Source organism: Streptomyces sp. NPDC059166, from assembly GCF_042755185.1.
Lineage (GTDB): Bacteria > Actinomycetota > Actinomycetes > Streptomycetales > Streptomycetaceae > Streptomyces.
Map to the genome: position 1 here is coordinate 1 of NZ_JBHZCI010000038.1, position 57,671 is coordinate 57,671.

Below are 57,671 nucleotides of genomic sequence, written 5' to 3' on the forward strand. Positions count from 1 at the left end.
CCCCAGTAACGATCAATCACAGGGCAACCAGGAGTCCTCAGAAGCCATCAGACCCCCCATAGCGTGCAATGCTGAGCGATCCACCCATAGTTGGGCGGACAGAGTCCTCCCCGGACTCCTTGTCCTATTTTGGCATGAGGAGTAGGGAACGGCGCAAGGGCCCCGTTAGTGCTATCCATCACGCTTGAGGCAAAGGCCCGGTTCGGGACGTAGGTCCCAGGGCCTCGAGACTGCCGTCCGGCCTCAGTTGTCGCACGCGTCACATCCGACGCAGGTTCACAGGCTGTCAGTTCCCCTCAGGACATCTCCGTTCACCTCCGCCGGTCTCCACCGGCACCCGCGGATGTCGGGCACCTCACGGGATGTCTCTTCCCTGCCGTTGGCGCCTCTATGCGGCGGTGCGTTCCACTTCACACCGATTCGGGCTAGTTGGAGGATTGTAGGTCCCGCACCGCCCGCCAGCGGTCCGCGAGCCTTCCGTACGCGGCGCCCGCCGCGTCACCGTCACCCGAGCGCAGAGCCGCGATGCCCTCGGCCACGTCGGCGGCCGACCGGTCCCCGGCCAGCTGCTCCTCCTTCAGCGCGTGGACCAGGCCCCCGTAGTCGAGCTCCACCATGGCGCGCGGGTGGAACTCCTCCAGCCAGCGGCCCACCCCTACGAGGCCCTCGGTCAGGGGCCCTTCGCTCACCGTCTCGCGGAGCGTCCGCAGCGCACGTGCCAGGCGTCGCCGCGCCTGGACCATCGGGGTCCGGTAGCGCAGCAGAGGGCGGCACCCGCCGTCGGTGCCGGCGACGTACTCACGCTCCTCGTCGTCGAAGAGCACGAACCAGCGCACCGGCACATGCCACACGGCCGTCCGGATCCAGGGACGGGCGTCCGGGTTCCGCTCCGCCCAGCGCTCGTGGTCCGCCGCCGCCTGACTCCGCACGACCGGAGGCAGCACCGCGTCCAGCACGGTGGCCGGAAACAGTCCCTCGAGTTCGCCCATGGCCAGCCATCCCCTCATCCGGGTGCGCCAGGGACAGACGCAGATCCCGCCGTCGACGACCGCGATGAACGCGTCCCCGCTCTCTCTCACCGGCACCGGCACCGGCGGCGTGGGGACCAGGTCCGCCAGCGAACGACGCAGTTCGTCCTGGGCCGTGGGGAGATCCGTCCGACTCGCGTAACGGGTCCAGTGGCTCCGCTCCGGTTCGGCGAAGGCGGCGAGCGGCTCGTACACCCGCAGGTAGGACGCGTAAGGGACGAGCACCGAGGACACCACCGACATGCCGTAGATCGTGTCACGCCCATACTCCACAGGGGGGTGATCCCGGGCACGGGGGCCGTCAGGTGCCCCACGAGGACTTACGCTCATGCCCAGCCGGACCGACCGCTGCCGGTCGGACCGGGGCCCTCCCCACCTTCAGGAGGGTCTTGTGCCGCTTCGTACTTGGGAGTCACCACAGTGACCGATGTGACCGGCGTGCCCGCCACGGCAGATGTCCTGCGCACCCTGTTCCACTCCGACCAGGGGGGCCACGAGCAAGTGGTCATCTGCCAGGACCGTGCCAGCGGCCTCAAGGCCGTCATCGCCCTGCACTCCACCGCCCTGGGCCCGGCCCTCGGCGGGACCCGCTTCTACCCGTACGCCTCCGAGGAGGAGGCGGTCGCGGACGCGCTGAACCTGTCGCGCGGGATGTCGTACAAGAACGCCATGGCCGGACTCGACCACGGCGGCGGCAAGGCCGTCGTCATCGGCGACCCCGACCGGATCAAGTCCGAGGAACTCCTCCTGGCCTACGGCCGGTTCGTGGCCTCGCTCGGCGGACGCTACGTGACGGCCTGTGATGTCGGCACGTACGTCGCCGACATGGACGTCGTCGCCCGCGAGTGCCGCTGGACGACGGGCCGCTCGCCGGAGAACGGCGGCGCCGGCGACTCCTCGGTCCTCACCGCCTTCGGCGTCTTCCAGGGCATGCGGGCCTCCGCCCAGCACCTGTGGGGGGACCCCACCCTGCGCGGGCGCAAGGTCGGCGTCGCGGGTGTCGGGAAGGTGGGGCGCCACCTGGTCGAACACCTGCTGAGCGACGGCGCCGAGGTGGTCGTGACCGACGTGCGGGAGGCGTCCGTACGCGCGATCACGGATCTGCACCCCCAGGTCGCCGTGGCGGCGGACACCGACGCGCTGATCCGCACCGAGGGCCTCGACATCTACGCCCCGTGCGCACTCGGCGGGGCACTGAACGACGAGAGCGTCGCCGTGCTCACCGCACGGGTGGTGTGCGGAGCGGCCAACAACCAGCTCGCGCACCCGGGCATCGAGAAGGACCTCGCCGACCGGTCGGTCCTGTACGCACCTGACTACGTGGTGAACGCCGGAGGCGTGATCCAGGTCGCCGGCGAGCTCCACGGCTTCGACTTCGACCGGTGCAAGGCCAAGGCGACGAAGATCTTCGACACCACGCTGTCCATCTTCGCACGTGCGAAGGCGGATGGGATTCCGCCGGCCGCGGCCGCGGACAGGATCGCCGAGCAGCGGATGGCGGACGCGCGCCGTCGCTGACCGTTGACCCGAGCGTCACCACGAGCCCCCGTCGCCGGGCCGAGAGGCCGTCCGGTGACGGGGGTCCGGCGCGGACCGGGGCCGAGGACGGGCCGCGGGGAGACAAGACTCACTCCGGTCGGCGGGTCGGACCTCCGCAAGAGGTTAAAATCGGGGTTGACCAGCGAGGACGGGCTCCTCGACGGTCCTGTGGGAAGGCACGTGATGCGGGCGGCGTACCGTATGGCCGAGGAAGCAGGTACCGTTAAAGCCACGGGCGCGGTCTCTCAGCCGAGAGTCCGTCCTGAAACATGAACGCGTGTCAAGACTCTGGGGCCGTCGAGCCCCGTCACCGAGGGGGTCGAGCCATGGGGCGCGGCCGGGCAAAGGCCAAGCAGACCAAGGTCGCCCGCCAGCTGAAGTACAGCAGCGGCGGGACGGACCTGTCGCGTCTGGCCAATGAGCTGGGCGCATCGCCTTCGAGTCAGCCACCGAACGCGGAGCCGTTCGAGGACGACGACGAGGAAGATGACCCGTACGCACAGTACGCGGATCTGTACAACGACGACGAGGACGCGGACGAGGACGAACAGTCCGGTCCGTCGTCACAGCGCCGCGGCGCTTGACCTCGCACTGACACATCAACCCGGTCCGGGCCTGCCCGGACCGGGTTCTGTGCTGTCCGGGTGCCGGGTGGCATGTGCGGCGGGTGGCGTGCCGCGCCCTGTCCGGCCGTCGGCGTACGCCCTGGTCCGGATGGGCACCGGACCAGGGGTCACCAGGTCCTACCGCGCGTAGTCGCCCGTCAGTTCCGCGCCCGTGGCGTGGTCCCCGCGGTCGGTGATCTCGCCTGCGACCCACGAGTCGACGCCCCGGTCGGCCAGGGTCGTCAGAGCCACGTCCACCGAGTCGGCGGGGACGATCGCGATCATGCCGACGCCCATGTTCAGCGTCTTCTCCAGCTCCAGCCGCTCGACCTTGCCGGCCTTGCCGACCAGGTCGAACACCGCGCCGGGGGTCCAGGTGGAACGGTCGACCGTGGCGTGCAGCCCGTCCGGGATCACCCGGGCCAGGTTGTTGGCCAGACCGCCGCCGGTGACGTGGCTGAAGCCGTGGACCTCGGTCGTGCGGGTCAGCGCGAGACAGTCCAGGGAGTAGATCCTGGTGGGCTCGAGCAGCTCCTCGCCGAGCGTCCGGCCGAACTCCTCGACCTGCCGGTCCAGGCTCCATCCGGCCCGGTCGAAGACCACGTGGCGTACGAGCGAGTACCCGTTGGAGTGAAGACCGGAGGACGCCATCGCGATCACGGCGTCACCCTTGCGGATGCGGTCCGGGCCCAGCAGGCGGTCGGCCTCGACCACGCCCGTGCCGGCTCCCGCGACGTCGAAGTCGTCGGGGCCGAGCAGCCCGGGGTGCTCCGCCGTCTCGCCGCCCACCAGCGCGCAGCCGGCCAGCACACAGCCCTCGGCGATGCCCTTCACGATGGACGCGACCCGCTCGGGGTGGACCTTGCCGACGCAGATGTAGTCGGTCATGAAGAGCGGCTCCGCGCCGCACACCACGAGGTCGTCGACGACCATCCCGACCAGGTCGTGGCCGATGGTGTCGTACACGCCCATCTGGCGGGCCAGATCGACCTTCGTGCCGACACCGTCGGTGGCCGAGGCGAGCAGCGGACGCTCGTAGCGCTTGAGCGCCGAGGCGTCGAAGAGCCCGGCGAACCCGCCGAGACCGCCGAGACCGGCGACCTCGGGGCGCTGGGTCTTCCTCACCCACTCCTTCATCAGCTCGACGGCGCGGTCACCGGCTTCGATGTCGACGCCCGCCGCAGCGTAGGAAGCACCTGTTGTCTCAGACATGGCCCGGGATCTTTCGTGTGGGAATACGGGGCTGGAGGGGAAGCGGCCGGCCGGTCCGGGTCACGGACGGCGCAGCGCGTCGGCCGCCGCGGTCGCGGCGGGTCCGGCCGCCAGCTCGGTCTCCAGCAGCTGCTTGCCGAGCAGCTCGGGGTCCGGGAGCTCCATCGGGTATTCGCCGTCGAAGCAGGCGCGGCACAGGTTCGGCTTGTCGATCGTCGTCGCCTCGATCATCGAGTCGATCGAGATGTAGGCGAGCGAGTCGGCGCCCATGGAGGTGCCGATCTCGTCCACGGACATGCCGTTGGCGATCAGCTCGGCCCGTGTCGCGAAGTCGATCCCGAAGAAGCAGGGCCACTTCACCGGAGGGGAGGAGATCCGGATGTGGATCTCGGCGGCACCCGCCTCGCGGAGCATCCGGACCAGGGCCCGCTGGGTGTTGCCGCGGACGATCGAGTCGTCGACGACCACCAGGCGCTTGCCCTTGATGACTTCCTTGAGGGGATTCAGTTTGAGCCTGATGCCCAACTGGCGGATGGTCTGTGAGGGCTGGATGAAGGTCCGGCCGACGTAGGCGTTCTTGACCAGTCCGGACCCGAACGGAATTCCGCTCGCCTCGGCGTAGCCGATGGCCGCGGGGGTGCCCGATTCCGGCGTCGCTATGACGAGGTCGGCCTCGACGGGGGCCTCGGCCGCCAGCTTCCGGCCCATCTCCACACGGGACAGGTAGACGTTCCGCCCGGCGATGTCGGTGTCGGGGCGGGCCAGGTACACGTACTCGAAGACACAGCCCTTGGGCTTCGCTTCCGCGAAGCGCGAGGTGCGCAGACCGTTCTCGTCGATGGCGACGAGCTCGCCCGGCTCGATCTCGCGGACGTAGCTCGCGCCGCAGATGTCGAGGGCGGCGGACTCGGAGGCCACCACCCAGCCGCGCTCCAGCCGGCCGAGGACGAGCGGGCGGATGCCCTGCGGGTCACGGGCGGCGTAGAGGGTGTGCTCGTCCATGAAGACGAGGGAGAAGGCGCCCTTGACCTCGGGGAGCACCTTTGCGGCGGCCTCCTCGATGGTGAGCGGCTTGTCGTCCTCGTCTCTCTGCCCGGCGAGCAGCGCGGTCACGAGATCGGTGTCGTTGGTCGCCGCGACCTGGGTGGCGCGGCCGTCCTTCCGGGGAAGGTCGGCGACCATCTCGGCGAGCTGGGCGGTGTTCACCAGGTTGCCGTTGTGACCCAGGGCGATCGAGCCGTGCGCGGTGGCACGGAACGTCGGCTGCGCGTTCTCCCACACCGAGGCACCGGTGGTGGAGTAGCGGGCATGACCGACCGCGATATGGCCCTGGAGCGATCCCAGAGACGTTTCGTCGAAGACCTGCGAGACCAGTCCCATGTCCTTGAAGACCAGGATCTGCGACCCGTTGCTCACTGCGATGCCCGCGGACTCCTGTCCACGGTGCTGCAGGGCATACAGTCCGAAATAGGTGAGCTTGGCGACCTCTTCGCCCGGAGCCCAGACACCGAAGACGCCGCAAGCGTCCTGGGGGCCCTTCTCTCCGGGGAGCAGGTCGTGGTTGAGTCGTCCATCACCACGAGGCACGGCACCGAGTGTAGGCGAGATCGACCACCGGTCCGAATTGGGTGAGCGCCCCCGACCGGCCTCGACCACGGTGACGGAACCTGCTCCGCCCCCGCTCCGGCCGGCGTCATGTGATCACTGCGGGTGATCATGCCTCGGGCGGGCCGCCTCCCCGGACGGGGCGCATGGCCGCCGTGGCCCGGGATGGGCGCCGGTTACCGGCGGGTCGGATGCGACGGGACATCCGGCCCGCGGACATCGCTCCGCACGCTCAGGCCGCGGCTCCGGGGGTCGCGCCGGGGCGGGGCGAGGGACCCCTTTTCGTGGCGAGCCTCACACTGCGAGCGGCCTGCCGCGCATCCCGGCGCTTTCGGATCGCGCCGCGGGGTCCGTCGAACGAAGCGGTCGGCGTGGGATGTTCCACGCGAATCGGCACTCGGGGCGGCACCTGGCCGGCGAGGCCCCGCCGGACGCCCACAGCCCCTCCGGCCGGCACCTCCCCCGCCGTGTGCGGATGTCCGCTGGGCGAGACCGCCATTGACATGCCCTCACCCCCTTGGCAGTCTCCATGCCCATGCAGCCCCTCGGTGACCGGTCGGTCACGCTCGTGGAGCGCCGCCACGTCGATCTGGCACGTGTCGCGAGCGCCATCTGTCGCTGCGTCTGATCCGCCCGCACTCCGCTGAGCCCTCCGCCGTTCCTCCGGTGACTCCTGCTCGGCTGCGGCCACTTCCGCTCTTTCCCTCTTTTCTCCTTTTCCCGTCGTAACGGACACGCCCGCCCGCGCGGCCTTTCGGCGGTTCCGCCACTTACGCGCCCTCGCGCCTCTGCCGAGGCCTGCCCTGGAGACCTCATGACCACTCGCGAATCGAACAATTCTTCGATTACACCGCCCCGTGCCTCCCTGAGCCGACGTGCTTTCGCGGCGACGGTGGGCGCGACCGCCGCGACCGCCGCCGTGGGCATCCGTGACGCGAGCCCCGCCTCCGCCGCCGTACCCGGCGAGCGCCCCTTCCGTGCCGCACGCGGCAGACACGCACGCCGGCCCAACATCCTCTTCATCCTCGGCGACGACCTCGGCTGGGCCGATCTCTCCTCGTACGGGGCTCCGCACATCCGCACCCCGCACCTGGACGAACTGGCGCGCCAGGGCGTGCGGTTCACCGACGCGTACTCCGGTTCCGCCACCTGCTCCCCCACCCGCTTCAGCCTCTACACCGGTCGCTACCCGGGGCGGACCAAGGGCGGACTGGCGGAGCCCATCGCGGACAGGTCGGCGGGGCTCGAACCCACCCACCCCACGCTCGCGTCCCTGCTGCGCGGCGCCGGCTACGCGACCGCGCTCATCGGCAAGTGGCACTGCGGCTACCTGCCGGACCACAGCCCCACCAAGTCGGGCTGGGACGAGTTCTTCGGCAACTTCGGCGGGGCGCTGGAGTACTACTCCAAGCTCGGCCTGGGCGGCGAGTACGACCTGTACGAGGGCGACGCCGAGTACAAGGACCTGCGCTACTACACACGGATCCTGACGGAGCGTGCGAGCGAGTACGTGCAGCGCGATCACGACAAGCCCTGGCTGCTCAACCTGAACTTCACCACCCCGCACTGGCCGTGGATCGCCGACGGGGACACCGAGGCGAGCGCCGAGATCGTCCGCCGGATCAAGGCCGGGGACCCGTCCGCGCTGTGGCACGCCGACGGAGGGTCGGTCGAGAAGTACAAGGAGATGGTCGAGGACCTGGACCGCTCGGTGGGGCAGGTGCTGAAGGCGCTGAAGCGCTCGGGGCAGGAGGAGGACACCCTGGTCTTCTTCGCCAGCGACAACGGGGGCGAGCGGTTCTCCTACAACTGGCCGCTCTCCGGGAACAAGAGCTCGCTCCAGGAGGGCGGGATCCGTGTCCCCTCGGTGCTGCGGTGGCCGGCCCGCGTCGACGGCCACCAGGTCAGCGACCTCCCCGTCTACTCGCCCGACTGGACGGCGACCCTGCTGGAGCTCGGCGGCGCCCGGCCCGATCCCGCGTACCCGCTCGACGGCGTCAGCCTCGCCGGGTACCTGCTGCGGGGCGAGGCGCCGAAGGAGCGCGACCTGTTCTGGCGGGTGCGCGAGGAGCGGGCGCTGCGGCGCGGGGACTGGAAGTACTACCGGGGCAAGGGCGGGAAGGACCAGCTCTTCAACCTGGCCGACGACCGGCGCGAGCAGGCGGACCGGGCGGCAGCCGAGCCCGGGAGGCTGGCCGCGCTGCGGGCCTCGTGGGAGCGGACGGACTCCGGTCTGCTCCCCTATCCGACGGCATCCTGAGCACGTCCGTCCCACGGGGCCGCCCGGCCGCGTGGGACGGGCTCAGCTTCCGGCCGGGGCGGAGGCGCGCAGCCCCTTGCCGTCCTTCGCCTCGATGGACAGGGAGCTCTGCTCGACCGCGTAGCGCGTCGTGCCCTTGAGCACTCCGAGCAGCGCCCGCTCCACCTCCGTCTCGGGTCCCGGGCACATCTTCCTGGTGGAGACGAGCGGACCGAAGGTGATGGCGGAGCCGGAGACCTCGGCGGTGCCGTGGAAGGAGTTGCAGCCGAGGCTGCCCTCCACCGAGCCGTCCTCACCGAAGGTGAGACGCGCCTTCCGCTCCGCGCCCGCGGGTGCGGGCGTCCGTTTCCCGTCGACGGTCAGGGCCGACACCGTCCACCTGACATCGGTCAGGGCCGGCTCGGTCCGTACGGTGCCGCTGCCGCCCTCGGCGTCGTCCCCGGATCCCGGTCCGGAACCCGTCTCCGTACCGCAGGCGGCAAGGGTGAGGAGGGTCAGGGCGCTGACTGCCACACGTCGTGTACGCATGCGGATGGGACGGACCGGGTGGCCGATCCGGTTCCCCTCAGCCCATGAGCGGGAGCGACGCGGCGAGATCGGCCCGCCGGCCACTCGCGCTGACCTGTGCCGACCCGAGCGCCTCGGCCCACAGGGTCCGCCCCGTCGCCAGCCGGATCCAGGTGAGCGGATCGGTCTCCACGACATTGGGCGGGGTGCCCCGGGTGTGCTTGGGGCCGCCGATGCACTGGACCACGGCGAAGGGCGGGATCCGCACCTCGACGGATCCGCCGGGCGCCCTGTCCGCGAGCGCGTCGGCGAGCAGCCGGGTGCAGGCTGCCAGCGCCTGGCGGTCGCACGGGATGCCGAGGCCCGTGGCCCGGTTCAGGTCGTCGGTGTGGACGACGAGTTCGACGGTTCGGGTCACCAGGAAGTCGCCCAGCCGCATCGTGCCCCCACGGGTCGCCACCAGCCGGTCGGTGGCACCGCCGTCGGCGGGCACCAGCTCCGTGAACCGGGCGGCCGTCTCCTCGTAGAGCGCCACGAGGTCCGGGTGGGCCGCGGCCAGCTCCCGGGTGTGGCCGGCGATCCCCTCGGCGTTCCCCGCGGTGGAGAACGGCCACTCCAGCAGGGCGATCTCCGGTTTGGGCCCACCGGCCGGTTCCGGCAGCTCCATGGCTCGGCTGACCCGCTCCAGCGCCATCGTCAGATGCGCCACGAGCTCCCGCACGCTCCACTCCCCCAGCCCGGGCAGTGCGAGCTGCTCGGGCGTCAGCGTGCGGACCGCGTCCCGCACGTGGGCGAACTGGGCCAGGACCGCGGTCCTGGTCCGGGTGACGTCGTAAGCGCGGGGACGCTTCTTGGCCGGTGGCATGGGACCGAGACTAACCGGCCCGTCCGACAGCCCCCTCCGCCGTGAACGCCTCGCCGCCGGCCGTCAGGGGACGCCGGGCACGGTGCGACGCCGAGGCCCTCGTCCGGTCGTCCGGACGAGGGCCTCGGTACAGGCGGGAAAGCCTGGCGGAACTCAGGCGAAGAGGCCCTTGAGGGTCCCCTCGTGCGCCGTGCGCAGCTCGCTCAGCGGGATGCTGAACTCACCCTGGATCTCGATCTCGTCGCCGTCCACGACCCCGATCCGGGCGACGGGCAGACCCCGCGCACCGCACATGTCGTTGAAGCGGAGCTCCTCGCTGCGCGGGATCGACACGACCGCGCGGCCCGCCGACTCCGAGAACAGGAAGGTGAAGGCGTCCAGCCCGTCCGGGACGACCAGCCGGGCGCCGTTCCCGCCGCGCAGGCAGGACTCGGTGACCGCCTGGATCAGGCCGCCGTCGGAGAGGTCGTGCGCCGCGTCGATCATGCCGTCGCGGGAGGCCGAGATGAGGATCTCGGCGAGCAGCTTCTCGCGGCCCAGGTCCACCTTGGGCGGCATGCCGCCGAGGTGGTCGTGGACGACCTGGGACCAGGCCGATCCGCCGAACTCCTCGCGGGTGTCGCCCAGGAGGTACAGCAGCTGCCCCTCCTCGGCGAACGCGACCGGCGTACGCCGGGTCACGTCGTCGATCACACCGAGGACGGCCACGACGGGCGTCGGGTGGATCGCCGTCTCACCGGTCTGGTTGTACAGCGAGACGTTGCCGCCGGTGACCGGGGTGCCCAGCTCCAGGCAGCCGTCCGCGAGACCACGGGTGGCCTCGGCGAACTGCCACATGACGTCCGGGTCCTCGGGCGAACCGAAGTTGAGGCAGTCCGAGATGGCGAGCGGCTTGGCGCCGGACGCCGCGACGTTGCGGTAGGACTCGGCCAGCGCGAGCTGGGCGCCCGTGTACGGGTCGAGCTTGGCGTAGCGGCCGTTGCCGTCGGTCGCCATGGCCACGCCCAGGTTCGACTGCTCGTCGATCCGGACCATGCCTGCGTCCTCGGGCATCGCCAGCACGGTGTTGCCCTGGACGAAGCGGTCGTACTGGTCGGTGATCCAGGACTTCGACGCCTGGTTCGGGGAGCCGACCAGCTTGAGGACCTGCTCGCGCAGCTCCGCGCCGTTCGCCGGACGGGCCAGCTTGCCGGCGTCGTCGGCCTGCAGCGCGTCCTGCCAGGACGGGCGGGCGAACGGCCGGTGGTAGGTGGGGCCTTCGTGGGCCACGGACCGCGGCGGCACGTCCACGATCTGCTCGCCGTGCCAGAAGATCTCCAGCTGCGATCCCCCGGTCACCTCACCGATCACGGTGGCGATGACGTCCCACTTCTCGCAGATCTCCAGGAAGCGGTCCACGTGCTGCGGCTCGACGATCGCGCACATGCGCTCCTGCGACTCGCTCATGAGGATCTCCTCGGGCGAGAGGGAGGAGTCGCGCAGCGGCACGGTGTCCAGCTCGACGCGCATGCCGCCGGAGCCCGCGGAGGCCAGCTCGCTCGTGGCGCAGGAGAGCCCGGCGCCGCCGAGGTCCTGGATGCCCGCGACGAGCTTCTCCTTGAAGATCTCCAGGGTGCACTCGATGAGCAGCTTCTCCTGGAACGGGTCGCCGACCTGGACGGCCGGGCGCTTGGCGGGCCCGGTCGACTCGAAGGTCTCCGAGGCGAGCACCGAGACGCCGCCGATGCCGTCGCCGCCGGTGCGGGCGCCGTAGAGGATCACCTTGTTGCCGGGGCCGGAGGCCTTGGCGAGGTGGATGTCCTCGTGCTTCATCACGCCGATGCAGCCGGCGTTGACGAGGGGGTTGCCCTGGTAGCAGGGGTCGAAGACGACCTCGCCGCCGATGTTGGGCAGGCCGAGGCAGTTGCCGTACCCGCCGATGCCCGCGACGACGCCGGGCAGGACGCGCCGGGTGTCGGGGTGGTCGGCCGCACCGAAGCGCAGCGGGTCGACGACCGCGACCGGCCGGGCGCCCATCGCGAGGATGTCGCGGACGATGCCGCCGACACCGGTCGCGGCGCCCTGGTAGGGCTCGATGTACGAGGGGTGGTTGTGCGACTCGACCTTGAAGGTGACCGCGTAGCCCTGGCCGACGTCGACCACACCGGCGTTCTCGCCGATGCCGACGAGCATCGCGTCGTTGGCGGGGACCTTCTCGCCGAACTGCTTGAGGTGGACCTTGCTGCTCTTGTAGGAGCAGTGCTCGGACCACATCACGGAGTACATGGCGAGCTCGGCGCCGGTGGGACGGCGGCCCAGGATCTCGCGGATCCGGGCGTACTCGTCCTCCTTGAGGCCGAGTTCCTTCCAGGGCTGTCCGGCGTCCGGGGTTTCGGCCGCGTGCTTGACCGTGTCCAGGCTCATGCGTTGACCAGCTTCTTGATGATCGAGGTGAAGAAACCGAGGCCGTCGGTGCGACCGGTGCCGATCAGCGGCTCGACGGCGTGCTCCGGGTGCGGCATCAGGCCGACGACGTTGCCCGCCGCGTTGGTGATGCCCGCGATGTCACGGAGCGAGCCGTTGGGGTTGCCGTCCAGGTAGCGGAAGGCGACGCGCCCCTCGGCCTCCAGCTCGTCGAGCGTGCGCTCGTCGGCGGTGTAGCGGCCGTCCATGTTCTTCAGCGGTACGGAGATCTCCTGGCCGGCGGTGTAGTCCGAGGTCCAGGCGGTCTCCGCGTTCTCCACCCGCAGCTTCTGGTCGCGGCAGATGAAGTGGAGGTGGTTGTTGCGCAGCATCGCGCCGGGCAGCAGGTGCGCCTCGGTCAGGACCTGGAAGCCGTTGCAGATGCCGAGGACCGGCATACCGGCCTTCGCCTGCTCGATGACGGTCTCCATGACCGGCGAGAAACGCGAGATGGCACCGGCACGCAGATAGTCGCCGTAGCTGAATCCGCCCGCCAGGATGACCGCGTCGACCTGGTGGAGGTCCTTGTCGCGGTGCCAGAGCGACACGGGCTCGGCGCCCGCGATCCGCACGGCCCGCAGGCCGTCCTGGTCGTCGAGGGTGCCGGGAAAAGTGACGACTCCGATACGGGTGGTCACTTCTCCTCCTCCACCTTGACGGTGAAGTCCTCGATGACGGTGTTGGCCAGGAAGGTCTCGGCCATCTCGTTGATGCGGGCGAGGGCGGCGTCGTCGACCGGCCCCTCGACCTCGAGCTCGAAACGCTTTCCCTGGCGGACGTCCGCGATCCCGTCGAAGCCGAGACGAGGCAGCGCGCGCTGCACAGCCTGTCCCTGCGGGTCGAGGATCTCCGGCTTGAGCATGACGTCGACTACGACGCGTGCCACTGGCACTCCCGGTGGTGTGGTGCGGCTGTGTCTCCGATGGGGTTCCCCAGACCCCCATGGGTCCACTCAGCGTACCTGGCCGGAAATTCTACGCGGGTAGATATCCACTTACGCAGATCACGGACAGATATCGGCCGATGACAACCCCCGCCGGAAAGTGCGGGAAAGAATCTTCGGCCGGATTGAGCGAGCGGGACGGCGAGGCAACACGCGGATGCAATTGGACGGACTTCACAATGCGGCGCCTTCCGCTGTACAAATGAATACCGGGGAAAGCACGATTGCCCCGGAACGGTCGACACCGGTCGATCCCCGTCCGCCCCGCCTCCGCAAGGCCGGCATCAGCGCACGTCAGGTGCGAAGACGCCGTAGGAAAGGACCGATATCCGTGGCTCAGCGCATCGTGGTCACGCTCTCCGACGACATCGACGGAGGAGAAGCGGCGGAAACGGTTTCCTTCGCCCTGGACGGGAAGTCGTACGAGATCGACCTCAATCCCGCCAATGCGGAGAAACTGCGTAAGGCACTGGCCCCCTACGTCAGCGCCGGCCGAAAGCAGGTGAATACCGGCAAGCGCGGCAAGGCCCCTGCGTCGTATCACCACACCTCGCTCGCCCCCGACCCCGCGGCCGTGCGCGCGTGGGCGCGGTCGCACCGGATGGAGGTGCCGGCCCGCGGCCGCATCCCCAAGAAGGTCTACGAGGCGTTCGCGGCGTCCAGTTGAGACCACTGTCCGGAATGTTCCATTCCGATCCCGCCCCCGGCGACACCCCGAGGAGCCGACTTGCACAACACCCCTGCAGGTCGGCTAGAGTCTGGAGCACGCCGAAGGGCAAGGCCGAAAAGCCGAACCCCAAGCAGCGTGCGGGTGTAGTTCAGTAGTAGAACATCCCCCTTCCAGGGGGAAGGCGCAGTGTGCAATTCCTGTCACCCGCTCTGCATCGCCTTACCGGCCCCCTTCGGGGATCAGGTAGAGTGGTGAGCGCTCCACCGGTGAAAGCCGAGTGGCAGCAATGCGGACGTAGCTCAGTTGGTAGAGCGCAACCTTGCCAAGGTTGAGGTCGCCAGTTCGAACCTGGTCGTCCGCTCGTGATTCGAAGGCCCCGGTCGATTCCGACCGGGGCCTTCGATCGTTCTCCGGCCACTTCCGCGCGGTTCCTCATGACGTTTGTCATGAGGAGTGGTGACAGCGCGCACTGCTCTTCGGCCTCTCCCGCCGGAAAGCTGGAAGCATGACCAGCGACGACATTCCCAGCGGCCTCACGAACGGCCCCGTGATCGAGGCGGACGGGGTCCACCGGCATTACGCCGACGGATTCGAGGCCGTGGCCGGGATCTCCTTCACCGTGGCACGCGGCGAACTCTTCGCCCTGCTCGGGACGAACGGCGCGGGCAAGACCTCCACCGTCGAACTCCTGGAGGGCCTGGCGCTCCCCACGTCGGGGACGGTCCGGATCCTCGGCCACGACCCGTACCGAGAGCGCTCCGCCGTACGGCCCCGTACCGGCGTGATGCTCCAGGAAGGCGGCTTCCCCTCCGACCTCACCGTCCTGGAGACCGCACGGATGTGGTCCGCGTGCACCACCGGCGCGCGGCCCGCCCCCGAGGCCCTGGAGATGGTCGGCCTGACGAGCCGCACCGGGGTGCGGGTCAAGCAGTTGTCCGGCGGGGAGAAGCGGCGCCTTGACCTGGCGCTCGCCCTGACCTCACGGCCCGAGGTCCTCTTCCTCGACGAGCCGACGACGGGGCTGGACGCGGAAGGGCGGAGGGACACCTGGGAGCTGATCCGGGCGCTCCGCGACGGCGGCACGACCGTACTGCTGACCACGCACTACCTCGAGGAGGCCGAAGCGCTCGCCGACCGGCTGGCGATCATGCACCAGGGGCGGATCGTGACCGCCGGGACGACCGCCGAGGTCACCGCCTCGCAGCCCGCGAGGATCCGGTTCACGCTGCCCGACGACGTACCGGCCGGCCGCCTTCCGCTCTCCTTGCGGGCCGCCGCGGAGGGGCAGCGGATCGAGATCCGCACCACGGGGCTCCAGGAGGCGCTGCACGAACTGCTCGGCTGGGCCCGGGAGTCGGGCGTACAGCTGATCGGACTCGACGCCCGCTCCGCCTCGCTGGAGGAGGCATTCCTCCAGATCGCGAACACGCAGCTCCGCTCCCGCGCCGACGACCCGCGACAGGCGGAGAGCCGGCGCGCCGGGTCCGGGAGGACCGCGGACGGCGGCCGGAACAAGTCGAAGAAGGTGACGGCATGACCACGCCCACCGCCCTCACGGGCGACCGCACGGCCCCCGGCCGCTCCCCGGCGCCGCCCTCGAAGGCATCCGCCTCCGCGCGACGGCTGGCCGCCCTGGCCCGCGCCGAACTGATGCTGCTGGTCCGCAACCGGTCGGCGATCTTCATGGCCCTGGTGCTGCCGGTGGCCATGGTCTTCTCGATCCGGGCCTCCCTGCGGCAGGTCGACCTCTCAGGCACCGGACTCTCGGTCGCGGGCGCCGCCCTCACCGGCGGTATCGGCATCGTGCTCGTCCAGGTCGTCTACATGAACCTCGTCACCGGGTACGTCACCCGGCGCGAGGAACTCGTCCTCAAGCGGCTGCGCACCGGCGAGATCACCGACCGCGAGATCCTGACCGCGACCGCGGTGCCCTCGCTCGCGCTGGCGCTCCTGCAGTGCGTGCTGCTGGTCGCGGCCGGCGCGATCGCGTTCGACCTGACGGCCCCGAAGCACCCCGCGCTGTTCCTGGTGGGTCTGGTGGTGGGCCTGGTGATGATGTCCGCCCTGGCGGCCGCGACCTCGGCGATGACCCGGACGGTCCAGACCTCGCAGCTCACCACGTTGCCGCTGTTCTTCGTCTCGCTCTTCGGCTCGGGGATCTTCGTCCCGCTGGACGTCTTCCCGGACAAGCTGGCCTCGGTGCTCGAACTCCTGCCTCTGACGGGTGTGATGACCCTCGTGCGGCAGGGCTGGCTCGGCGGGGTGGAGGGCGGCGACCTGCTGACGGCCGCCGCGGCGGCGCTGGCCTGGACCGCTTTCGCGGTGTTTGCTGTGCAGCGGTGGTTCCGCTGGGACCCGCGCGGCTGACGTGAGAGGGCTGAGGGGTGTGATCGGTCGGGTACGGGCCTGGAGACGCGACTGGCACAAGCGCAGCAAGCTCCAGCGCATCGATCTCTACAGCCGGGTGACTCTCTGCTCGGTGACCTGGTTCCTCGCGCTTTCATGGGGCTTCCTGCCTCTCCTGAAGACCCTGGACCGCGGCCCCGTGGCGACGGCCCTCGCGGGGGCCTTCCTCGCCGTCAACATCACCCAGTCCGTCGTGAGCAACCTCAACGTGACCGCCGCCTACGCGCACTACCGGGGCGTCGAACCGTTCCCGCCACGGCGGCTGCGGCTGTCCGCCGCGCTGCTGGCGGTGGCGACCGGCCTGGTCGTGGCGCTCGCGGCGACGGAGGCTGCCAGGGGGGAGGAACTGGCCCTGCTGGTCCTGGACCTCCCCGTGGCCTTCGCCATCCCGTACGTCCTGCTCGTGCCGGTCCGGGCGTTCCTCCTGCGGGCGGCGGCCTTCGGGCTGGTCGCCGTGGGACTGCTGGCCGTCGTGGGGGTGCCCGGCGGCCAGGTCTTCGGGGCCTCCGTCTCCCTGCTCGTCGTCGCCCTGCTGGTGCTCGTGTCGGCGAGGCCGAGCATCTGGAGCCTGACCGTGATGTGGCAGGCGGAGGAGGCGCGGCACATGCAGGCCAGGCTGGCGGTGGCGGAGGAACGGCTGCGGTTCGGCCGGGACATGCACGACGTGCTGGGCCGGAACCTGTCGGTGATCGCGCTCAAGAGCGAGCTGGCCGTGGAGCTGGCGCAGCGCGGCAACCCTGCCGCCAAGGACCAGATGATCGAGGTGCAGCGGATCGCCAGGGCCTCCCAGCAGGAGGTCCGCGACGTCGTACGCGGCTACCGCGAGGCCGACCTGCCCACCGAACTCATGGGAGCGCGGGGCGTGTTGCAGGCCGCCGGCATCGCCGTCACGGTCGAGGGCGCCGACGGCCCCGCGGGCATCGGGGCCCCTGCGGCCGTGCAGGCGGCGCTCGGCTGGGTGGTCCGGGAGACGGCGACGAACGTGCTGCGCCACGGCGATCCCCGCCACTGCTGGATCAGGCTCTCCCGGACCCGGGACGCGGTCGTGCTGGAGGTCGAGAACGACGGGGCCGGCGCTGCGGGCGGTCCCGGCCCTGACGGCGGCAGCGGCTCCGGCCTCGCCGGACTCAGCGAACGGCTCGGCGGGATCGGCGGCTCCGTCAGAGCCGGCCCCGCCGGAGACGACCGCTTCAGGGTGACGGCCACGGTCCCGCTCGGCGCACGCGTTCCCGACGCCCCTTCGGGGCTCACCGACCACACGGAGGAACGATGACCGGCGCTCAGCCGCTGAGAGTCCTGCTCGCCGACGACGAGCACCTGATCCGCGGGGCGCTCGCCGCGCTGCTCGCCCTGGAGGAGGACCTCGTCGTGGTCGCCGAGGCCGCGAGCGGCCCCGAGGCCCTGGCCATGGCGCTGGCGCACCGGCCGGACGTCGCCGTGCTGGATCTCCAGATGCCGGGCGCGGACGGTGTGAAGGTCGCCACATCACTGCGGGAGGAACTGCCCGGGTGCCGCACCATGATCGTGACCGGTCACGGCCGCCCCGGGCACCTGAAGCGGGCACTGGCGGCCGGCGTGCGGGGGTTCGTGCCCAAGACGGTCAGCGCACGCAAGCTGGCAGAGATCATCCGCACGGTGCACGCCGGAAACCGTTACGTGGACCCGGAGTTGGCAGCCGACGCGATCTCCGCCGGGGACTCCCCGCTGACCGCGCGTGAGGCCGAACTCCTCGAACTCGCGGCTGACGGCGCGTCGATCGCGGAGATCGCGGAGCGGGCCTCGCTGTCCCAGGGGACGGTGCGCAACTATCTGTCGGCCGCCGTCTCGAAGGTCGGTGCCGAGAACCGTCATGCGGCGGTGTGGCTCGCACGGGAGCGAGGTTGGGTATAGTAGGCATCGCGTTACGGCGCACGCGGACGTAGCTCAGTTGGTAGAGCGCAACCTTGCCAAGGTTGAGGTCGCCAGTTCGAACCTGGTCGTCCGCTCAAGTGAGAAGGCCCCGGTCCTCAGGACCGGGGCCTTCTTCCGTCACATCCCCTGCGGCGGCCAGCTCAGGCCGGTGAGGAGTTCGTACGCCTCCAGGTACTTGGCCCGGGTGGCGTCGACGATCTCCTGCGGGAGCGCCGGGGGCGGCTGCTCGCTCGCGCGGTCCCAGCCGGAGGCCGGTGAGGTCAGCCAGTCCCGCACGAACTGCTTGTCGTAGGAGGGCTGGGCCCTGCCCGGCTCCCAGCCCTCGGCCGGCCAGAAGCGGGAGGAGTCGGGGGTCAGCACCTCGTCCGCGAGGATCAGTTCCTCGCCACCGTCGGCGGTGGGCGCGAAGCCGAACTCGAACTTCGTGTCGGCGAGGATGATCCCGCGCTCACGGGCGACGTCCCGGGCCCGGCCGTAGACGTCGAGCGTCGCGCGGCGCAGCAGCGCGGCGGTCTCGGGGCCGACCTCGCGGGCCACCTCCTCGTAGCTGACGTTCTCATCGTGATCGCCGACCGCGGCCTTGGTGGCCGGGGTGAAGATCGGTGCCGGGAGCTCGGACCCGTCCACGAGGCCCTCGGGCAGTCCGATCCCGCAGACCGTACGGGACGCGTCGTACTCGACGAGGCCGGAGCCCGTCAGATAGCCGCGCGCCACACACTCCACCTGGACCATCCGCAGCGAACGGCAGACCAGGGTGCGGCCCGCCCAGTCGGCGGGGGCCCCCGCGGGGAGCTCCGTCGACAGCACGTGGTTGGGGGCGAGGTCGGCGAGCTGGTCGAACCACCACAGCGAGAGCTGGGTGAGCACGCGTCCCTTGTCGGGGATCTCGGTGGGCAGGACCCAGTCGTACGCGGAGATGCGGTCGCTGGCGACCATCACGAGGTCACCCGCCTCGTTCCGGTACAGGTCGCGCACCTTGCCGGTGTGCAGATGGGTGAGCCCCGGCACCTGCACAGGCTCGGGCTTTTCTACGAAACCGGACACGCTGCCTCCGCGTAGGTTGATCCAGGAGTCGTTCCGATTGTCGCGCATGCGGCCCGGTCACTCGGACAGGGGTGCCCCGGGGGACACCGACGGTGGCGGGCTCGCGCGGTCAGTCGCGCTTGCAGATCCGGTCGAGCAGGTTGGCTGTGGCCCGCTGGACGCGTGGGTCCACATGGCCGGGGCGGTCCAGCGCCGGGGACCAGGCGAAGGTGCCCGCGGCGAAGACGAGCGCTCCCGAGCGCGCGCGGTACAGCGAGGTCTCCTGGTGCCGGGTGACTCCGTCGACCGCCGTGTACGGGGAGTGCGCGAGCAGCATCCGGCTGTCGTGCTCGGGCAGGGCGGTGCGCGGGAAGTACCGGTCGGCCTCGCCGGCCACCAGGCCGTCGATCTCGTCGCCCTCGGCCGCGCCGGTCGCCTCCCACAGCCAGTGCCCGGCGTTCCGCACGACCAGCGGGTGCGGCTCCGGGACCCGGCCCGCGTACTGGATTCCGAGCAGCTGCTGTTCGGGGCGGTCGATCTCCCGCCAGAGCGCGGGCTTCCCCGGACCCCGGCGTTTGCGGCAGGTGAGCAGCCGGTCGGGCGCGCCGGAGGCGGACGGGCCGAGACCGACCTGCCAGTACATGGTGTTGGCCGAGAGGAAGACGAGCGAGGTGCCGGCGTCCCGTGCCTTCTCGGCGGCGCGGCGCATCGGTACCGACCAGTACTCGTCGTGCCCCGGGAAGACCAGGCCCCGGTAGCGGCTGGGGTCGACGCGGCCGGCGTGCAGGTCGCGGGCGTCGGCGTACGCGAGGTCGTAGCCGTAGCGCTCGGCCCAGCGGATGAAGTCGTAGGCGTGGCCGACGTGCAGGGGCAGGCCGGCGCCGGCGTAGGGCCGGTCGAAGGAGAGCGTGACCGCGGCGTCCTCCTCGCCCAGCAGCCGGCCCTCCTCGTCCCATGCGTGGTACAGACTCGCGCCGGTGCGGCCGTCCTCCGGGTAGAGGTTGTACGCCTGCCAGGTGACGTCGGGAAGCAGGAGCAGCAGGTCCGCCGGGTGATCGTCGCGAACCGTGAAGGGCACGTGCGAGCGGTGTCCGTCGGCGGTGGTGAGCACGGCCACGTAGGCACCGACCGACCAGTAGCTGGGAATCTGCAGGCGCCAGGAGAGCCACCAGTGGTGGCAGGAGACCGTCCGCTCCGCGGTCAGGGGCGCCGGCTGGACGATGCCGGAGAGCCGTGGGCTGGTGGTGATCTTGGCGGCCCCGTCGCCCCCGTAGTGCCCGATGCGGTAGACGTCGACGGAGAACTGCTGCGGAGGGTCCACGGTGATGTGGAAGTCGACCGCCTCACCGGGCGCGGCGGCGCCGGGGGAGACGAAGCCCTTGATCTGCTGGCGCACGTCGTCGGCGGTACGGGTGCCGCCGCCCGCACCGCCACGGCCGAGGTCCGGGTCCGCGTACCAGGGGACGACGTGGCCGGTGTCGTCGAAGTAGTTCTCGCTGCCTCGCAGCCAGGGGAGCGGGCCCTGCCCGAAGGGATCGCTCACGGCGTGCGCGAGGGCCCCCGACTCCCATCGCCGGATCTGCTCCGCCCCCATCCCGCACCCCTCCCTCGTCCCCCGGAAACCGCTGAAGGCGCCGGACACCGGCGCCACCCCCAGCACATCACATGACGCATGCGCTCCGTCACCATTCGTCGTGAATTGATGGGAACGGAGCTCACCGTTCCCTGCATTGACGGGGCATAGGTGACATTTCGTCATTCGGGTGGACGAACGACCGTGCAGTCCTGGGCGTCCCGGCGCGGACCGTACAAGCCTGAGCGTCCGGCGCGGACCGTACCGTCCCGGGCGTCCGGCGCCGACCGTGCGCCCCTCGGGTGTGCTGCTCCGTCGACAGGCCGTCCGTCGCCCGGCGCTCGCGGCCGCCGGCACTCGCCCGCTGGGCCCGGCGCGTTGTCCGGCCGTGGCGCCCGCCGTCCCGCGCATCCCGAGTCCCGCATCCCGAGTCCCGCGTGCCGCGTCGCGGAAGGGGCGCGGGACGGGCGCATGCCGTGCCCACCTGCTCCGTCAGCCCAGACGCACGGGCTTGTCGGTGCGCACCCCGACCGACATGAGCCAGGCGCGCAGCGGCTCGGCGTCGCCGTCCTCGACGAGGCTGAGCACCGGGGCGCCGAGGTCGGACCTTCGCCCGCCGTCGACCAGCAGCGCCGGGCCGTCGAGCCAGTCGAGCCCGGGCGCTGCTCCCGCGGTGTCCACCGCGGCGCAGCAGACCATGGCCACGACGTGGTCTGCCAGCAGTTCGGTGCCCGTGCGCGGCGGCTGGAGCGGAAGCAGCGGCAGCGCCGAGGGGTCCCACAGGTCCAGGGGGTCGCCGACGGGGGCACCGGCCGCGGCGCGGGGTCCGGGCGCCGCCGCCTCCTCCTCGCGGGCCACCGCGGCTCCGATCCCCGCCGCCAGCACCTCGCTGTCGGCGCCCGGGGCGGCGAGGTGGTCGATCACCCGCGCGAGGGTGGGGACCGCCGGGCTTCCGCTGTCCGTCACGTCCCGTACGCCGACCGGGACGTTCCTGGCCACCCCCATGCCGTCGAGAACGCGGTGCAGCCGCGCGGCCTCCGCGCGCCACTTCCGGTCCACGACCTCCTCCGGGTACTGCTGCCAGTCCACGGGCGCCCAGCCGGGCCCGGGCTCCGCCGGACCGCCGTGGAAGAGGCGGGCGGCGAGCAGCGATGCGGCCTCGTCGGCCGCGCCCGGTTCCTCGATCAGATCGCAGGCGGGGCGCTCGCCCAGCCGGGAGGTGAAGCCTTCGGCGAGCCGGTCACGCCGGGAGAGTTCCGTCAGCGCTGACACCACGCCCGCGTCCAGCCCGGACGGCCAGCGCCCCATGCGCCAGGCGGGCAGCGCGACCCGTGTGAGCAGCCGGTCCCAGCCCGCGTACGCCAGGCCCACCTGCTCCTGGGCGGCGATCCGCAGACCGTAGTCCACGTCCTGGGCGCGTCCCGAGGCAGCGGTGGCCACGGCGCGCTCCATCTCCGCGGCATGGCCGTGACAGCCCCGCAGCAGCAGCCGGGCGATCCATCCGGTGAAGGCCGAGGAGATCCGGCGGACGGCTCCCCGGCCGGGCAGAGCGGCGTCGGCGACCGCGGCGTCCAGGCCGCGTACGAACCGGCGGGCGGCGGCTATGTCGGGATGCGCGGACGGGCCGGTGCCCGCGACGACCGGGGCGAGCACCGCCCGCAGCTCGGCGACCCGCATCCACCAGAGGAAGGGGGATCCGATGACGAGCACGGGCGCCTCGGGGGCCCTGCGCCCCCGTCCGGGCGCCGCGAGACCCCTGAGCGCCTTCCCCGCAGGCCGGGCGGCGGGATGGGTGCGGTCCTCCAGCCAGCTGTCGCAGTCGGGGGTGAGCGCTATCGCCGAAGGTGCCGGGACGTCGAGCCGGTCCGCGAGGTCCCGGACCAGGCGGTAGAGATCGGGCGCCGCCGCCTCGGTCAGCGGGACGGTCGGGCTGACCGCGGGCCTCGCGCGCGCCACCGCGACGGCGACCGCCGCGGCGGTCAGCAGCACCACGACCGCGACCCCGGTCACCGCCCAGCTGACCGCGGACCACGCACCGGGGCCGATGTGCCCCTGGGCCCGCGCGACGAGCAGCACGACGGACGCGGCCGCCGGCAGGATCGCCAGCGCGGTGGCCCTGCTGCGGACGCGCAGCAGCGCCAGGGCTCTGGCCCGCGCTGCGTGCGCACCCAGCTCCTCAACCGAACCGGTACCGGACACGGCTGGACGTCACCCCCTCTGCCCCCGCGACGGTGTTGGTCACTCCCCCACTGTGGCACCCGTCACCGACATCGCAATGCCGGTGGGCCAAGTGCCCGAATACTTGCGCCGCACCCTAGTTGGGGCCTCGGCAGGCGTCATCCGGATGGCTGAGCCGTCACCCGATGGAATGGCTTTGGTCAAAGCTGCTGACGTGCGCGCCTCGGAGCGTTCGGCGATACGGCCAAGCATCCGCGCTCCACGGCGCAGGGGTCCGGAGCACCTGGGGGCGGCTGCTCCCGCCGGGGCGCGGCAGCCGCGCGTCCGCTGCGGTTCCGGCCCCCGGAGCGCCCTCTGACACGCCTGTGCCCGGCGCCTCCACCGGAGGGCCGGGCACGGGTACGGGCGGGCGTCAGGCCTCGTCGGCGGCCTTCCGGGCGATGTCCGTACGGTGCTGGGAACCGTCGAGCCGGATCCGGCCGACCGCGGCGTAGGCACGCTCGCGGGCCTGGGTCAGGTCCTTGCCCGTCGCGGTGACGGAGAGGACGCGGCCTCCGGCGCTCACCACCGTGCCGCCCTCCTGCCGCGTACCGGCGTGCAGGACGAACGCGTGGGGCGCATCCTGTGCCTCGACATCGGCGAGGCCCTCGATCGGGTCCCCGGTACGGGGGGTGCCCGGGTAGTTGTGCGAGGCGATGACCACGGTGACGGCGGCATCGTCGCGCCAGTTCAGCTCCGGCACGGTGTCCAGGGTGCCGTTGGCCGCGCCCAGGAGGACCCCGGCGAGCGGCGTCTGCAGACGTGCGAGGACCACCTGGGTCTCGGGGTCTCCGAAGCGGGCGTTGAACTCGATCACCCGTACACCGCGCGAGGTGATCGCGAGCCCCGCGTAGAGCAGGCCGGAGAAGGGGGTGCCGCGGCGGCGGAGCTCGTCGACGGTCGGCTGCAGAACGGTCTGCATCACCTCGTCGACCAGCTTCGGCTCGGCCCACGGAAGCGGGGAGTACGCGCCCATACCGCCGGTGTTCGGGCCCTCGTCGCCGTCGAGCGCGCGCTTGAAGTCCTGGGCGGGCTGCAGGGGAAGGACGGTGGTGCCGTCCGTGATCGCGAAGAGGCTGACCTCGGGGCCGTCGAGGAACTCCTCGATGACCACCCGGTCGCAGGCCAGGGCGTGCGCCCGGGCGGCCTCTACGTCCTCGGTGACGACGACCCCCTTGCCCGCCGCGAGCCCGTCGTCCTTCACGACGTACGGGGCGCCGAAGGCGTCCAGCGCCTCGTCGATCTCGGCGGGGGTCGTGCAGACGTAGCTGCGCGCGGTGGGGACGTTGGCGCCGGCCATGACGTCCTTGGCGAAGGCCTTGGAGCCTTCCAGCCGGGCCGCCTCGCGCGAGGGGCCGAAGCACGGGATGCCGGCTTCGCGCACGGCGTCGGCGACACCGGCGACCAGCGGCGCCTCCGGGCCGACGACCACCAGTTCGGCGCCCAGATCGGTGGCGAGGCGCGCGACGGCTTCACCGTCGAGTGCGTCGACCGGGTGCAGTTCGGCCACCTCTGCGATCCCGGCGTTGCCGGGGGCGCAGTACAGAGCGGTGACGTCGGGGTCGAGGGACAGAGAGCGGCACAGGGCGTGTTCGCGGGCGCCGCCGCCGATGACGAGGACCTTCACGGGGTGCAGCCTAGCCGCCGGGAAGCGGGCGCCTCGACGGGCGCCGGTCCGTGGACAGCCGGGGCGGGGAGCGGGCGCCTCGACAGGCCCCGGGCCATGGACTCCCGGGCGCCGACGCGGATCGCGTAGGAACCGGGGCGCGCCCGACGGGCGCTGCGGAGGGAGACCGGGAGTGTGGGAGACCGGGGGTGTTGTGGGAAGACGCGGGCTCGCGGCGCGGCCCTGCGGGGAGGCGCCGGCGGCGCGGCGGGGCCGGAGCAGCCGGTTGTTCGCCCCGCGCGAGGCGGGGCGGTGGGGTGCCCGAGCGGCCGTGGAGGAGACATCGGCGTCGGCCACGGGGGCCGTGCCGCCCACTACTCGTTGGTGAACTCCTCGACGACCGTGGCCCCCAGCTCGCGGACGATCAGGTCGTGGCCGGAGAGCGCCGAATCGACGAGGTCGGGGTCGTCCGCCTCCGCGGTGTCGTCCTCGGGAGCGACCGATCTCGGCGGCTCCGGGGCCGGACGGTCGTAGGCGGAAGGCGACTCCGGACGGCCGGGCCCCGACTGCTGCGCGGGTTGCTGCTGAGAGGACGGAGGCATGGCCGGAGCAGGGTCGGCCGGCCTCGGCTCGTACGGCTGGGCCGGGGCCGCGGGCGGGGGCTGGTACGGCGCGGCCGGAGGCCTGCCGCCCCCACCTCCTCCGCCGCCGGACTGCGGGGGCTGACCGCCACCGGAAGGATCGACGACCGCGTCGACCCGCCACTGGGCGTTGAACCGCTCGGCGAGGGCCTGCCTCAGCACCTCCTCGCTGCCGCTGCTCGAAAAGGTGTCACGGGCACCGGCGTTGAGGAAGCCGAGCTGCAGGGTGCTGCCGTCGAAGCCGGTGACCTGGGCGTTCTGGCTGAGCAGGATCCAGGTGAACCGACGACGGTTCTTCACGGCCTCGAGGATGTCGGGCCACATGTTCCGCACCTGGGCGGCACCCTGCGCCATGTCCTGGCCGCCGGGAGCGGGGGGCTGTGCGGCAGGAGCCTGAACCTGGGCGGCGGGAGCCGGGGCGGAGGCCGGGGCCGGCGTCTGCGGCACACCGCTGCCGGGCGTGGACGCGGTCGGCCAGCCGCCGGGCCGCCGGGCCGCACCTGCGCCGCCGCCCGAGCCGCTGCCGGGGCCTGCGGCCGCGGGCCAGGCTCCGGGCCGCTGGCCGGCGGGCGCGGAAGCCTGCTGAGCCGGTGCCGCTTCCTGTGGGCCGGGCTGGGGCTGCTGGGGCTGGGGCTGCGCGTACTGCTGCTCCGGCTGCTGGGCGGCGGGCGGTGCGGGGACGGCCGCGGGGGCGTCACCCGACGCCTCGCCCCGGACAGCCGCCCTGGCCGCGGCGGGACCCCCACCGGTGGGCATCCCCACACCGGGACCGTGCGCCTCGGGGCCGGGCACGTATCCCAGGGCGGGCCCGGCGCCGGGGGCCGCGAAGGAGGCTCCTCGCTCCAGCCGGTCGAGCCGGGCCTGGAGAGAGCGTTCGTCGTCGAAGGCGGCCGGCAGCAGCACCCGGGCGCAGATCAGCTCCACCTGGAGGCGCGGCGAGGTGGCGCCGCGCATCTCGGTGAGGCCGTCGTTGACCAGATCGGCGGCGCGGCTCAGCTCGGCCGCGCCGAAGACCGAAGCCTGTGCCTGCATGCGCTCCACCACATCGGCGGGCGCATCGATCAGCCCCTTGTCCCCGGCGTCCGGCACCGCGGCGAGGATCACCAGGTCACGCAGCCGCTCCAGCAGGTCGGCCACGAAGCGCCGCGGGTCGTTGCCGCCCTCGATCACCCGGTCCACGACCTCGAAGGCGGCCGCCCCGTCACCGGCGGCGAAGGCGTCCACGATCGAGTCCAGCAGGGACCCGTCCGTATAACCGAGGAGAGCGGTGGCCATGGCGTATGTCACACCGTCGTCGCCCGCGCCGGCCAGCAACTGGTCCATGACGGACATCGAGTCACGCACGGACCCTGCGCCCGCCCGCACGACGAGGGGCAGTACGCCGTCCTCGACATGGCTGTCCTCCTTGGCACACACCTCGCCGAGGTAGGTGCGCAGCGTCCCGGGCGGGACCAGCCGGAAGGGGTAGTGGTGCGTACGCGACCTGATCGTGCCGATGACCTTCTCGGGCTCGGTGGTCGCGAAGATGAACTTGAGGTGCTCCGGCGGCTCCTCGACCACCTTCAGCAGGGCGTTGAACCCGGCCGGGGTGACCATGTGCGCCTCGTCGATGATGTAGATCTTGTACCTGCTCGACGCGGGCCCGAAGAAGGCCTTCTCCCGCAGGTCACGGGCGTCGTCCACGCCTCCGTGCGACGCGGCGTCGATCTCGATCACATCGATGGACCCCGGCCCGTTCCGCGCGAGGTCCCGGCACGACTGGCACTCCCCGCAGGGGGTCGGCGTGGGCCCCTGCTCGCAGTTCAGGCAGCGGGCGAGGATGCGGGCGCTGGTCGTCTTGCCGCAGCCGCGCGGCCCGCTGAACAGATACGCGTGGTTGACCCGGTTGTTCCTCAGGGCCTGCTGCAACGGGTCAGTGACATGCTCCTGACCGATGACCTCGGCGAAGGACTCGGGGCGATAGCGGCGGTACAGCGCAAGGGACGACACACATACGAGGTTATCGGGGCGGACCGACAACCGGCCCCGCCCCGGACGGGGCGGCGGCCGCGTGACGCGGCGGGCAGCCCCCTGGGATCAGCTCCGGGGGCAGACACACCCCGGACACGCAAGGGCCCCCCACGCACCCGCCAGAGCCGACCTACCCTTGCTGCCTTCCGGCCCTGGGGGAGTTCAGTCAGATAGCGCCACGTGAGGGGCTGACGCCCACCTTAGCCGATCCCGACCCCCCGCCGTCCACCCGCACCCGGCCCCACCGCTCCCGGAGGAAGGTTCGGAACGATCTCCGGGGTACGTGTTCGCGAGCACCCTCCAACGTCTTGTATTGTTTGCGGCGGAGGATTCGCCTAGTGGCCTAGGGCGCACGCTTGGAAAGCGTGTTGGGGGCAACCCCTCACGAGTTCGAATCTCGTATCCTCCGCCATTGCTCTCACCGGGCAATACGTCGAAGGGCCCCACCGCTTGCGGTGGGGCCCTTCGGCGTTGGTGGTTGCAGTTCCGGTCTCATTCGTTTCCGACATAAGAGACATTCCATTCCGCCGACTTGCCGTCGCCGGGTCGAGTCACAGGACATCGCCTTCACTCGGAAGCGGGTTTCTGCCGACTCAGGACGCAGGCGTCCCCCGCGATCCGCCATTCTGGGTCTGTGCAGGACCGATTTCGGTCGGAGACCACCGGCACTCGTCTTTGTGAGGTGTCCCCATAGGCAAACCCAGCGGATCAACTCTGGCCACGTGGCTGAGTGATCTGGAAGTCGACCGGCTCGAGCGGGTCCTGGCAGCTCGCCCGGATGCCGTGTCCCTGCCTGAACCACGATCGTTCGGCGAACTCGCGGACCGCCTGCAGCGTCCGGCGTCGGTGGCCCCGGTGCTGCCCGGACTCGCGCTGCCACACCTGCAGGTGGCCGAGGCACTGGCAGCATTGGGGCCCGTTCCATGTGCCGCCCTGGCCGATCTGCTGGATGCGACCGGAACGGAGAGCACTCGCGGGCTGGACGCGGCCTTGGATGCGCTGGCCGACCGCGCACTCGTCTGGCCGGACGGCGAAGGGCTCCTGCGCATGGCGACGCCGTTGCGGCAGGCATGGGACTCGCCGCTGGGGCTGGACGCTCCGCTCACCCGGCTACTGGCGGACACGACCTCCGAGGAACTGCGCCGCATGCTGGTGGCCCTGGGCATCCCGCCGCCCGGCACCACCAAGAAGCATCGGCTGACCGCCCTGCTGGAACACCACAGCAATCCGGAGCGGGTGGCCGCGGTGATCGCTTCGGCGCCTGTGTCCACCCGGAAGCTGCTTGAGCGGCGAGCGTCTCACCAGGGTGAACCGGCTCAATCACCGGCGCGTCTGATCACGTTCAGGGCCCCGTCGGCCGACTCCGAGCCGGCTGCGCGCTGGGCACTGGAGCGGGGACTACTGATCCAGGACCGGTACTCCGGGTACGGATCCACCCGCATGCCCGCCGAGGTGGCGCTCGCACTGCGCGGAGCCGGCTGGCACGCCCCCTTCGATCCCGTCCCGCCCGTCGTGAGGACGGCGTCCGTCACCTCGGCGGAAGTGGACCGGGAGGCGGCAGCAGCCGCCACGGCGTTCGCCGCACATGCCGCGTCGGTTCTGGCGACGTGCTCCGCTGCTCCGCCGGTCCTGCTGAAGTCCGGCGGGATCGGAGCACGTGAGCTGTCCCGGATCAGCAAGGCGGCGCAGTGCGATGACATCGTCGTACGCCTTGTTCTGGAGACGGCGTACGACGCCGGGCTGCTGGCCCAGGACGGCGACCGGGTCGCGGCAACGGACGGCTACGACAACTGGGCGGAACGAGAACCGGCAGCACAGCTCACCGCGCTTCTCCACACCTGGCGGACGCTTCCGCTGACTCCGACCCAGGCCCGCGACGAGGACGGCAAGGTACTGCCCGCGCTCGCCGGAACACCGCCCTGCGGCGGCTGTCGACAGGCCCGGGAGGGGCTCCTCGCCGCCGCGGCGCAGCTCCCGGCGGACCGGGGAGTGCACAGCCCCGCGGAACTGGGGCCGCTGGTCGCCTGGCATCGCTCGCTCGCCGAGCAGCTCCCCCAGGACACCACGCCTTTCGCCACCGCGATCCGGGAAGCGGAACTGCTCGGGGTCGTCGCCCGCGGCGCCCTGTCCCCCATCGGTGCCGCTCTGCGGACCGACGACGCCGAAGCGCTGTCCGCCGCCTGTGAGCGGCTGCTGCCGACGGCCACCAGGGCAGCCCGTTTCGGGGCGGACCTCACCGCCGTCGTCACCGGCACACCGTCCGCCCGCCTCGCCGCTCTACTGGACTCCGTCGCTGACAAGGAAGTCGGTGGCACGGCATCGGTGTGGCGGTTCAGCCCCACAACCGTTCGCCGTGCCCTGGACACGGGCCGCACGGCGGATGCCATCGCGGCAGACCTGAGCGCCGTCGCGGTCGGCGCCCTCCCCCAGTCTCTGTCGTACCTGATCAACGACTCCGCACGCACTCACGGCCGTGTGCGCATCACCCCCGCTGCCTGTGTGATCCACAGCGAAGAACCGGCTCTCCTCGCCGAGCTCGTCACGCACAGAAAGCTCGCCGCCCTCGGCCTGCGCTTGCTGGCACCGACCGTGCTGGTCAGCCGGACCCCACTCGACAAGACCCTCGCCACGCTCCGGGCCGCCGGCTACGCCCCCGTTGCCGAGAGGGCCGACGGAACCGTACGCGTCGAAAAGACCCGGCGCCGACGTACCGCCGCACCGGCCCCGCCTCCTCCCCCACTCCCAGGCCAGCGGCGGCGTTCCGTGCCGACGGTGACTCCGGTGACAGTCGACCTGAGCACGCTGGCCGCCAGGCTGAGGGCCGCCCCGCCGATACTTCCGGCTCCCGACCCGTTCGGCACCGGGGTCCCCTACGGCACGGACACCGAGGAGATCGTCGCCGGATGCGCGAAGAACCTGGCGTACAGCGATGTCCGCCAGCTCGCCCATGCCATCGACTCCGGCACAGCCATCACGGTCGAGTACGTCGCCGCCTCGGGCAACCGGACCGTACGTACCCTCAGCGAGCTCGTGCTCGACCCGCCCTACTTGTATGCGTGGTGCCACCTGCGCGACGACGAACGGGTCTTCGCCCTCTCCCGCATCCACGACGTCATGCCCGGGTAGCCGGGATTCGCGTCGTGGTTCGGTGTCGGCCGGCCACTGCGGCGATGCCCCACGACCAAGCGCTGCGACGAGCCGCCACTACGATCGCCGACCATGGACTGGGTCGAGCGCACCGCACAGTTGAGACAGTGGACGAGGAGCGGGACGCGGGCTCCGCACAAGCCGTTGCTGTTCCTGTACGCGCTCAGCCGGTTCCAGCAGGATGCTGATGACGAGCTGTGGTACAGCGCCGTGGAGGAGGACCTGCGGGGACTGCTCGCCGAATACGGTCCTGGTAACCGGACGACGCCGGCCTATCCCTTCCATCACTTGGTGAGTGACGGCGTGTGGGAGGTGCGCACCGAGCGCGGACCGGGCAGCCCCGGGACCGGGGTCAGGGAACTGCGCGCAACCGGCGCCGCTGGGCGGCTGACGCCGGAGCTGAGGGCGGCGCTGCGGCGGGAGCCGTCTCTTCTCGGCCGGATGACACGGGTGCTGCTCGATCTGAACTTCCCGCCCTCCCTCCACGGCGAGCTGTGCGAAGCCGTCGGCCTGGAGCTGGAGGAGGCCGAGACCGCACTGCTCTCGGCCGAGCGCAGGCAGCGGGACCGGCGGATGCGGGAGATGGTCCTGACGGCGTACGAGTACCAGTGCGCCTTCTGCGGGTACGACGGCAGGATCGGCGCAGTGCCGGTCGGGCTTGAGGCCGCCCATGTGCGCTGGTGGGCGTTCGACGGACCGGACGACGTCGAGAACGGGCTGTGCCTGTGCTCGCTGCACCACAAGCTGTTCGACAAAGGCGTACTCGGTCTCGGCGAAGGCCACGGCAAGGGCCACCGCATCCTGGTCTCGCAGAGCTTCGTCGGCCACAGCACCGCCGCCCGCGAGCACGTCATCACGCTCGCCGGCCGTCCGCTCATCGGCCCCCAGCCGGGCGTCCGCCCCATCGCCGCCGCCCACCGTTCCTGGCACACCAGCCAGGTCTTCTACGGCAGCCCACGTCCCGCCACGACCGCCTGACCGCCGACCCGGCGGTCACGGGAATTGCACTGGTAAGGAGCGCGATACCAAGAGTATGGTCGCTTGTATGGCGACGAAGAAGGTAACGGTGACGATTCCCGAGGATCTCCTGGACGAGATCCGTGCGGAGGCGGCAGAACGGGGGATGTCGGCGTACGTCGCCGAGGCGCTGCGCTTCAAGCGCGACCGGGACCGGCTGCGGGAGCTGTCGGACTGGCTGCAGGAGGAACACGGTCCTCTCACCGAGGAAGAGCGCACCACAGCGTTCGAGGAGTTGGAGGGCCTCGACGCCGAGCATGAGCGCCGGAGCGCCACCGGAAAGCACGGCGCCGGAGAAGCCGCGTGAGGAAGCGGTCCGGCGAACCCGGGCAGCGGCAGCTACGCGTCTTCGTACTCGACTGCGAAGCCCTGTCCCTGGCCGTACGCGGCGACCGGAAGATGATCGCGTGGCTCGATCTCGCAGCCCGGGGTGAAGCCGAGGTCGTCACGTCTCCGATGACGCTGGTCGAGGCGTACGACGGCAGAACCACGGAGCAGCGCTGGGACTGGGTACTCTCCCGGCTCGAAGTCGCTGAGATCGGGAAGGACGAGGCCCGCCAGGCCCGCCGCCTGCTGGCGGATGCCAATCTGCACGGCCACAAGTACGCGATCGACGCGATACTCGCCGTCATCGCGCGCCAGCAGAAGGGGCAGGTCACCGTCTTCACCTCGGATGTGGACGACCTGGAGAGGCTGGTTCCGGAGTCGATCGTCGTCAAGAAGGTATGACCCGGCACTCCGGTCTCACTTCTGGTCTCATTCACGCCTGTCCAGTGCCGTTCGGCATCCGTCCGATGCCCGGCTCCGTCCCAGGTCAGAACAGCCCCGCCCCACTCCGAACCGTCGGACGAACATGTGGAAAGCGTGTTGGGGGCTACCCCGTGTTGGCGGTTCACCCCCCGGGTGACGGCTGCCGTGGAGTTCGCCGGATGCTCGCTCGAGACATCTGGATATCCAGCGAGATATACTCGCTGCGCGAGTTGATATCACCGGAGGTGCTCGATGAGTCGCACAGTGATCGACCTCGACGACGAACTGCTGGCCGACGTGGCTCAAGCGCTGGGGACCGGCACCAAGAAGGAGACGGTCAACACTGCTCTGCGCGAGGTACTCGAGAACCGCCGACGGGCTCTCGCTCTGACTCGGTTGCGGGCCGCAGCGGGCGAGGGTGGCTTCGATCTGGATGTCTTCGAGGACAAGAGGGACTACCGGCGGTGAGCGCGGCACAGTTCCTGATCGACACCAGCGCCCTCGCCCGATTCTTCCGCGACGAGGCCGAACAGTACGGCTGGGATCAGGCCGCCACGGCAGGGCTCATCGCGACCTGCCCCATTACCGAGCTGGAGTTCTTCTACAGCGCCCGCTCCGCCGCAGACCGTGCGCGCGGCATCGAGGACATGCGGCTGCTGTTCGGCTGGGTGCCCGTCGATGACCGCGCGTACGTCCGTGCCTGGCAGGTTCAGGAGCTGCTGACCCAGCGCGGTCAGCACCGTAGTGCCGGAGCTGTTGACCTCGTCGTTGCCGCCACCGCGGAACTCCAGGGACTTACCCTCCTGCACCGCGACCACGACTTCGAATGCATCGCCGCCATCACCGGCCAAGCCATGCAGTGGTACGGCCCCAGGGCCGGTAAATGAACGCGCGCCCGGTCTCACCTCTGGTCTCATTCGCAGGCGTACACCACCGTTCGGCACGCCTGTAGCCGCTGGCTCCGCCACAGGTCGGCACGCCCATGACCGTCCCCGAATGCCCGGACGAACAGTTGGAAAGCGTGTCGGGGGCAACCCCTCACGAGTTCGAACCTCGTCTCCACCGCCATTGCTCTCACCGGGCAATACGTCGAAGTCCCCCGCAGCGATCTGCGGGGGACTTCGACGTTCGTGCTCTCATCTGCGGTCTCGACGAGATCTTGTGAGCCGTGTCCGCCACAGCCGCTCACGGGCCTGCCGCCGGGCTGCACCGGTGGAGCACCACAGCCAAGCGGCCCTCATGCGGACCCTCAGCGGGCGGTGTCTCGATCCGCCCCGCTTCGAAGCGCCGCACCGGTGACGGTGTACCCCTCGGGCAGATAGCCGGGGGATCGAGTTCCGACCGTGTAGCCGCTGCCGTCGAGTACCACGTCGTACTTCCCCGGCGCGAGCCCGTGAGTGCTCAGCAGCACCGTCAGTGACGTGCCGTCCTCACTGACGGAGACGGGGCGGCCGCTGTAGGCGCTGACCACGGATCCGTCCCGGGCCAGGTCCACCTCGGTGCCGAGGTTCAGGAAGGCACCGTGGACCACGACCTGGTTCTCCGCCTCCGCTGGCCCCGAGGCGGGCGTCAGCGAGGTGAGGTCCGCGGCCTTGGGCGGTGACGCGCACTGGCTGCTGCAGACACCCTGCATGGTGTATTCGACGGGAATCACGGACGCGGACGGGCTGACGACGACCACCACCTCGGTCGCCGAGGCACTGCCGCTGACCGAACAGGAGAACCTGAAGTCCCCGGCTCTGGTGTTGGAGCACTGGTAGGCGTAGTCGATGGAGGAGCCGCTCCAGTTCGCACCGCTGAACATGTTCACCACCGGTGTGGCAGCCGTCGAGCCGTTGTCCGTTCCGTACACGTGGAAGGACTGCCGCGGCTTGACCTGCATCACTCCGCAGTAGGCCGTCGATGTCTCCGTCAGAGTCCCACTGCGCAGCGGGAATCCCTCCGCCGAGAGCGGGTTCGACGTGCACTGTGCCGCCCAGCCGGACTGGTCCCCCATCAGCCAGGTGTCCACCCGTGCGTCGATCGGCGTACCCGAGTAGCCCGAGGCCAGAACGACGACCACGTACGACGTCGATCCGGTGACCCGGCACGCGACGCCGTGCTGCCAGCACACGATCGTGCCGGACGCGTCCATGACCAGGAGTTCGGCGCCGCTGCCCGCCGGAGCGGCCGGGGTTCGTACGGAGAGCCACAGCTTGTCCGCTGCCTGTGCGCCGATACGCATGCAGCGGGAGTCCAGAGCGGAATCGAAGGTCCACCCGGTGGACCGGCCGCCCACGGTCAACGACGCCGGCGCGGCGCACTTCGCCGTGGACGACACGTCGCGGCGCACGACGTCGTAGGTGTCTGCGGCGCCGGTGCCGACCAGTACGGCCGCGTAGTCGACACCGGCAGTGAACTTGCACGTGGTGGCACTGGAACCAGAAGTGACGCACACCTGGTCACCGGCCCCGTCGTAGACCCGCAAGGAGGCGTTCAGCTTGTTGGAACCGTTGGTGAAGTCGAACATCTCCGCGGTGGCGTGGCGGCCCGCGGGAAGGGCCAAGCAGGCGGTCTGCCGAGTCTCGGTCAGTCGCACCCGGGCGCCGCGAGACGCGCCGAACGCGGACTGCGGCCAAGCGGTGCAGCCGGAGGTGTCACCGGTGCGCTGGACGGTCAGCCGGTGGGTGCCGGCGGCCGGCGCCGTGATCACCAGGTGGAAGGGGGCCGTGCCCTTCAGCTTGCAGACGCTGAAGGCGTACTCGCTCCGGCACTGCTGAACTCCCCTGCTGTCATGGACGGTCGTCTCCGCATCCGTACCGCTCCCGGAGGGCGTCGCCACGACGTAGAGGCCGTTGCCGGACGCCGTGGGCAGCAGCAGACAGTGACGCTCGCCCCCGGTGGTCAGCTTCACCTTGCGCGGGCCGGTGTCGAAGCCGGTGTCGGACGCGGGCGTGCACCCCTGGGTCTGCGCGGGCGAGATGAAGACCGGGGTGAACCGGGTGTCGTCGAGATGGGTCGGCCTGAACACCATCGCGTAGGTGCCGGCTTCAGGGAACGAGCAGGTGGAGGCGGAGGCTGTGCAGAACCGCGTGCCGTCCTGCCGGTAGACCCGCGTCCCGCCCACGTCGTACGTGCCTGCTCCGGGCACCTCGAGCAGCCAGCAGGGATTGGCGGAGGAGGTCGGCGCACTGCCGTAGACCTGAGGCGCCAGGGTCGCGCAGCCCGCCGGCGCCGACAGCCGGCCGATCCGCATGGTGTACGTGCCGGTGAAGTCGTACGCGCTACGGGTGATCGCTCGGTAGGGGCCGGTGCCGGTCAGCACGCAGCCGTCCTGGTCGGGGCCGTCACCGGTGTCGCGTGAGCAGCTCTCGGCACCTGACGGGCCGATGATCGTCGTGGTGATCTCCCCGTACACGTCGGCGCTCGTGGTGAGGTCGATGCGGTCGCCGGTCGAGCCGTTGAACGGCCGGCAGTCCGTCTGAACGGCTGAGCCCAGCGTGCCGTGCAGCAGCGGCAGGTCGTAGGCCGTACCAACCGCCGCGGCGCAGCCGGTGGTGGCGGTGAACGGAACGAGGGCAACGGAGTAGTCGGCCGGGTCGAAGTCCGAGGAGTTCTCCAGCAGGAGGGTGTAGGTGCCGGCCTCGGGGAGGGTGTCGCACGTAGCGTCATCGGCGGCCGCGCAGACCTGCTGCCCCTTCGCGTCGTAGAGCGTCCAGGACGTGTTGCCGCCGGTCGATTCCCCGCCCTTGAGCGAAACCCTCGTGGGTCCGTCGGGAAGCTGCACGGTGCGGCACCGCGCGCCGCCCACGGGGACCGATCCGGATGCCACTGCGTCGCCCGGGTCGCCGAAGGGCGCTACCGCGAGCGTCGTACAACCTGCTGGACGGGACAACCGGTTCATGGTCACGCTGTACGAGGCGGCCTGCGCGTAGGTGTCCCGCAGGACCATCAGGTACGGGCCGGTGCCCGACAGCTCGCAGGTGTCGCCGTACTGCCCGACGACACAGATCTCGGTGCTGGTCGAGTCGTAGAAGGTGGCCCGCAACTCGTAGGACAGGCCTCCCATCCGCAGCACGTCGCCGCCGTCGGCGGCGCCGTCGGCGATGGCATAGCAGGCCGAGGCGCCGCCCGCGGCGATCGAACCCGACAGCGGCTCGGCGCCGAAGGCCAGGTCATCGCCGGTGACGGTGGCGCACGGTGAGGATCTCAGCGAGGACACGGCCAGCGTGTAGCCTCCTGTGCCGAAGGAGCCGGTTACGACGAGCGTGTACGCGCCCGCTTCGTCCGTCCTGCAACTCGCGGGCCCCGACCATCCCATGATCGAACAGTCGACAGCAGCCCCGTCCGGGCCGGTGAGCTGTCCGGTGACGGAGGCGTCCCCGGACTCGGTGAGCTGGACCGTCAGGAGATCGTGGGCCGCGGACGTGGTGAGGGTGTACGTGTCACTTGCCCCGTCCGTGATCGACTCGCAGACGTGGACCGTGTCGAGCGTCAGCGGGCCGCCACAGTCCGAGGGCTCGGTGACGGCAGAAGGCGCCGAGTCGGCCGCGCGCTGTGACGCCTCGGCCCGCAATGCCTTTGTCCGTGTGGAGCTGTCGGCAGCCGACTCCTCCGCACTCTGCGGGCCGGTCTTGTCGGGGGTGGACCTGCGCGGTGCATCCGTTCGTCCGGCCTCGGGCGGCCCGGTCCGGTTCGGTGAACTCACGCCCGAGGAAGCGGACTCGGGGACCGTGAAGGGCGTGGATCCCGCCGCAGGACTCTCCGCAGCGGTGCCGGAGGCTGCTTGGGCGGGTAGGGCAGGCCCCAGGAGCGAGGCGGCCGCGAGCAGCGCGGCGAGTACGACGGCGCCTCTGTGCCCTCTTTGATTTCTGAGACGTCTTCGGTACATGGATAGTTGAGACACGCGATCCCCCCGGAGGCGTAGCCCCGCCCCCATGAGGCACGGGGGTCACTTAGGGGCTCGCAGATCCTACTCAGCCATCCCTGACAACTGCCGCCGGATTTCCACCGATGGCCTGCGCGTCAGGCATTCGTCCCCGTCCCTGCTCGAATCCGGCAGAGCCCGACTGCGCATCGGTGCGACGCATCAACAGGGGTGCCAGTGGCGGCCGACGGCTACGCCAGCGTCTTCCGCATCAGCGTGCACATGGTGTCGTGGCGGCGCAGCGTCCCGTCAGGGCCCTGGACCTCCCAGGAGTCCGGCCGGTGGTCGTACGCGACGTAGCCCAGCCGTTCGTAGAGGGCGCGGGCCCGGGGATTGCCGTCCTCCACGCCCAGCTCGGCCCGACGCAGGCCACGGTCCCTGATGCGGTGTTCCGCCGCTGCCACGAGGAGGGTGCCGATGCCGCACGACTGGAGGGCGGGGTGGACCGCCAGCTGCCAGAGGGTGCCGGCGCCCAGCCTGGTCATGTAGTCGACGCCGCCCTTCGCCACGGGGACGCCCGTGGCCGAGCAGACCGCGAGGTAGTCGACCTCACCCCGGCCGGCACGTTCCAACTGGACGGCCACGCCCGACAGATGATGATCGGAGCCCGCCCATCCGCAAGTCTCCAGGTCGGCATGCGTCAGATCGCGTACCGACAGCCTCAGCACCACCTCGGTCACTTCCGGAGCCCTCCCCCGAGCGGATCTCTCGCTGTGTCTGGGTCGAGCGGGGGCCGGGCGACTACCCGGCCCCCGCTGAGGACAGTATCGCCCACCCGCCTCCGCGCGCTGGCGGATTCGGCGGTGGGCCTCTTGGTGACCGAGGCCGGACCGCTTCCGCCGTCTCGGGTGAACGGTCGCCCGCGGCGGCGACCCGTCGACCGAAGGCACGTACAACCATCCGGGCGCGGCGTGGGTCCGGCCCCGTGGCCGGTCCCACGTACAACCATCCGTGCGCGGCGTGGGTCCGGCCCCGTGGCCGGTCCGGACACCAGCTCGGCGTCGCCCACGTCCGGGCCTCAACTCACCATGCTGGAACATTCGCTGATGCTTCTTCGGCACGTCCTGCGCTCGGCGGCGGTACCGCTCGCGCTCGCCTCCCCCGGGGTGCTGCACGGCAGGGCGTGGGAGCACCCCGGGTGAGCACGCGGGGGCGGGGACGCCGGCCGGGACCGGTCAGCGCACTTCCTGGATGCGGATCTGGTTGCCGGCGGGGTCGCGGAAGGCGCAGTCGCGGACGCCGTACGGCTGCTGGGTCGGCTCCTGGATGACCTCGGTGTCGCCGGCCTGCACCTTCTCGAAGGTGGCGTCGAGATCCTTGGTGGCCAGGAGGATCCAGCCGTAGGTCCCCTTGGCCATCATCTCGGCGACGGTGCGGCGCTCCTCGTCGGTGATCCCGGGGTCGACGGCCGGCGGGGCGAGGAGGATGGAGGTGCCCGGCTGCCCGACGGGACCCACGGTGATCCAGCGCATCGGGCCGGATCCGACGTCGCTGCGGACCTCGAAGCCGAGGGTGTCTCGGTAGAAGGCGAGGGCGGCTTCCGGGTCGTCCTGCGGGAGGACGCTGGTGTGAATGGTGATGTCCATGCCGTTCACGCTACGGCTGCTCCGGGGCGCGGGCTTCTCGATTCCTGACGGGTCTGGTCACCTGTTTCGCCACGCAGGCCGGCACCCCCTCCTGGCCTTCGGCGGCCTGGCGCCGGTAGGTGCTGGGAGGCATGCCGACCAGTTCGGTGAAACGTGTGCTGAAGGTTCCCAGCGAGGAGCAGCCGACCTCGAAGCAGACCTCGGTGACGCTGAGATCACCACGGCGCAGCAGCGCCATGGCCCGCTCGATGCGACGCGTCATCAGGTACCCGTACGGTGATTCGCCGTACGCGAGCCGGAACTGGCGGCTGAGGTGCCCGGCCGACATGTTGACGCCCCTCGCGAGGGCCTCCACGTCCAGCGGCTGCGCGTACTCCCGGTCCATCCGGTCGCGTACCCGGCGCAGCCGCGCCAGATCACGCAGATGCGCCAGGTCACGCTGCTGCCGGGCGGCGGTGGGGGCGCCGGACGGGGTGTCGGCGGGGGTGTCGGTCACGCCGGCGATCGTGCCACGGGGAACCGGCGCGCCGCAGGGCATTCGCCCGGGTGTCGGCCTGCGCGAGGACCGGCCGGCCCGGGGCGCGTGCGGGCCACGGGAAGACCCCGCCGGGCGGCCTCCGGCGCGGGTCAGCCCGATGCCTTCTCCCACTCGAATCCGTCCGGATCGGTGAAGGGCCCGAGATCACTGCCGAGCGCGATGCGGTGGGAGCCGGTGCCGTCGGGGGCCACCCCTGCGTCCTTGGCCAGGGCACGACGGCCGTAGAGGGCCAGGGTGACGGGGCCGGACGCGCTGTCGAACTCGACGTACTTACGGCCGAAGCTCTTGCCGACCTTCAGGCCCTGACCGACGTAGAAGCGCTTGGTCTCCAGTACGTCCTCGACGCCCAGCAGGAGCACGAAGCGGTCGATCTCCCGGGTGGCGGGGCCCTTGTCCTTCTTCGCCGAGCTGGCGATCTTCCAGATGGTCCCGTCAGGTGCCCGCACCACTCCGCCGTAGCCCCAGAGCGACTTGGTGGCCGGCTTCACCGCTGTGGCGCCGGCGGCGAGGGCGGAGTCGACGAGGCTGTTCACGGTGGAGGGCTGGGCGACCGTGAGTGACAGGGTGAAGCCGCGGAAGCCGGTCGTCGGCGCCTCGGAGGCGCGTACGTGCAGCTCAGGGCCCAGCCCGAAGGCCTCAGAGTAGAAGTGTTCGGCGGCGGTGGGGTCGTCCACCTCGAGGGTGACGCGCGTGATGGAAGCCATGGAACGACCGTAGGGCGGCCTCGCGCAGACCGCTTCTCGATTCCTGACCGGTCCGGTCGCCCCGGCCGTCAAGCCTGGACGACCTGGACGACCGGGGCGGCCAGGGCGACCGGGGCGACGGCCGAGGCACCCGAGCGGGAACGTCAGCCGGTGACGGCGGGGGCGTCGAAGTAGTACCCCTTCTCCAGGTCCTCCACGAGGCCGAGACGCTCCGGCCGCCAGTCCAGGAGTTCGGCGGTGCGGGTGTGCGAAGCCGCGGAGTCCAGGCCGATGAAGCCGGCCGCCCAGCCGAAGTGCCCCTCCGCGGCCTCCGGGGCGACCGTGGTCACCGGGATCCCGAGGTGGCGGCCGATGACCTCGGCGATGTCGCGGAGGGCGACGCCCTCCTCGGCGACACCGTGGAGGACCGTTCCGGCGGGCGCCTTCTCGACCGCCAGCCGGAAGAGCCGGGCGGCGTCCAGGCGGTGGACCGCCGCCCAGCGGTTGGCGCCGTCACCGATGTAGGCGGAGACCCCCTTGGCGCGGGCGACGGCGACGAGGGACGCCACGAAGCCCGGGTCGCCCTCACCGTGGCAGGTCGGCGCGAGCCGCACCACGACGGAGCGGACGCCGCGCTCGGCGAGGGCCAGCGCCGCCTGGGAGGTGGCAGCCCGGACCGAGGTCGGCGAACCGTCGACCTCCGGCATGTCCTGCTCGGTCGCCACCCGCCCGCCGGCCAGCCCTGCGAGGCCGGAGGCGATGACGAGGGGGCGGCCGGTGCCCGCCAGCACCTCACCGAAGGCGTCGACGGCTCGCCGGTCCGCCTCTGCGGCGCCCCGGAAGTCGCCCGAGAAGGCGATGTCGTGCTTGAAGGCCAGGTGGATGACCCCGTCCGCCGCGGCCGCCGCCTCCCGCAGTACGCCGAGGTCGTCGACGGTCCCCCGGACGACCTCGGCCCCTGCCTCGGTGAGAGCGGCGGCGGAGGACTCGGATCGGGCGAGACCGACCACCTGGTGCCCCGCGTCGATGAGCTCGGGCACGACGGCGGAACCGATCCAGCCGGACGCGCCGGTCACGAAGATGCGCATGGGAAACTCCGGAACTATTGACGTCAGTGACTGACATCAACGGTAGCAGCCGATGTCAGGGACTGCCATCACGTAGGATCGGCCCATGGGAAGATGGGAGCCGAACGCGCGCGGACGCCTGGCCGAAGCGGCGCTGGAGCTCTACAGCGAGCGCGGGTTCGAGCAGACCACCGTGGCGGAGATCGCCAAGCGGGCCGGGCTCACCGAGCGGACCTACTTCCGGCACTACGCGGACAAGCGCGAGGTGCTCTTCGGCGGCTCGGAGCTGCACGACCTGCTCGTCGGCGCTGTCGCCGGGGCCCCCGAGGACGCGGGGACGGTCGACGTGCTCGCGGTGGGCCTCGACGCGGTGTCCGCGATGTTCGACGACCGCAAGGCGTTCGCGCGGCGGCGGCAGGCGGTGATCGCCGCCAACGCGGAGCTCCAGGAGCGCGAGCTGATCAAGCTGGCCTCACTGTCGGCCGCGCTCGCCGGCGCCCTGCGCGGACGCGGTCTCCCCGCTCCTGCCGCGGATCTGGGCGCAGAGGTGGGCATCGCCGTCTTCAAGGTCGGCTTCGAGCGCTGGATCGCCGACGGCGAGGAGCGGGCGATGGCGCCGGTGATGCGGGAAGCCCTGGACGAGCTCGTCGGCCTGACCGCGGGCGCCGGGCACGGCGCATAGGGCGTGGGCGCCGGGCACGGCGCATAGGGCGTGGGCGCCGGGCACGGCGCACAGGCATCCGGCCCCGGACACCCCCGGCTCGGCGCACAGGGCGTACGGCCCGACGCATGAGCTTCCGGCCCCGGACACCCCCGGCTCGGCGCACAGGGCGTACGGCCCGGCGCATGAGCTTCCGGCCTCGGAACTCCCCGGCCCGGCGCATAGGGCGTCCGACCCAAAGCACAGGCATCCGGCCTCGAAAACCCCCGGCCTCGGGAGGTCCGCCTCCGGACCACCGGCTCCGGACTCCCGGCTCCCGACTGCCCGGAACCACCCCCCGCCACCCCCGCCCCGGACCCCTCAGCCGCCGCCGAAGGCCAGCCCCCGGGTCACCCTGGCGGCCGAGTGGAGCAGGCTCGCGCGGATCTGACTGGTGCGGTACATCCGGTCCGCCCGGAAGGAGACGCCGAGCGATCCCAGCATGTCGCCGCTGCGTACGGGCACCGCGACGCACACCGTGCCCAGGTCGTACTCCTCGCGGTCCATGACCAGCGTCGTCTGCCGCGAGGAGTCCAGCTGCCGGAGCAGTTCCTCCCGGTGGGTGATCGTGCGGGGCGTGAGGTCGGGGAGGTCGTGCCTGGACAGGTAGTCGCCGCGCGCGTCGGAGTCCATCTCCCGCAGCACGCACTTGCCGAGGGCCGTGGCGTGCCCGGCGTCCTGGAAACCCACCCAGAGATTCACCTTGGGCGTCTGCGGACTGTCGACGATCTCGGCGATCCGGATCTCGCCCTCCTCGTAGAAGGTGAGATAGGCCGCGGCCGACACGTCGTTGCGCAGAGCGGCGAGGGCGGGCCGGACACCGCTGACCAGGTCCTCGGCGGAGTGACCCCCCTGCGGCTTGTCACCCAGGACGAACGTTCCGTCCTCCAGGGCGCGGAGATAGCCGTCCACCGCGAGGGACCTCAGCATCTCCAGGGCCACCCGGCGCGGCAGCCCCGCCTGGCGTGCCAGCTGGTTCGGCGGAGCCCCGCCCTCGTGCGCGGCCACGGCCTCCATCAGGCGGAACATGAGCTGTACGGAGGGGATGGACGTGTGGCCCGGTCGGTCACCCATCCCACAAGCTTGACCCCGGCGCGCGGAGGCGGCAAGACAGGGCCGCCGGCGCCCGCCCGGTCCCGCACCCGGCGCCTCCAGGGACCTCGGCCGGCACCCGCGGGTCAGGTGCCGGCGCGGGTCCGGCCCCCGTCCCGCGCCGGAGAGGACGCTCAGTCCTCACCCTCCAGGTCGCCCTCGGTCTCCAGGAACACCTGCCGGAGCGCTTCGAGAACCGCGGGGTCGGGCTTGGCCCACATCCCCCGGGACTCGGCCTCCAGAAGGCGCTCCGCGATGCCGTGGAGGGCCCACGGGTTCGCCTGCTGGAGGAACTCCCGGTTCGTCTCGTCCAGGACGTACGTCTCGGTGAGCTTGTCGTACATCCAGTCCGCGACCACACCCGTCGTCGCGTCGTAGCCGAAGAGGTAGTCGACCGTCGCCGCCAGCTCGAAGGCGCCCTTGTAGCCGTGGCGGCGCATCGCCTCGATCCACTTCGGGTTGACCACCCGGGCCCGGAAGACCCGGGAGGTCTCCTCCACCAGGGTGCGCGTACGGACCGTCTCCGGGCGGGTCGAGTCCCCGATGTACGCCTCCGGCGCCGTGCCCTTCAGCGCGCGTACGGTCGCGACCATGCCGCCGTGGTACTGGAAGTAGTCGTCCGAGTCCGCGATGTCGTGCTCACGGGTGTCGGTGTTCTTCGCGGCGACGGCGATGCGCTTGTACGCGGTCTCCATCTCCTCCCGTGCCGGGCGCCCGTCCAGCTCACGGCCGTAGGCGTAGCCGCCCCACACCGTGTACACCTCGGCGAGGTCGGCGTCGGTGCGCCAGTCGCGGGAGTCGATCAGCTGGAGCAGGCCCGCGCCGTACGTCCCGGGGCGGGAGCCGAAGATCCGGGTGGTGGCGCGCCGCTCGTCGCCGTGTTCGGCCAGGTCGGCCCGGGTGTGGGCGCGCACGAAGTTCCGCTCGTCGGGCTCGTCCAGCGACGCGGCAAGGCGTACGGCGTCGTCGAGCAGGCCGACGGTGTGCGGGAACGCGTCCCGGAAGAAGCCGGAGATGCGCAGTGTGACGTCGATCCGGGGGCGGCCCAGCTCCTCGTACGGGACGGGCTCCAGGCCGGTGACCCGGCGGGAGGCGTCGTCCCAGACGGGGCGGACGCCGAGCAGGGCGAACGCCTCGGCGATGTCGTCGCCGGCGGTGCGCATCGCGCTGGTGCCCCAGAGGGACAGGCCGACGGAGGTGGGCCAGTCGCCGTTGTCGGCGCGGTAGCGCTCCAGGAGCGAGTCGGCGAGGGCCTGGCCGGTCTCCCAGGCGAGACGGGAGGGCACCGCCTTCGGGTCGACGGAGTAGAAGTTGCGGCCGGTCGGCAGGACGTTGACCAGGCCGCGCAGCGGGGAACCGGAGGGGCCCGCGGGCACGAATCCGCCGCTCAGGGCGTGCACCGCGTGGTCCAGTTCGTCGGTCGTCGCCGCGAGGCGGGGCACCACCTCGCGGGCGGCGAAGGCCAGGATGTCGGCGACGGCCCGCGGATGCCCGGAGGCGACCGGGGCGACGGCGTCCGGGTCCCAGCCGGCGTCGTCCATCGCCTGCACCAGGGTGCGGGCCAGCTCCTCCGTCTCGTCGGCCGCGGTGCGGGTGGCCGCCGACTCGTCCAGGCCGAGCGCCTCGCGCAGGCCCGGCAGCGAGGCGGTGCCGCCCCAGATCTGGCGGGCGCGCAGCACGGCGAGGACGAGGTTGACGCGGTCCTTGCCTGCCGGGGCGGCGCCGAGCACGTGCAGCCCGTCGCGGATCTGGACGTCCTTGATCTCACAGAGCCAGCCGTCGAGATGCATGATGAACTCGTCGAAGCCCTCGTCCTCGGGCCGGTCCTCGAGCCCCAGGTCGTGGTCGAGCTTCGCGGCCTGGATCAGGGTCCAGATCTGGGCGCGGACGGCCGGCAGTTTCGCCGGGTCCATCGCGGCGATCTGCGCGTGCTCGTCGAGGAGCTGCTCCAGCCGCGCGATGTCGCCGTAGCTGTCGGCGCGGGCCATAGGCGGCACGAGGTGGTCCACGAGCGTGGCGTGCACCCGCCGCTTGGCCTGGGTGCCCTCGCCCGGGTCGTTGACCAGGAACGGGTACACCAGCGGCAGGTCGCCGAGCGCCGCGTCGGGGCCGCAGGCCGCGGAGAGGCCGGCGTTCTTGCCGGGCAGCCACTCCAGGTTGCCGTGCTTGCCGAGGTGGATCATCGCGTCGGCGCCGAAGCCGTTGTCGTCGGCGGAGGCCGCGATCCAGCGGTAGGCGGCCAGGTAGTGGTGCGAGGGCGGCAGATCGGGGTCGTGGTAGATCGCGATCGGGTTCTCGCCGAAGCCGCGCGGCGGCTGGATGAGGATCAGCAGGTTGCCGCGGCGCAGGGCGGCGAGCACGATGTCGCCCTCCGGGTTGCGGGAGCGGTCGACGAACATCTCGCCGGGTGCGGGACCCCAGTGCTCCTCGACGGCCTCGCGCAGTTCGGCGGGCAGCGTGGCGAACCAGCGGCGGTAGTCCGCGGCGGGGATACGGACGGGGTTGCGGGCCAGCTGCTCCTCGGTGAGCCACTCCTGGTCGTGGCCGCCCGCGTCGATGAGGGCGCGGATCAGCTCGTCGCCGTCCCCGGAGACGAGGCCCGGGATCTCCTCCTCCGGCCCGAAGTCGTACCCCTCCGCGCGCAGTCTGCGCAGCAGGGCCACGGCGCTCGCGGGGGTGTCGAGGCCGACCGCGTTGCCGATCCGTGAGTGCTTGGTCGGGTACGCCGACAGGACCAGGGCGATCCGCTTCTCGGCGGCCGGTATGTGCCGGAGCCTGGCGTGCCGTACGGCGATCCCGGCGACCCGGGCGGCGCGCTCGGCGTCCGCGACGTACGCGGGCAGACCGTCCTCGTCGATCTCCTTGAACGAGAACGGCACGGTGATCAGGCGCCCGTCGAACTCGGGGACGGCGATCTGGGTGGCGGCGTCGAGCGGGGAGACGCCCTCGTCGTTCTCCTGCCAGGCGGCACGCGGGCTGGTCAGGCAGAGGGCCTGGAGCACGGGGACGTCGAGGCCGGTGAGCGCGCCCGCGTCCCAGGACTCGTCGTCACCGCCCGCCGACGCGGTGGCCGGCTTGGTGCCGCCCGCCGCGAGGACGGTCGTCACCACGGCGTCGGCGGCGCGGAGTTCGTCGATGAGCTCGGCTTCCGGGGTGCGCAGCGAGGCGACGTACAGCGGGAGCGGGCGGCCGCCCGCGTCCTCGACCGCCGAGCAGAGCGCCTCCACGAACGCGGTGTTGCCGCTCATGTGGTGGGCGCGGTAGTAGAGCACCGCGACCGTCGGGCCGGTGACGTCCCGGGCGGTCCGCTCCAGCGGGCCCCAGGCGGGGGCCGGGGCGGGCGGCTCGAAGCCGTGGCCGGTGAGCAGCACGGTGTCGGAGAGGAAGCGTGCCAGCTGTTCGAGGTTGGCGGGGCCGCCGTGCGCGAGGTAGGCGTGCGCCTCGGCCGCGATGCCGATGGGTACCGTCGAGGCGGCCATCAGCTGGGCGTCGGGGGCCTGTTCACCGGTGAGCACGACGACGGGGCGGCCGGTGGCCAGCACCTCGTCGAGTCCGTCCTGCCAGGCGCGGACGCCGCCGAGCAGCCGTACGACGACGAGATCCGTGCCTTCCAGGAGCGGCGGGAGGTCGTCCGGTGAGAGCCGGGAAGGGTTGGCGTAGCGGTAGCTGACCGGGCCCTGCGAGGCGCGTGCGCTCAGCAGGTCGGTGTCGGACGTCGACAGGAGCAGGATCATGCGGCGTCAGCCCTTCCTCGGGGTGTCCACGCCCCGGGCGGTGTCGGATCGGTTCTCCCCACTCGAACGGATCCGAGGACTCGGGGAAGGGAGTTCCTGACTCGCACGGCCGGTGGGCCGGGCTCACAGTGGCGGGACCGCGCCGGAATCTCACCGGGCTTCCTCCCAGGTCGCCGTCTGGCGATGGCGGACCGAACGGACCGCCGCTAGGCATAGTAGGCGGCGGATGGGGGGTCCTGACCAGACGGCCTCGCCCCCGGCCTCCCCGGCGGCGTCGTGCGGTCCGTCACCCGGGGCGAGGGGCGGGGGCGTGTCCTGCAGGTCACACCGAGCGCAGGGGTGGTGCACGGTCACGATCTGTATGCTCGCCGCCATGTCGGCCTCCCCCCTTCCGCCCCGGTCTCCGGACGGCGCACAGCCCCCGAGCAGCGGTGACGCATGCCCCGGCGCGCTGCGGCTGCACCGGGCGGACGACGGTGCGCTGGCGCGAATACGGATACCCGGCGGCGTTCTGACGTCTCGTCAGGCGACTGCCCTGGGAGACGCGGCCGGGCGTCTCGGTGACGGTGAGTTGCATCTCACCTCCCGCGGCAATGTCCAGCTGCGCGGACTGGACCCCGGCTCGGGGCCGGAGCTGGCCGGAGTGCTCGACCGGGCCGGGCTGCTGCCGTCCGCACGCCATGAGCGCGTCCGAAATGTGGTGGCCTCCCCGCTGTCGGGTCTCGACGGCCGCGGAACCATGGACGTCGCCCCCTGGCTCGACGAGGTCGACCGGCTGCTGTGCGGGAGCGACCGGACCACCGCCCTCTCCGGGCGCTTCCTCCTGGCGCTGGACGACGGGCGCGGGGACGTGGACGCCCTCGGCGCCGACCTCACCCTGATCGGTCATCACACCGGGGCGCTGCTGCGGGTCGGCGACGGTGACGCCGTCCTCCGCCTCCCCGCGTCCGAGGGCCCGCGCGCCGCGCTGACCGCCGCCGAGGCCTTCCTCGACACGGCGGACGCCACCCCGCGGCCGGACGAGACCGGTGAGCGGCGGTCCGACGGGGAAACACGACCCGCACGCGACGGTTTCTGGCGGGTGAGGGACCTGCCCGGCGACGCCGTGGACGCCCTCCACGCGGAGGTCGTACGCCGACTGCGCGGGGCGGGCGTGCCCTTCGCGGCCGTCTCCCGGCCACGCCCGTCCGGGGCCGGGGCGCCGGCCCACGGCCCGGTCACCGGCAACGGCGGCGCGGCCTCGCTGTCGGTCGGCGTACCGCTGGGACGGCTGAGCCGGGACCAGTGGGAGCGGCTGTCGGCGGCCGGCCCGCTGCGGCTCACCCCGTGGCGCGGGGTCGTGGTCACCGGGCTGGGTGCCGGCCGGTTGCGGAGCCTGCCGGGCGAGCTCGCCGCCGCCGGGCTGATCACCGGGCCGGGCTCCCCGTGGTCCGGGGTGGGTGCCTGCATCGGGCGGCCCGGCTGCGCGAAGTCGCTGGCCGACGTACGGGCTCAGGCGGCGGCCGCCACCGGACCGGTGGGCCGCCTCCCGGTGTACTGGTCGGGGTGCGAACGCCGCTGCGGCCGTCCGAGCGGTGAGTGGATCGACGTGGTCGCCGTCCCGGGAGGACACCGGATCTCCCATGTGCGCGGGGACACCACCGGCCGGCCGGTGACGGTCGGGGACGACCCCGCCGCGCTCGCCGCCGCCGTGGCCGCCGCCCGTGACACCCGCACCTGAAGACGCAGACCCGCCGGGCTGCCCGAGCAGGCCCGGCCAACGACGACGAAGAAAGCGACAGCACTGTGCATCAGTACGAGAAGGACGGACCGGCGATCTACCGCCAGTCCTTCGCCACCATCCGCGCGGAGGCGGATCTGGCGGGGCTGCCCGCGGACGTGAGCCAGGTGGCCGTCCGCATGATCCACGCCTGCGGCATGGTCGACCTCGTACGTGATCTCGCCTTCTCGCCGAACGCGGTCGCCGACGCCCGCGCCGCGCTGCGCTCTGGGGCACCGGTCCTCTGCGACGTGGCCATGGTCGCCAGCGGGGTCACCCGCAAGCGGCTGCCCGCGGACAACGAGGTGATCTGCACCCTCTCCGACCCCGCCGTACCCGCGCTGGCCGCCGAGCTCGGCACCACGCGCAGCGCCGCGGCGCTGGAGCTGTGGCGGGACCGGATGGAGGGGGCCGTCGTCGCCGTCGGCAACGCGCCCACGGCGCTCTTCCGGCTGCTGGAGATGATCGAGGAGGGCGCCCCGCGTCCCGCCGCCGTCATCGGGGTGCCGGTCGGTTTCATCGGTGCCGCCGAGTCCAAGGAGGCCCTGGCCTCACACCCCTCCGGGCTCGAGTACCTCGTCGTCCGGGGCCGTCGCGGGGGCAGCGCCATCGCCGCGGCCGCGCTCAACGCGATCGCCAGCGAGGAGGAGTGACCGTGCCCGAGCAGCAGCACGCAGCGGGAACCACGGGCGGGACCGGCCGCCTGTACGGCGTCGGGCTCGGCCCGGGCGACCCCGCCCTGATGACCGTGCGCGCCGTCGAGGTCATCGCGGAGGCCGATGTCGTCGCCTACCACTCCGCGCGGCACGGCCGCTCCATCGCCCGCTCGATCGCGGAGCGGCACATCCGCCCCGACCACATCGAGGAGGCACTGGTCTACCCCGTCACCACGGAGACCACCGACCACCCCGGCGGTTACCGGGGCGCCCTGGACGAGTTCTACACCGAGGCGGCCGCCCGGCTGGCCGCGCACCTCGACGCGGGGCGCACCGTCGCCGTGCTGGCCGAGGGCGACCCGCTCTTCTACGGCTCCTACCAGCACATGCACAAGAGACTCGCGGACCGCTACGACACCGAGGTCGTCCCCGGCGTCACCTCGGTCAGCGCCGCCGCCGCCCGACTCGGCACCCCGCTGGTCGAGGCCGAGGAAGTGCTGACGATCCTGCCCGGCACCCTGCCGGAGGAGGAACTGACGGCGCGTCTGGCGGCCACCGACTCGGCCGTGGTGATGAAGCTCGGCCGGACCTTCCCCGCCGTACGCCGCGCGTTCGAGGCGTCCGGCCGGCTCCCCGAGGCGCGGTACGTCGAACGCGCCACCATGGCGGGCGAGCGGACCGGCGAACTGGCTGACACCGACCCGGAGTCCGTGCCCTACTTCGCGGTCGCCGTGCTGCCCAGCCGGATCGACGCCCCCCGCCCCGAGCCGGTCCCCGGACAGGGCGAGGTCGTCGTCGTCGGCACCGGGCCCGCCGGACCGCTGTGGCTGACCCCGGAGACACGGGGGGCGCTGGCCGCCGCCGACGACCTGGTCGGTTACACCACCTACCTGGACCGGGTGCCGGTGCGGCCCGGGCAGCGGCGCCACGGCTCGGACAACAAGGTGGAGTCGGAGCGCGCGGAGTTCGCCCTCGACCTCGCACGCCGCGGCCACCGGGTGGCCGTCGTCTCCGGGGGCGACCCCGGGATCTTCGCGATGGCGACCGCCGTCCTGGAGGCCGCCTCGCAGGAGGCCTGCGCGGACATCCCGGTGCGGGTGCTCCCGGGGGTGACCGCGGCCAACGCCGCGGCCGCCCGCGCCGGTGCGCCGCTCGGGCACGACTACGCCACCATCTCGCTCTCGGACCGGCTCAAGCCGTGGGAGATCATCGCCGAGCGGCTGCGCGCCGCCGCCTCCGCCGACCTGGTGATCGCTCTCTACAACCCCGGCTCCCGCAGCCGGACATGGCAGGTCGGCAAGGCCCGGGACCTGCTCCTGGAACACCGCTCCCCCGACACCCCCGTGGTGCTCGGGCGCGATGTCGGCGGGCCGGAGGAGAGCGTACGGACGGTACGCCTGGCCGACCTGGATCCGATGGAGGTGGACATGCGGACGGTCCTCGTCGTCGGCTCCTCGCAGACCCGCTGGGTGACCCGGGGCGACGGGCGCCAGATCGTCTGGACCCCGCGCCGCTACCCGGAAGCCTGATCCGCGGATCCGTTCAGGGGCGGGCGGGCACCAGGTCCCGCAGCAGGTCGAGGGCCTCCCCCGGAGTCGCCGCCACCGGCACGCCCGGAGGCACCGGCGGCCTGCGGACCACGACCACGGGGATACCGGCCTCACGGGCGGCGGTCAGCTTGGGCGCGGTCGCCCCGCCACCGCTGTCCTTGGTGACGAGGACGTCGATCCGGTGGCGCCGGATCAGCTCCCGTTCACCCTCCAGGGCGAACGGTCCCCGGTCCAGCAGGACCTCCGTCCGCGGCGGGTACGGGGGCTCGGGGGCGTCCACCGAGCGGGTCAGGAACCACAGGCTGTCGAGTGCGGCGAACGCCGCCAGCCCCATGCGTCCGGTGGTGAGGAAGACCCGGCTCCCCAGCGCCGGCAGCAGCTCGGCCGCGCCGGCGAGGGAGTCCGTCAGGTGCCAGCGGTCGCCCTCGACCGGAACCCAGCCCGGCCGCCGGAGGGCGAGCAGGGGAACATGGACGGCACGGGCCGCCGCGGCCGCGTTGAAACTGATCGTTCGGGCGAAGGGATGGGTGGCGTCGATGACCGCGTCCACACCGTGGGCACGCAGCCATTCGGCCATGCCCCCGGGACCGCCGAAGCCACCGACGCGTACCTCGCCGGGCGGGAGCACCGGGCGGGCCACGCGGCCGGCCAGCGAGCTGGTGACCCTGACCCCCTCGGTGGCAACCAGGGACTCCGCCAGCCGGCGGGCCTCCGTCGTACCGCCGAGGACGAGTATGTGCAAGGGCATCGGACCGGTCCATCCATGAGCAGTGAGGCGCAGGGCGGGCGCGCCGCCCAACTCAAGCACACCGGTCTGCGGCCGGGGTGGACGACCGGGGCCTGCGCGACCGCCGCGACCACGGCCGCCTACACGGCGCTGCTGACCGGCGAGTTCCCGGACCCGGTCACCATCACGCTGCCCAAGGGCCAGACCCCCGCCTTCGCACTCGCGGTGGAGGAAATCGCCGACGGGCGGGCCACGGCGGGCGTGGTCAAGGACGCGGGCGACGACCCGGACGTGACCCACGGCGCGCTGGTCCGCTCGACCGTCCGCCTGCTGCCCGAAGGCTCCGGTGTGGTGTTCCGGGCAGGTCCCGGCGTGGGGACGGTGACCCTGCCCGGGCTGCCGCTCGACGTCGGAGAGCCCGCGATCAACCCGGTCCCCCGCCAGATGATGCGGGACCACATCGCCCGGGTGGCGGCGGAGCACGGTGGCACCGGCGATGCCGAGGTGACCGTCTCGGTCGACGACGGCGAGGAGATCGCACGTTTCACGTGGAACATCCGCCTGGGCATCCTCGGAGGGATCTCCATCCTGGGCACCACCGGCATCGTGGTCCCCTACTCCTGCTCCGCCTGGATCGACTCCATCCGCCGGGGCGTGGACGTGGCCCGCGCGGCCGGCCACCGGCATGTCGCCGGGTGCACGGGCTCGACCTCGGAGAAGACGGTGGTGGCCGAGTACGGGCTGCCCGAGATCGCCTTGCTGGACATGGGGGACTTCGCGGGCGCCGTACTGAAGTACGTACGCCGTCATCCGGTCGAGCACCTGACGATCTGCGGTGGGTTCGCCAAGCTGTCCAAGCTCGCCGCCGGCCACCTGGACCTGCACTCCGGCCGCTCCCAGGTCGACAAGGTGTTCCTGGCCCGGCTGGCACGGGAAGGCGGCGCGGACGAGGCACTCGCGGCCGGGATCGAGTCCGCCAACACCGGCCTCGCGGCGCTTCAGTCGTGCGCGGCGGCCGGCGTCCCGCTGGGCGACCTGGTCGCGGTGGCCGCCAGGGACCAGGCACTGTCGGTCCTGCGGGGGGCGCCGGTGGCCGTGGACGTGATCTGCATCGACCGGGCGGGGGCCGTGGTGGGCCGCAGCGGGACGCGCTGACGGGTCGGTGCGCCGCGGCGGCGTCCCGTCCGGCGCCGGAGGGCCGCCCGGCAGGGGCCTCCGGCGCCGGAGAGTGCCCGGCAGACACGTCCGGCACCGGTGGGCCGCCCGGCGTGCATCCGGAGAGACCCCGCCAGGCACGTCCGGCGCTCGGAGGGCGTCGTCCGGCGGGGGGCATCGCCCGGCCGGCTGCGCAGGGGGGCGGCGCCTCAGCAGGTGTGACGGTCCCGTTCCGGGGAGTAGAGGTGACTGTCGCGGAACTGCTCCGCGCCCAGCGTCCGGCCGACCATGATCACCGCCGTGCGGATCACCCCCGCCTCCTTGACCTGCCCGGCGATGGAGTCCAGCGTGCCGCGGAGGATGACCTCGTCCGGCCGCGAGGCCATGGCCACCACGGCGGCGGGACAGTCGGCCCCGTAGTGCGGCAGCAACTCGTCCACCACCCGGTCCACATGGCGCGCCGCGAGATGCAGCACGATCAGCGCCCCGCTGCGGCCGAGCGTGGCCAGGTCCTCGCCCTCGGGCATGGCCGTGGCGCGCTGGGCGATCCGGGTGAGGATCACGGTCTGACCGACCGTGGGCACCGTCAGCTCCCGGTTGAGCGCGGCCGCCGCCGCCGCGAAGGCGGGAACCCCGGGCACCACCTCGTACGGCACTCCGGCCTCGTCGAGCCGCTTCATCTGCTCGTTGACCGCGCTGAACACCGACGGGTCGCCCGAGTGCAGCCGGGCCACGTCGTGGCCCTCCTCGTGGGCACGCACCAGCTCGGCGGTGATCCGGTCGATGTCCAGCTGTGCCGTGTCCACGAGCCGGGCGTCCGGGGGGCATTCGGCGAGGAGCTCGCGCGGCACCAGGCTGCCCGCGTACAGGCAGACCGGGCTCGCGGCGAGGACGCGGGCGCCGCGCACCGTGATGAGGTCGGCGGCGCCGGGGCCCGCACCGATGAAGTACACCGTCATCTGAAGTCTCCAGGAGCGTAAGAGGGTCAGGCGTGCGGAGGTTCCGGGGCGTCCGCCGGCCGGGGGGCGTCGACGGCCGTCGGCACGGTGGTCCCGGCGGCGTCCGCCGGTCCGGCCGCGCCGGGCTGCCGCACGTCGGGCCCGGGCTCCGGCTTCCGTACGGACCACTGGGTGACGGGCATGGCCTGCCGCCAGCCGGTGAATCCGCCGACGGGCACCGCGTGCGCCACCGCGAGGCGCACCAGCTCGCCGCCGAGCCTCCGGTGCCACGCGCCGAGCAGGGCCTCCGACTCCAGCGTCACCGTGTTGGCGACCAGCCGGCCGCCCGGGCGGAGCGCCTCCCAGCAGGCTTCGAGTAGTCCGGGTGCCGTCAGCCCGCCGCCGATGAACACGGCGTCGGGTCCGGGCAGCCCGGCCAGGGCGCCGGGTGCGCGTCCCGTGACCACGCGCAGCCCCGGGACACCGAGCCGGCCGGCGTTGCGGACGATGCGCTCCGCGCGCAGCGGGTCGCGTTCGATGGTCACCGCCCGGCAGGACGGATGTGCCCGCATCCACTCGGCGGCGATCGATCCGGAGCCACCGCCGACGTCCCACAGGAGCTCCCCGGGAGCGGGGGCCAGCACACCGAGCGTGGCCGCCCGGACGTGGCGCTTGGTGAGCTGCCCGTCATGCTCGTACGCCTCGTCGGGGAGCCCCGGTACGGCTCCGAGGCGCAGGGCGCCGGGGGTGATCCGGCAGTCGACCGCGATGACGTTCAGCGGGTCCCCGGGCGGGTGTTCCCAGCATTCCGCCACGCCGTCCAGGCAGTCCTCGGCCGTCCCGCCGAGCTGTTCGAGTACCCGCATGCGGCTCGGCCCGAATCCCCGTTCCCTCAGCAGGGCCGCCACGGCGGCGGGGGTCGCGGCGTCCGCCGAGAGGACCAGCAGCCGGCGGCCGTCGTACAGCGCCGCGGCCAGCCGGTCCGCGGGCCGCCCGACGAGCGTGACGACCTCGGTGTCCTCCACCGGCCAGCCGAGCCGGGCGCAGGCGTACGAGACCGAGGACGGGTGCGGCAGCACCCGCAGGGCACCGGCGCCCAGCTCCTCGGTCAGTGCCCGGCCGATGCCGTAGAACATGGGGTCGCCGCTGGCCAGTACGGCGGTCCTGCTTCCGGAGAGCCCGGCCAGCAGTCCGCGTACGGCGGGCCGCAGGGGCGAGGGCCAGGGGACCCGCCGCCCCGCGCACTCCGGCGGGAGCAGCCCCAGTTGGCGCTCACCGCCGACGATCGCCTCGGCGTCCCGGAGCGCCGAGCGCGAGGTCTCCGGCAGCCCGGCCCAGCCGTCCGCACCGATTCCCACGACGGTCACTGCGGGCGGGGGCCCGGAGACTTCGGGCGGGGGCGCTGCGGGGGACACGGCCGGTACCTCTGATTCGGTGGGGACGACGCAGCCGAACTCTACGGGGGGCTCCGCGGGACCCGTGCGGCGGAGTGATTCCGGGAAAGGTCCCCGCGTGGTGTCGAGAACGGCCCGCCCGTTTCGACGTCCCCTGTGAGAGCCGCCCGCACGGGGCGGCGACGGAGAGAACGAGGAGTACCCCATGAAGTACCTCGTGATGGTTCTGGGCTCGCAGGCCGACTACGAGGCCATGAGCGGCAACCCGTCGGAGGGAAGCCCGGCCTGGGGCGAGAAGGACATGCGGGAGATGTTCGCCTTCATGGAGAGCGTCAACAACGATCTGGCCGAGTCGGGCGAGATGGTCGAGGGCCACGGCCTAGGCGAACCCGCCGGGACCCGCGCGGTCCTGCCCGGACCGGACGGGCGGCCGGTCGTCACGGACGGCCCGTACGGCGAGACGAAGGAACAGCTGGCCGGGTACTGGGTGCTCGACTGCGAGAGCCTGGAGAGGGTCACCGAGATCGCCGCCCGCATCGGACTGTGCCCGCAGCCCGAGGGCGCGCCCGTCTACCCGGTGCTGATCCGCCCGATCATGGACGACGCCGGCTGCTGAGCCACAAGTCAGGAGCACCGGTGAACACCGGACCGGCCGAGGTCGAGGACCTGCTGCGCCGTCACGCGCCGCAGGTCCTCGGCGCGCTCGTGCGCCGTTACGGCCACTTCGACGCCGCCGAGGACGCCGTGCAGGAGGCGCTGCTCGCCGCCTACCGGCAGTGGCCGGACTCCGGTCTCCCGGGCAACCCGCGCGGCTGGCTGATCAGGACCGCCTCCAGGCGGCTGACCGACCAGCTCCGGCAGGACTCCGCGCGGCGGCGCCGCGAGGAGAGGGCCGCGGCGCTCACACCACGCGACGCCTTCACCTCCCCGCCGCCGGGGGAGGGCCGCGCCCCGGCCGCCGACGACACCCTCACCCTGCTGTTCCTCTGCTGCCACCCCGTGCTGTCTCCCGCCGCCCAGATCGCGCTGACCCTGCGCGCGGTCGGCGGCCTCACCACGGCCGAGATCGCGCGGGCCCACCTGGTGCCGGAGGCGACCATGGCGCAGAAGATCACCAGGGCCAAGCGCAAGGTGCGGGGTGAGCCGTTCCGGCAGCCGGGTCCCGCCGAGCGTGAGCAGCGGCTCGCCGTGGTGCTCCAGGCGCTCTACCTGATCTTCAACGAGGGCTACACCGCGACGTCGGGCCGCGATCTGCACCGCGCGGACCTGGCCCGGGAGGCGATCCGGCTGACCAGGGCCGTGCGGTCGCTACTCCCCCGGGACGGGCGGGTGACCGGGCTGCTGGCGCTGATGGTCCTCACCGAGGCCCGCAGCGCGGCCCGCACCGGCCCGCACGGCGAGCTCGTCCCGCTGGACGAGCAGGACCGCACCCTCTGGGACCGGGCGGCGGTGGAGGAGGGCACGGCCCTGGTCGAGGAGGCCCTGTCGCAGGGACCGGCCGGCGCCTACCAGCTCCAGGCGGCGATCGCGGCCCTGCACGACGAGGCGGGCCGCGCGGAGGACACCGACTGGCCGCAGATCCTGGCCCTGTACGACCTGCTGGTCCACCGCGCCCCCGATCCGATGGCCGAGCTGAGCAGGGCCGTGGCCCTCGCGATGGTCCGGGGTCCCCGGGCGGGGCTGGCGGCGGTCGAGGCGCTCGACGACCGGCTGGCGGACCACCACCGGCTCGACGCCGTCCGGGCCCATCTGCTGGAGAGGGCCGGGGATCCCGTCGCCGCGCGGGCCGCCTACCGGCGGGCAGCCGGCCGGACACTGAGCACACCGGAGGCCCGCTACCTGCGGATGCGGGCCGCCCGGCTGGGCGGGCGGCCCGGCGGCCCGGCGATGCGGGAGAGGGCCGAGGACGGCCGCACCGAGTAGCCGATCCCGCACACCCTCGCGATCATCGGATACATGACCAAGAGCGACGGCGGCAGAGCCCGCACCGTGTGCATCGCCCAGGACCCCGACGCGGACGCACTGCTGGCCGGCAGCCCCCTGGCCGCGCTCGTCGGCATGCTGCTCGACCAGCAGGTACCGATGGAGTGGGCCTTCACCGGTCCGCTCACACTGGCCCGGCGGATGGGATCGGACGATCTGGACGCCGGCGCGATCGCGGCGTACGACCCGGAGGCGTTCACCGAGCTGTTCACCGAGAAGCCCGCCCTGCACCGGTATCCAGGCTCCATGGCGAAGAGGGTCCAGCAGCTCTGCCAGTTCCTGGTCGCGGAGTACGACGGCCGGGCCGATGCGGTCTGGGCGGACGCGGGCACCGGGGCAGAGCTGCTGAAACGCCTCAAGGCCCTGCCGGGCTTCGGCACCCAGAAGGCGCAGATCTTCCTGGCCCTCCTGGGCAAGCAGTTCGGCGTACGCCCCACGGGCTGGCGGGAGGCCGCCGGGCCGTACGGCGAGGAGGGCTCGCACCGTTCGGTGGCCGACATCACCGGGCCCGAGTCGCTCGCCGAGGTGCGGGCCTTCAAGCAGCGGGCGAAGGCGGCGGCCAGGGCCGCGAGCCGCTCCAGCTGACCGCGGACGGCCGTCGGCGCGCTCCCGCCCGCCCCCCCGCGGCCGGGAGCGGGACTTCGCGGACACGGCGGCAGGCGGGCGCGGCCGGGAGGCCGGACCGGGCACCCGTCCGTATCCGGCCATCCGGCGGGACGGGCGCGGCCGTCCCCGTTCACAGACACCTGCCGGATCGCTAGCTTGCCCCCACTCATCGGCATCCTCCCCCCGGAAGGACTCCAGTGCACGCAACCCGTCGCAGATCCCTTGCCGTCGTGGCCGCCACCGCCTTGGCCGCGCCCCTTCTCCTCGGTGCCTCCCCCGACCGCGGCCACCCGTCGCACGACCCCGCCAAGGAGGCCGCGAAGCTCGCGCGGCACCTGGTCAGGGAAGCGTCCGCGAAGGACGCCTACCGGCACCTGGAGCGGTTCCAGGCCATAGCCGACGCCTCGGACGGCCATCGGGCGGCCGGATCGGCCGGCCACGACGCCTCCGCCGCCTACGTCCACCGGCTGCTGCGGAAGGCCGGCTACCGGGTCGGCTACCAGTCGTTCGAGTTCGTCTACACCGAAACGCTCGCCGAGAAGCTGGCCGTGGTCTCCCCCACCCCGCGTGAGGTCTCGATCCGGGCGATGACCTACACCCCCTCCACCGCGGAGGGCGGC

48 protein-coding genes, 4 tRNA genes, 1 other RNA gene and 1 riboswitch (1 of these 54 running past the window's edge) are annotated in these 57,671 nt (G+C 72.2%); of the genes, 28 read left to right on the forward strand and 25 right to left on the reverse strand.

From position 1 onward, the window contains the following. Positions 1-425: 425 nt before the first annotated feature. Entirely contained in the window at positions 426-1,271 is an 846-nt protein-coding gene (locus ACFXOA_RS25195) for a hypothetical protein (RefSeq protein WP_385032829.1), read from the reverse strand. Positions 1,272-1,448: 177 nt separating this feature from the next. On the opposite strand from ACFXOA_RS25195, the gene ACFXOA_RS25200 reads away from it, so the two are divergent. Further along, complete coding sequence (locus ACFXOA_RS25200; RefSeq protein ID WP_385032832.1) at positions 1,449-2,546, forward strand: Leu/Phe/Val dehydrogenase; 1,098 nt, start codon at positions 1,449-1,451, stop codon at positions 2,544-2,546. 347 nt (positions 2,547-2,893) lie between these two features. Further along, positions 2,894-3,151 (forward strand): DUF3073 domain-containing protein, encoded by a 258-nt coding sequence (locus tag ACFXOA_RS25205; protein ID WP_073750911.1) that lies wholly within the window; start codon positions 2,894-2,896, stop codon positions 3,149-3,151. A 159-nt stretch (positions 3,152-3,310) separates the two neighbouring features. On the opposite strand, the gene purM is transcribed toward ACFXOA_RS25205, so the two are convergent. Both purM and purF read right to left on the reverse strand, forming a co-directional pair. Next, positions 3,311-4,384 carry a phosphoribosylformylglycinamidine cyclo-ligase gene (gene purM, locus ACFXOA_RS25210; protein WP_385032835.1) on the reverse strand — a complete coding sequence of 358 codons (1,074 nt, stop codon included), beginning with the start codon at positions 4,382-4,384 and terminating at the stop codon, positions 3,311-3,313. Positions 4,385-4,444: 60 nt separating this feature from the next. Then, positions 4,445-5,971 carry an amidophosphoribosyltransferase gene (gene purF, locus ACFXOA_RS25215; RefSeq protein ID WP_385032838.1) on the reverse strand — a complete coding sequence of 509 codons (1,527 nt, stop codon included), beginning with the start codon at positions 5,969-5,971 and terminating at the stop codon, positions 4,445-4,447. 553 nt (positions 5,972-6,524) lie between these two features. Here purF and ACFXOA_RS25220 point away from each other — a divergent pair. Both ACFXOA_RS25220 and ACFXOA_RS25225 read left to right on the forward strand, forming a co-directional pair. Beyond that, entirely contained in the window at positions 6,525-6,617 is a 93-nt protein-coding gene (locus ACFXOA_RS25220; protein WP_385032981.1) for a putative leader peptide, read from the forward strand. Between the two features lie 186 nt (positions 6,618-6,803). Beyond that, the gene (locus ACFXOA_RS25225; protein ID WP_385032841.1) at positions 6,804-8,249 is read left to right on the forward strand and encodes a sulfatase-like hydrolase/transferase; all 1,446 of its coding nucleotides are present in this window, start codon (positions 6,804-6,806) and stop codon (positions 8,247-8,249) included. Between the two features lie 42 nt (positions 8,250-8,291). Here the strand turns inward: ACFXOA_RS25225 and ACFXOA_RS25230 are convergent, their stop codons facing one another. From ACFXOA_RS25230 to purS, 5 genes are all read right to left on the reverse strand, one after another. Further along, positions 8,292-8,777 (reverse strand): META domain-containing protein, encoded by a 486-nt coding sequence (locus tag ACFXOA_RS25230; protein ID WP_385032844.1) that lies wholly within the window; start codon positions 8,775-8,777, stop codon positions 8,292-8,294. Positions 8,778-8,814: 37 nt separating this feature from the next. Next, positions 8,815-9,621 carry a sterol carrier family protein gene (locus ACFXOA_RS25235; protein ID WP_385032847.1) on the reverse strand — a complete coding sequence of 269 codons (807 nt, stop codon included), beginning with the start codon at positions 9,619-9,621 and terminating at the stop codon, positions 8,815-8,817. Between the two features lie 153 nt (positions 9,622-9,774). Next, on the reverse strand, positions 9,775-12,024 hold the full coding sequence (gene purL, locus ACFXOA_RS25240) for a phosphoribosylformylglycinamidine synthase subunit PurL (RefSeq protein WP_385032850.1): 2,250 nt from the start codon (positions 12,022-12,024) through the stop codon (positions 9,775-9,777). Beyond that, entirely contained in the window at positions 12,021-12,701 is a 681-nt protein-coding gene (purQ, locus tag ACFXOA_RS25245) for a phosphoribosylformylglycinamidine synthase subunit PurQ (RefSeq protein WP_385032853.1), read from the reverse strand. Before purQ ends, purL begins: the two co-directional genes overlap by 4 nt. Continuing rightward, positions 12,698-12,949 carry a phosphoribosylformylglycinamidine synthase subunit PurS gene (gene purS / locus ACFXOA_RS25250; protein ID WP_033296931.1) on the reverse strand — a complete coding sequence of 84 codons (252 nt, stop codon included), beginning with the start codon at positions 12,947-12,949 and terminating at the stop codon, positions 12,698-12,700. Before purS ends, purQ begins: the two co-directional genes overlap by 4 nt. 388 nt (positions 12,950-13,337) lie before the next feature. Between purS and ACFXOA_RS25255 the strand changes: the two genes are divergently transcribed. The 8 genes from ACFXOA_RS25255 (at position 13,338) to ACFXOA_RS25290 (ending at position 18,067) form a co-directional block, all read left to right on the forward strand. After that, positions 13,338-13,673, forward strand: a complete 336-nt coding sequence (locus tag ACFXOA_RS25255) for an Lsr2 family protein (protein WP_385032856.1) — start codon at positions 13,338-13,340, stop codon at positions 13,671-13,673. 140 nt (positions 13,674-13,813) lie between these two features. Beyond that, positions 13,814-13,885: transfer RNA gene (locus tag ACFXOA_RS25260), tRNA-Gly, on the forward strand. 79 nt (positions 13,886-13,964) lie between these two features. Beyond that, a tRNA-Gly gene (locus ACFXOA_RS25265) sits at positions 13,965-14,037 on the forward strand. A 144-nt stretch (positions 14,038-14,181) separates the two neighbouring features. Further along, entirely contained in the window at positions 14,182-15,213 is a 1,032-nt protein-coding gene (locus ACFXOA_RS25270) for an ABC transporter ATP-binding protein (RefSeq protein ID WP_385032859.1), read from the forward strand. After that, positions 15,210-16,043: an ABC transporter permease gene (locus tag ACFXOA_RS25275; protein WP_385032862.1), complete on the forward strand. Its 834-nt coding sequence runs from the start codon at positions 15,210-15,212 to the stop codon at positions 16,041-16,043. Before ACFXOA_RS25270 ends, ACFXOA_RS25275 begins: the two co-directional genes overlap by 4 nt. Before the next feature lies 1 nt (position 16,044). Further along, complete coding sequence (locus ACFXOA_RS25280) at positions 16,045-17,355, forward strand: sensor histidine kinase (RefSeq protein ID WP_385032865.1); 1,311 nt, start codon at positions 16,045-16,047, stop codon at positions 17,353-17,355. Then, the gene (locus ACFXOA_RS25285; RefSeq protein WP_385032868.1) at positions 17,352-17,972 is read left to right on the forward strand and encodes a response regulator; all 621 of its coding nucleotides are present in this window, start codon (positions 17,352-17,354) and stop codon (positions 17,970-17,972) included. Before ACFXOA_RS25280 ends, ACFXOA_RS25285 begins: the two co-directional genes overlap by 4 nt. A 22-nt stretch (positions 17,973-17,994) precedes the next feature. Continuing rightward, positions 17,995-18,067: transfer RNA gene (locus ACFXOA_RS25290), tRNA-Gly, on the forward strand. Between the two features lie 43 nt (positions 18,068-18,110). Here the strand turns inward: ACFXOA_RS25290 and ACFXOA_RS25295 are convergent. The 6 genes from ACFXOA_RS25295 to ffs all read right to left on the reverse strand — a co-directional run bounded on the left by ACFXOA_RS25295 (position 18,111) and on the right by ffs (position 27,256). After that, a complete protein-coding gene (locus ACFXOA_RS25295; RefSeq protein ID WP_385032984.1) occupies positions 18,111-19,037 on the reverse strand; it encodes a phosphoribosylaminoimidazolesuccinocarboxamide synthase in 927 nt (308 codons plus the stop codon). Positions 19,038-19,146: 109 nt separating this feature from the next. After that, complete coding sequence (locus ACFXOA_RS25300; RefSeq protein WP_385032871.1) at positions 19,147-20,610, reverse strand: N,N-dimethylformamidase beta subunit family domain-containing protein; 1,464 nt, start codon at positions 20,608-20,610, stop codon at positions 19,147-19,149. Positions 20,611-21,081: 471 nt separating this feature from the next. Beyond that, the gene (locus tag ACFXOA_RS25305; protein ID WP_385032873.1) at positions 21,082-22,788 is read right to left on the reverse strand and encodes a hypothetical protein; all 1,707 of its coding nucleotides are present in this window, start codon (positions 22,786-22,788) and stop codon (positions 21,082-21,084) included. A gap of 391 nt (positions 22,789-23,179) precedes the next feature. Then, entirely contained in the window at positions 23,180-24,433 is a 1,254-nt protein-coding gene (gene purD / locus ACFXOA_RS25310) for a phosphoribosylamine--glycine ligase (RefSeq protein ID WP_385032876.1), read from the reverse strand. A gap of 353 nt (positions 24,434-24,786) precedes the next feature. Continuing rightward, positions 24,787-27,042 (reverse strand): DNA polymerase III subunit gamma and tau, encoded by a 2,256-nt coding sequence (locus ACFXOA_RS25315; RefSeq protein ID WP_385032879.1) that lies wholly within the window; start codon positions 27,040-27,042, stop codon positions 24,787-24,789. Between the two features lie 117 nt (positions 27,043-27,159). Then, an RNA gene (ffs, locus tag ACFXOA_RS25320) (signal recognition particle sRNA small type) lies at positions 27,160-27,256 on the reverse strand. 131 nt (positions 27,257-27,387) lie between these two features. Between ffs and ACFXOA_RS25325 the strand changes: the two genes are divergently transcribed. The 7 genes from ACFXOA_RS25325 (at position 27,388) to ACFXOA_RS25355 (ending at position 32,864) form a co-directional block, all read left to right on the forward strand. Further along, positions 27,388-27,475: transfer RNA gene (locus tag ACFXOA_RS25325), tRNA-Ser, on the forward strand. A gap of 278 nt (positions 27,476-27,753) precedes the next feature. After that, entirely contained in the window at positions 27,754-30,189 is a 2,436-nt protein-coding gene (locus tag ACFXOA_RS25330; protein ID WP_385032987.1) for a helicase-associated domain-containing protein, read from the forward strand. Positions 30,190-30,282: 93 nt separating this feature from the next. Then, entirely contained in the window at positions 30,283-31,188 is a 906-nt protein-coding gene (locus tag ACFXOA_RS25335) for a phosphorothioated DNA-binding restriction endonuclease (protein ID WP_385032883.1), read from the forward strand. Between the two features lie 67 nt (positions 31,189-31,255). After that, on the forward strand, positions 31,256-31,534 hold the full coding sequence (locus ACFXOA_RS25340) for a CopG family transcriptional regulator (protein ID WP_385032886.1): 279 nt from the start codon (positions 31,256-31,258) through the stop codon (positions 31,532-31,534). Further along, entirely contained in the window at positions 31,531-31,956 is a 426-nt protein-coding gene (locus ACFXOA_RS25345; protein ID WP_385032889.1) for a type II toxin-antitoxin system VapC family toxin, read from the forward strand. The genes ACFXOA_RS25340 and ACFXOA_RS25345 overlap by 4 nt, the downstream gene beginning before the upstream one ends. Positions 31,957-32,229: 273 nt before the next feature. Next, positions 32,230-32,445, forward strand: a complete 216-nt coding sequence (locus tag ACFXOA_RS25350) for a type II toxin-antitoxin system VapB family antitoxin (RefSeq protein ID WP_099173112.1) — start codon at positions 32,230-32,232, stop codon at positions 32,443-32,445. Next, positions 32,442-32,864: a PIN domain nuclease gene (locus ACFXOA_RS25355; protein WP_385032892.1), complete on the forward strand. Its 423-nt coding sequence runs from the start codon at positions 32,442-32,444 to the stop codon at positions 32,862-32,864. Before ACFXOA_RS25350 ends, ACFXOA_RS25355 begins: the two co-directional genes overlap by 4 nt. A gap of 362 nt (positions 32,865-33,226) precedes the next feature. On the opposite strand, the gene ACFXOA_RS25360 is transcribed toward ACFXOA_RS25355, so the two are convergent. The 6 genes from ACFXOA_RS25360 to ACFXOA_RS25385 form a co-directional block, all read right to left on the reverse strand. Beyond that, the gene (locus ACFXOA_RS25360) at positions 33,227-36,664 is read right to left on the reverse strand and encodes a hypothetical protein (protein ID WP_385032895.1); all 3,438 of its coding nucleotides are present in this window, start codon (positions 36,662-36,664) and stop codon (positions 33,227-33,229) included. Between the two features lie 410 nt (positions 36,665-37,074). After that, a complete protein-coding gene (locus ACFXOA_RS25365; protein ID WP_385032898.1) occupies positions 37,075-37,563 on the reverse strand; it encodes a GNAT family N-acetyltransferase in 489 nt (162 codons plus the stop codon). A gap of 495 nt (positions 37,564-38,058) precedes the next feature. Next, positions 38,059-38,469: a VOC family protein gene (locus ACFXOA_RS25370; protein WP_385032901.1), complete on the reverse strand. Its 411-nt coding sequence runs from the start codon at positions 38,467-38,469 to the stop codon at positions 38,059-38,061. Positions 38,470-38,479: 10 nt separating this feature from the next. Further along, positions 38,480-38,854 carry a helix-turn-helix transcriptional regulator gene (locus ACFXOA_RS25375; protein WP_385032990.1) on the reverse strand — a complete coding sequence of 125 codons (375 nt, stop codon included), beginning with the start codon at positions 38,852-38,854 and terminating at the stop codon, positions 38,480-38,482. Between the two features lie 242 nt (positions 38,855-39,096). Further along, positions 39,097-39,711: a glyoxalase gene (locus ACFXOA_RS25380; RefSeq protein WP_385032904.1), complete on the reverse strand. Its 615-nt coding sequence runs from the start codon at positions 39,709-39,711 to the stop codon at positions 39,097-39,099. Between the two features lie 143 nt (positions 39,712-39,854). Further along, entirely contained in the window at positions 39,855-40,778 is a 924-nt protein-coding gene (locus tag ACFXOA_RS25385; protein WP_385032907.1) for an SDR family oxidoreductase, read from the reverse strand. A gap of 85 nt (positions 40,779-40,863) precedes the next feature. On the opposite strand from ACFXOA_RS25385, the gene ACFXOA_RS25390 reads away from it, so the two are divergent. Then, entirely contained in the window at positions 40,864-41,439 is a 576-nt protein-coding gene (locus ACFXOA_RS25390) for a TetR/AcrR family transcriptional regulator (protein ID WP_385032910.1), read from the forward strand. A gap of 339 nt (positions 41,440-41,778) precedes the next feature. Here ACFXOA_RS25390 and ACFXOA_RS25395 read toward each other — a convergent pair whose 3' ends face one another. Continuing rightward, on the reverse strand, positions 41,779-42,531 hold the full coding sequence (locus tag ACFXOA_RS25395; protein WP_385032913.1) for an IclR family transcriptional regulator: 753 nt from the start codon (positions 42,529-42,531) through the stop codon (positions 41,779-41,781). 152 nt (positions 42,532-42,683) lie between these two features. After that, on the reverse strand, positions 42,684-46,283 hold the full coding sequence (gene cobN / locus ACFXOA_RS25400) for a cobaltochelatase subunit CobN (protein WP_385032916.1): 3,600 nt from the start codon (positions 46,281-46,283) through the stop codon (positions 42,684-42,686). Positions 46,284-46,373: 90 nt separating this feature from the next. Continuing rightward, positions 46,374-46,448, reverse strand: a riboswitch (cobalamin riboswitch). 196 nt (positions 46,449-46,644) lie between these two features. On the opposite strand from cobN, the gene ACFXOA_RS25405 reads away from it, so the two are divergent. From ACFXOA_RS25405 to cobJ, 3 genes are all read left to right on the forward strand, one after another. Next, complete coding sequence (locus ACFXOA_RS25405; protein ID WP_385032919.1) at positions 46,645-48,003, forward strand: cobalamin biosynthesis protein CobG; 1,359 nt, start codon at positions 46,645-46,647, stop codon at positions 48,001-48,003. Positions 48,004-48,068: 65 nt separating this feature from the next. Beyond that, the gene (locus tag ACFXOA_RS25410) at positions 48,069-48,695 is read left to right on the forward strand and encodes a precorrin-8X methylmutase (RefSeq protein WP_385032922.1); all 627 of its coding nucleotides are present in this window, start codon (positions 48,069-48,071) and stop codon (positions 48,693-48,695) included. After that, the gene (cobJ, locus tag ACFXOA_RS25415; RefSeq protein WP_385032925.1) at positions 48,692-50,227 is read left to right on the forward strand and encodes a precorrin-3B C(17)-methyltransferase; all 1,536 of its coding nucleotides are present in this window, start codon (positions 48,692-48,694) and stop codon (positions 50,225-50,227) included. Before ACFXOA_RS25410 ends, cobJ begins: the two co-directional genes overlap by 4 nt. 13 nt (positions 50,228-50,240) lie before the next feature. Here cobJ and ACFXOA_RS25420 read toward each other — a convergent pair whose 3' ends face one another. After that, positions 50,241-50,996, reverse strand: a complete 756-nt coding sequence (locus tag ACFXOA_RS25420; RefSeq protein ID WP_385032928.1) for a cobalt-precorrin-6A reductase — start codon at positions 50,994-50,996, stop codon at positions 50,241-50,243. Between the two features lie 15 nt (positions 50,997-51,011). Between ACFXOA_RS25420 and ACFXOA_RS25425 the strand changes: the two genes are divergently transcribed. Beyond that, complete coding sequence (locus ACFXOA_RS25425) at positions 51,012-52,130, forward strand: cobalt-precorrin-5B (C(1))-methyltransferase (RefSeq protein WP_385032931.1); 1,119 nt, start codon at positions 51,012-51,014, stop codon at positions 52,128-52,130. A 209-nt stretch (positions 52,131-52,339) separates the two neighbouring features. Here ACFXOA_RS25425 and cobM read toward each other — a convergent pair whose 3' ends face one another. Then, a complete protein-coding gene (cobM, locus tag ACFXOA_RS25430; RefSeq protein WP_385032934.1) occupies positions 52,340-53,089 on the reverse strand; it encodes a precorrin-4 C(11)-methyltransferase in 750 nt (249 codons plus the stop codon). A gap of 26 nt (positions 53,090-53,115) precedes the next feature. Further along, positions 53,116-54,483 (reverse strand): precorrin-6y C5,15-methyltransferase (decarboxylating) subunit CbiE, encoded by a 1,368-nt coding sequence (gene cbiE / locus ACFXOA_RS25435; protein ID WP_385032936.1) that lies wholly within the window; start codon positions 54,481-54,483, stop codon positions 53,116-53,118. 184 nt (positions 54,484-54,667) lie between these two features. Between cbiE and ACFXOA_RS25440 the strand changes: the two genes are divergently transcribed. The 4 genes from ACFXOA_RS25440 to ACFXOA_RS25455 all read left to right on the forward strand — a co-directional run. Then, positions 54,668-55,078: a YciI family protein gene (locus ACFXOA_RS25440; protein ID WP_385032939.1), complete on the forward strand. Its 411-nt coding sequence runs from the start codon at positions 54,668-54,670 to the stop codon at positions 55,076-55,078. Positions 55,079-55,098: 20 nt separating this feature from the next. Continuing rightward, positions 55,099-56,385 (forward strand): RNA polymerase sigma factor, encoded by a 1,287-nt coding sequence (locus ACFXOA_RS25445; protein WP_385032942.1) that lies wholly within the window; start codon positions 55,099-55,101, stop codon positions 56,383-56,385. A gap of 33 nt (positions 56,386-56,418) precedes the next feature. Continuing rightward, a complete protein-coding gene (locus ACFXOA_RS25450; RefSeq protein WP_385032945.1) occupies positions 56,419-57,030 on the forward strand; it encodes an HhH-GPD-type base excision DNA repair protein in 612 nt (203 codons plus the stop codon). 218 nt (positions 57,031-57,248) lie between these two features. Continuing rightward, on the forward strand, positions 57,249-57,671 hold the 5' portion of the coding sequence (locus ACFXOA_RS25455) for a M28 family metallopeptidase (protein WP_385032948.1). 1,125 nt of this gene lie beyond the right edge of the window; 423 of the gene's 1,548 nt are visible here — the first part of the coding sequence; the start codon lies at positions 57,249-57,251; the stop codon falls past the right edge of the window.

Bases quoted from the DNA above. Each gene is read 5' to 3' on its own strand.
- purM (WP_385032835.1), bottom strand. From the start codon at position 4,384: ATGTCTGAGACAACAGGTGCTTCCTACGCTGCGGCGGGCGTCGACATC.
- ACFXOA_RS25425 (WP_385032931.1), top strand. From the start codon at position 51,012: ATGAGCAGTGAGGCGCAGGGCGGGCGCGCCGCCCAACTCAAGCACACC.
- cobN (WP_385032916.1), bottom strand. From the start codon at position 46,283: ATGATCCTGCTCCTGTCGACGTCCGACACCGACCTGCTGAGCGCACGC.
- ACFXOA_RS25335 (WP_385032883.1), top strand. From the start codon at position 30,283: ATGGACTGGGTCGAGCGCACCGCACAGTTGAGACAGTGGACGAGGAGC.
- ACFXOA_RS25340 (WP_385032886.1), top strand. From the start codon at position 31,256: ATGGCGACGAAGAAGGTAACGGTGACGATTCCCGAGGATCTCCTGGAC.
- ACFXOA_RS25285 (WP_385032868.1), top strand. From the start codon at position 17,352: ATGACCGGCGCTCAGCCGCTGAGAGTCCTGCTCGCCGACGACGAGCAC.
- ACFXOA_RS25300 (WP_385032871.1), bottom strand. From the start codon at position 20,610: ATGGGGGCGGAGCAGATCCGGCGATGGGAGTCGGGGGCCCTCGCGCAC.
- ACFXOA_RS25375 (WP_385032990.1), bottom strand. From the start codon at position 38,854: ATGGACCGGGAGTACGCGCAGCCGCTGGACGTGGAGGCCCTCGCGAGG.
- ACFXOA_RS25380 (WP_385032904.1), bottom strand. From the start codon at position 39,711: ATGGCTTCCATCACGCGCGTCACCCTCGAGGTGGACGACCCCACCGCC.
- ACFXOA_RS25195 (WP_385032829.1), bottom strand. From the start codon at position 1,271: ATGTCGGTGGTGTCCTCGGTGCTCGTCCCTTACGCGTCCTACCTGCGG.
- ACFXOA_RS25420 (WP_385032928.1), bottom strand. From the start codon at position 50,996: ATGCCCTTGCACATACTCGTCCTCGGCGGTACGACGGAGGCCCGCCGG.
- purL (WP_385032850.1), bottom strand. From the start codon at position 12,024: ATGAGCCTGGACACGGTCAAGCACGCGGCCGAAACCCCGGACGCCGGA.
- ACFXOA_RS25440 (WP_385032939.1), top strand. From the start codon at position 54,668: ATGAAGTACCTCGTGATGGTTCTGGGCTCGCAGGCCGACTACGAGGCC.
- ACFXOA_RS25270 (WP_385032859.1), top strand. From the start codon at position 14,182: ATGACCAGCGACGACATTCCCAGCGGCCTCACGAACGGCCCCGTGATC.
- ACFXOA_RS25205 (WP_073750911.1), top strand. From the start codon at position 2,894: ATGGGGCGCGGCCGGGCAAAGGCCAAGCAGACCAAGGTCGCCCGCCAG.
- ACFXOA_RS25370 (WP_385032901.1), bottom strand. From the start codon at position 38,469: ATGGACATCACCATTCACACCAGCGTCCTCCCGCAGGACGACCCGGAA.
- ACFXOA_RS25385 (WP_385032907.1), bottom strand. From the start codon at position 40,778: ATGCGCATCTTCGTGACCGGCGCGTCCGGCTGGATCGGTTCCGCCGTC.
- ACFXOA_RS25230 (WP_385032844.1), bottom strand. From the start codon at position 8,777: ATGCGTACACGACGTGTGGCAGTCAGCGCCCTGACCCTCCTCACCCTT.
- ACFXOA_RS25235 (WP_385032847.1), bottom strand. From the start codon at position 9,621: ATGCCACCGGCCAAGAAGCGTCCCCGCGCTTACGACGTCACCCGGACC.
- ACFXOA_RS25350 (WP_099173112.1), top strand. From the start codon at position 32,230: ATGAGTCGCACAGTGATCGACCTCGACGACGAACTGCTGGCCGACGTG.
- ACFXOA_RS25405 (WP_385032919.1), top strand. From the start codon at position 46,645: ATGCTCGCCGCCATGTCGGCCTCCCCCCTTCCGCCCCGGTCTCCGGAC.
- ACFXOA_RS25225 (WP_385032841.1), top strand. From the start codon at position 6,804: ATGACCACTCGCGAATCGAACAATTCTTCGATTACACCGCCCCGTGCC.
- ACFXOA_RS25220 (WP_385032981.1), top strand. From the start codon at position 6,525: ATGCAGCCCCTCGGTGACCGGTCGGTCACGCTCGTGGAGCGCCGCCAC.
- ACFXOA_RS25450 (WP_385032945.1), top strand. From the start codon at position 56,419: ATGACCAAGAGCGACGGCGGCAGAGCCCGCACCGTGTGCATCGCCCAG.
- ACFXOA_RS25395 (WP_385032913.1), bottom strand. From the start codon at position 42,531: ATGGGTGACCGACCGGGCCACACGTCCATCCCCTCCGTACAGCTCATG.
- ACFXOA_RS25275 (WP_385032862.1), top strand. From the start codon at position 15,210: ATGACCACGCCCACCGCCCTCACGGGCGACCGCACGGCCCCCGGCCGC.
- cobM (WP_385032934.1), bottom strand. From the start codon at position 53,089: ATGACGGTGTACTTCATCGGTGCGGGCCCCGGCGCCGCCGACCTCATC.
- ACFXOA_RS25390 (WP_385032910.1), top strand. From the start codon at position 40,864: ATGGGAAGATGGGAGCCGAACGCGCGCGGACGCCTGGCCGAAGCGGCG.